The 57671-nt window shown below is 58.0% G+C and carries 52 protein-coding genes and 1 pseudogene (2 of these 53 running past the window's edge); 24 read left to right on the top strand and 29 right to left on the bottom strand.

Going from position 1 to position 57671, the window contains the following annotated elements:
* From ABLU67_RS17490 to ABLU67_RS17520, 7 genes are all read right to left on the bottom strand, one after another.
* On the bottom strand, positions 1–283 hold the 5' portion of the coding sequence (locus ABLU67_RS17490; RefSeq protein WP_109240337.1) for an FdhF/YdeP family oxidoreductase. 2018 nt of this gene lie to the left of the window's left edge; 283 of the gene's 2301 nt are visible here — the first part of the coding sequence; it begins with the start codon at positions 281–283; its stop codon lies off the left edge, out of view.
* Between the two features lie 192 nt (positions 284–475).
* Positions 476–1393, bottom strand: coding sequence for a bestrophin family ion channel (locus tag ABLU67_RS17495; protein WP_064374949.1), 918 nt, complete (start codon positions 1391–1393; stop codon positions 476–478).
* A gap of 203 nt (positions 1394–1596) precedes the next feature.
* Positions 1597–2505 carry a cation diffusion facilitator family transporter gene (locus ABLU67_RS17500; protein WP_348852418.1) on the bottom strand — a complete coding sequence of 303 codons (909 nt, stop codon included), beginning with the start codon at positions 2503–2505 and terminating at the stop codon, positions 1597–1599.
* 199 nt (positions 2506–2704) lie between these two features.
* Positions 2705–3574, bottom strand: coding sequence for an oxygenase MpaB family protein (locus ABLU67_RS17505; protein WP_348852419.1), 870 nt, complete (start codon positions 3572–3574; stop codon positions 2705–2707).
* Positions 3575–3688: 114 nt separating this feature from the next.
* Positions 3689–4120, bottom strand: a complete 432-nt coding sequence (locus ABLU67_RS17510; protein ID WP_004138064.1) for an OsmC family protein — start codon at positions 4118–4120, stop codon at positions 3689–3691.
* An 80-nt stretch (positions 4121–4200) separates the two neighbouring features.
* Positions 4201–4680, bottom strand: a complete 480-nt coding sequence (locus ABLU67_RS17515) for a GNAT family N-acetyltransferase (RefSeq protein ID WP_032695032.1) — start codon at positions 4678–4680, stop codon at positions 4201–4203.
* Positions 4680–5582, bottom strand: coding sequence for a LysR family transcriptional regulator (locus tag ABLU67_RS17520; RefSeq protein WP_025108266.1), 903 nt, complete (start codon positions 5580–5582; stop codon positions 4680–4682). The genes ABLU67_RS17515 and ABLU67_RS17520 overlap by 1 nt, the downstream gene beginning before the upstream one ends.
* A gap of 114 nt (positions 5583–5696) precedes the next feature.
* On the opposite strand from ABLU67_RS17520, the gene ABLU67_RS17525 reads away from it, so the two are divergent.
* The 4 genes from ABLU67_RS17525 to ABLU67_RS17540 all read left to right on the top strand — a co-directional run bounded on the left by ABLU67_RS17525 (position 5697) and on the right by ABLU67_RS17540 (position 10841).
* A complete protein-coding gene (locus ABLU67_RS17525) occupies positions 5697–6548 on the top strand; it encodes a Vmh family MBL fold metallo-hydrolase (RefSeq protein ID WP_048263040.1) in 852 nt (283 codons plus the stop codon).
* Between the two features lie 236 nt (positions 6549–6784).
* On the top strand, positions 6785–6925 hold the full coding sequence (gene sra / locus ABLU67_RS17530) for a stationary-phase-induced ribosome-associated protein (protein WP_004101955.1): 141 nt from the start codon (positions 6785–6787) through the stop codon (positions 6923–6925).
* Between the two features lie 184 nt (positions 6926–7109).
* Complete coding sequence (locus ABLU67_RS17535; protein ID WP_014229295.1) at positions 7110–8807, top strand: NAD-dependent malic enzyme; 1698 nt, start codon at positions 7110–7112, stop codon at positions 8805–8807.
* A 321-nt stretch (positions 8808–9128) separates the two neighbouring features.
* Positions 9129–10841 (top strand): ABC-F family ATP-binding cassette domain-containing protein, encoded by a 1713-nt coding sequence (locus ABLU67_RS17540; RefSeq protein ID WP_047723867.1) that lies wholly within the window; start codon positions 9129–9131, stop codon positions 10839–10841.
* Between the two features lie 37 nt (positions 10842–10878).
* Here ABLU67_RS17540 and ABLU67_RS17545 read toward each other — a convergent pair.
* From ABLU67_RS17545 to ABLU67_RS17570, 6 genes and pseudogenes are all read right to left on the bottom strand, one after another.
* A pseudogene (locus ABLU67_RS17545) lies at positions 10879–11385 on the bottom strand (GNAT family N-acetyltransferase); the annotation flags it as partial.
* A gap of 77 nt (positions 11386–11462) precedes the next feature.
* Positions 11463–11942, bottom strand: coding sequence for a type VI secretion system tube protein TssD (gene tssD / locus ABLU67_RS17550; protein WP_348852420.1), 480 nt, complete (start codon positions 11940–11942; stop codon positions 11463–11465).
* A gap of 54 nt (positions 11943–11996) precedes the next feature.
* Positions 11997–12185 carry a hypothetical protein gene (locus ABLU67_RS17555; RefSeq protein WP_042927132.1) on the bottom strand — a complete coding sequence of 63 codons (189 nt, stop codon included), beginning with the start codon at positions 12183–12185 and terminating at the stop codon, positions 11997–11999.
* Positions 12186–12187: 2 nt separating this feature from the next.
* On the bottom strand, positions 12188–12880 hold the full coding sequence (locus ABLU67_RS17560; protein WP_048263036.1) for a hypothetical protein: 693 nt from the start codon (positions 12878–12880) through the stop codon (positions 12188–12190).
* A 38-nt stretch (positions 12881–12918) separates the two neighbouring features.
* Positions 12919–13374 (bottom strand): recombinase family protein, encoded by a 456-nt coding sequence (locus ABLU67_RS17565; RefSeq protein WP_048263035.1) that lies wholly within the window; start codon positions 13372–13374, stop codon positions 12919–12921.
* A 260-nt stretch (positions 13375–13634) separates the two neighbouring features.
* The gene (locus tag ABLU67_RS17570) at positions 13635–14234 is read right to left on the bottom strand and encodes an inorganic diphosphatase (RefSeq protein ID WP_014229291.1); all 600 of its coding nucleotides are present in this window, start codon (positions 14232–14234) and stop codon (positions 13635–13637) included.
* 256 nt (positions 14235–14490) lie between these two features.
* Between ABLU67_RS17570 and adhP the strand changes: the two genes are divergently transcribed.
* The gene (adhP, locus tag ABLU67_RS17575; RefSeq protein ID WP_004120604.1) at positions 14491–15501 is read left to right on the top strand and encodes an alcohol dehydrogenase AdhP; all 1011 of its coding nucleotides are present in this window, start codon (positions 14491–14493) and stop codon (positions 15499–15501) included.
* Positions 15502–15543: 42 nt separating this feature from the next.
* Here the strand turns inward: adhP and ABLU67_RS17580 are convergent, their stop codons facing one another.
* Positions 15544–16113: a hypothetical protein gene (locus ABLU67_RS17580; RefSeq protein ID WP_014229290.1), complete on the bottom strand. Its 570-nt coding sequence runs from the start codon at positions 16111–16113 to the stop codon at positions 15544–15546.
* A 207-nt stretch (positions 16114–16320) separates the two neighbouring features.
* Between ABLU67_RS17580 and ABLU67_RS17585 the strand changes: the two genes are divergently transcribed.
* From ABLU67_RS17585 to ABLU67_RS17610, 6 genes are read left to right on the top strand one after another with little or no spacing between them, the layout of a single operon-like run.
* Complete coding sequence (locus ABLU67_RS17585; RefSeq protein ID WP_025108260.1) at positions 16321–17943, top strand: TIGR04028 family ABC transporter substrate-binding protein; 1623 nt, start codon at positions 16321–16323, stop codon at positions 17941–17943.
* Between the two features lie 10 nt (positions 17944–17953).
* Positions 17954–18898 carry an ABC transporter permease gene (locus tag ABLU67_RS17590; protein WP_064357515.1) on the top strand — a complete coding sequence of 315 codons (945 nt, stop codon included), beginning with the start codon at positions 17954–17956 and terminating at the stop codon, positions 18896–18898.
* Positions 18895–19746, top strand: a complete 852-nt coding sequence (locus tag ABLU67_RS17595) for an ABC transporter permease (protein WP_148849963.1) — start codon at positions 18895–18897, stop codon at positions 19744–19746. The genes ABLU67_RS17590 and ABLU67_RS17595 overlap by 4 nt, the downstream gene beginning before the upstream one ends.
* Positions 19743–21347: an ABC transporter ATP-binding protein gene (locus ABLU67_RS17600; RefSeq protein ID WP_049082266.1), complete on the top strand. Its 1605-nt coding sequence runs from the start codon at positions 19743–19745 to the stop codon at positions 21345–21347. The genes ABLU67_RS17595 and ABLU67_RS17600 overlap by 4 nt, the downstream gene beginning before the upstream one ends.
* Positions 21344–22333: a putative FMN-dependent luciferase-like monooxygenase gene (locus ABLU67_RS17605; RefSeq protein WP_025108257.1), complete on the top strand. Its 990-nt coding sequence runs from the start codon at positions 21344–21346 to the stop codon at positions 22331–22333. Before ABLU67_RS17600 ends, ABLU67_RS17605 begins: the two co-directional genes overlap by 4 nt.
* Positions 22334–22342: 9 nt before the next feature.
* Positions 22343–23434 carry an alkylhydroperoxidase domain protein gene (locus ABLU67_RS17610; RefSeq protein WP_049082267.1) on the top strand — a complete coding sequence of 364 codons (1092 nt, stop codon included), beginning with the start codon at positions 22343–22345 and terminating at the stop codon, positions 23432–23434.
* A gap of 16 nt (positions 23435–23450) precedes the next feature.
* On the opposite strand, the gene araJ is transcribed toward ABLU67_RS17610, so the two are convergent.
* The 4 genes from araJ to fdnG form a co-directional block, all read right to left on the bottom strand.
* On the bottom strand, positions 23451–24602 hold the full coding sequence (gene araJ / locus ABLU67_RS17615; RefSeq protein WP_025108255.1) for an MFS transporter AraJ: 1152 nt from the start codon (positions 24600–24602) through the stop codon (positions 23451–23453).
* 344 nt (positions 24603–24946) lie between these two features.
* Complete coding sequence (gene fdnI / locus ABLU67_RS17620; RefSeq protein ID WP_004120645.1) at positions 24947–25603, bottom strand: formate dehydrogenase-N subunit gamma; 657 nt, start codon at positions 25601–25603, stop codon at positions 24947–24949.
* The gene (fdxH, locus tag ABLU67_RS17625) at positions 25596–26480 is read right to left on the bottom strand and encodes a formate dehydrogenase subunit beta (protein WP_014838425.1); all 885 of its coding nucleotides are present in this window, start codon (positions 26478–26480) and stop codon (positions 25596–25598) included. Before fdxH ends, fdnI begins: the two co-directional genes overlap by 8 nt.
* Positions 26481–26491: 11 nt before the next feature.
* On the bottom strand, positions 26492–29539 hold the full coding sequence (gene fdnG / locus ABLU67_RS17630) for a formate dehydrogenase-N subunit alpha (RefSeq protein ID WP_148849960.1): 3048 nt from the start codon (positions 29537–29539) through the stop codon (positions 26492–26494).
* A 226-nt stretch (positions 29540–29765) separates the two neighbouring features.
* Between fdnG and yddG the strand changes: the two genes are divergently transcribed.
* On the top strand, positions 29766–30644 hold the full coding sequence (yddG, locus tag ABLU67_RS17635) for an aromatic amino acid DMT transporter YddG (protein WP_004850709.1): 879 nt from the start codon (positions 29766–29768) through the stop codon (positions 30642–30644).
* 120 nt (positions 30645–30764) lie between these two features.
* Here the strand turns inward: yddG and ABLU67_RS17640 are convergent, their stop codons facing one another.
* Positions 30765–32255, bottom strand: coding sequence for an MFS transporter (locus ABLU67_RS17640; protein WP_004850706.1), 1491 nt, complete (start codon positions 32253–32255; stop codon positions 30765–30767).
* Between the two features lie 118 nt (positions 32256–32373).
* On the opposite strand from ABLU67_RS17640, the gene ABLU67_RS17645 reads away from it, so the two are divergent.
* From ABLU67_RS17645 to narI, 6 genes are all read left to right on the top strand, one after another.
* The gene (locus ABLU67_RS17645) at positions 32374–32949 is read left to right on the top strand and encodes a TetR family transcriptional regulator (RefSeq protein WP_224384695.1); all 576 of its coding nucleotides are present in this window, start codon (positions 32374–32376) and stop codon (positions 32947–32949) included.
* Positions 32950–33139: 190 nt separating this feature from the next.
* Entirely contained in the window at positions 33140–34528 is a 1389-nt protein-coding gene (locus tag ABLU67_RS17650) for a NarK family nitrate/nitrite MFS transporter (protein WP_301718625.1), read from the top strand.
* A 93-nt stretch (positions 34529–34621) separates the two neighbouring features.
* The gene (locus tag ABLU67_RS17655; RefSeq protein WP_064357537.1) at positions 34622–38362 is read left to right on the top strand and encodes a nitrate reductase subunit alpha; all 3741 of its coding nucleotides are present in this window, start codon (positions 34622–34624) and stop codon (positions 38360–38362) included.
* Positions 38359–39903 carry a nitrate reductase subunit beta gene (narH, locus tag ABLU67_RS17660; RefSeq protein WP_348852421.1) on the top strand — a complete coding sequence of 515 codons (1545 nt, stop codon included), beginning with the start codon at positions 38359–38361 and terminating at the stop codon, positions 39901–39903. The genes ABLU67_RS17655 and narH overlap by 4 nt, the downstream gene beginning before the upstream one ends.
* A complete protein-coding gene (narW, locus tag ABLU67_RS17665; protein WP_348852422.1) occupies positions 39903–40598 on the top strand; it encodes a nitrate reductase molybdenum cofactor assembly chaperone in 696 nt (231 codons plus the stop codon). Before narH ends, narW begins: the two co-directional genes overlap by 1 nt.
* Complete coding sequence (narI, locus tag ABLU67_RS17670; protein ID WP_014838419.1) at positions 40595–41275, top strand: respiratory nitrate reductase subunit gamma; 681 nt, start codon at positions 40595–40597, stop codon at positions 41273–41275. Before narW ends, narI begins: the two co-directional genes overlap by 4 nt.
* Before the next feature lie 148 nt (positions 41276–41423).
* Here the strand turns inward: narI and nhoA are convergent, their stop codons facing one another.
* The 4 genes from nhoA to ABLU67_RS17690 all read right to left on the bottom strand — a co-directional run bounded on the left by nhoA (position 41424) and on the right by ABLU67_RS17690 (position 46077).
* Complete coding sequence (nhoA, locus tag ABLU67_RS17675) at positions 41424–42269, bottom strand: N-hydroxyarylamine O-acetyltransferase (protein ID WP_014229271.1); 846 nt, start codon at positions 42267–42269, stop codon at positions 41424–41426.
* A 76-nt stretch (positions 42270–42345) separates the two neighbouring features.
* Complete coding sequence (locus ABLU67_RS17680; protein ID WP_348852423.1) at positions 42346–44001, bottom strand: iron ABC transporter permease; 1656 nt, start codon at positions 43999–44001, stop codon at positions 42346–42348.
* Positions 44002–44407: 406 nt separating this feature from the next.
* On the bottom strand, positions 44408–45376 hold the full coding sequence (locus ABLU67_RS17685; protein WP_148849958.1) for an ABC transporter substrate-binding protein: 969 nt from the start codon (positions 45374–45376) through the stop codon (positions 44408–44410).
* The gene (locus ABLU67_RS17690; protein ID WP_160740895.1) at positions 45373–46077 is read right to left on the bottom strand and encodes an ABC transporter ATP-binding protein; all 705 of its coding nucleotides are present in this window, start codon (positions 46075–46077) and stop codon (positions 45373–45375) included. Before ABLU67_RS17690 ends, ABLU67_RS17685 begins: the two co-directional genes overlap by 4 nt.
* A 210-nt stretch (positions 46078–46287) precedes the next feature.
* Here ABLU67_RS17690 and ABLU67_RS17695 point away from each other — a divergent pair, with 210 nt between their 5' ends.
* Positions 46288–46869 (top strand): flavin reductase family protein, encoded by a 582-nt coding sequence (locus ABLU67_RS17695; RefSeq protein ID WP_004850682.1) that lies wholly within the window; start codon positions 46288–46290, stop codon positions 46867–46869.
* Positions 46870–47014: 145 nt separating this feature from the next.
* On the opposite strand, the gene ABLU67_RS17700 is transcribed toward ABLU67_RS17695, so the two are convergent.
* Positions 47015–47836, bottom strand: a complete 822-nt coding sequence (locus tag ABLU67_RS17700; RefSeq protein WP_348852424.1) for a helix-turn-helix domain-containing protein — start codon at positions 47834–47836, stop codon at positions 47015–47017.
* 203 nt (positions 47837–48039) lie between these two features.
* Between ABLU67_RS17700 and ABLU67_RS17705 the strand changes: the two genes are divergently transcribed.
* Genes ABLU67_RS17705 through ABLU67_RS17715 form a run of 3 tightly spaced genes read left to right on the top strand, consistent with a single transcriptional unit; the run spans position 48040 to position 52669 of the window.
* Positions 48040–49611, top strand: a complete 1572-nt coding sequence (locus ABLU67_RS17705) for a sugar hydrolase (protein ID WP_348852425.1) — start codon at positions 48040–48042, stop codon at positions 49609–49611.
* 26 nt (positions 49612–49637) lie between these two features.
* A complete protein-coding gene (locus ABLU67_RS17710; protein ID WP_154919034.1) occupies positions 49638–51020 on the top strand; it encodes a glycoside-pentoside-hexuronide (GPH):cation symporter in 1383 nt (460 codons plus the stop codon).
* Between the two features lie 44 nt (positions 51021–51064).
* The gene (locus tag ABLU67_RS17715; protein WP_048263006.1) at positions 51065–52669 is read left to right on the top strand and encodes a carbohydrate porin; all 1605 of its coding nucleotides are present in this window, start codon (positions 51065–51067) and stop codon (positions 52667–52669) included.
* Between the two features lie 248 nt (positions 52670–52917).
* Here the strand turns inward: ABLU67_RS17715 and nadS are convergent, their stop codons facing one another.
* The 5 genes from nadS to ABLU67_RS17740 all read right to left on the bottom strand — a co-directional run bounded on the left by nadS (position 52918) and on the right by ABLU67_RS17740 (position 55901).
* Positions 52918–53214 carry a NadS family protein gene (gene nadS / locus ABLU67_RS17720; protein WP_004138143.1) on the bottom strand — a complete coding sequence of 99 codons (297 nt, stop codon included), beginning with the start codon at positions 53212–53214 and terminating at the stop codon, positions 52918–52920.
* Positions 53215–53289: 75 nt separating this feature from the next.
* Positions 53290–53607, bottom strand: a complete 318-nt coding sequence (locus tag ABLU67_RS17725; protein WP_014229262.1) for a type II toxin-antitoxin system RelE/ParE family toxin — start codon at positions 53605–53607, stop codon at positions 53290–53292.
* 249 nt (positions 53608–53856) lie between these two features.
* Positions 53857–54084, bottom strand: a complete 228-nt coding sequence (gene pptA, locus ABLU67_RS17730) for a tautomerase PptA (protein ID WP_004850668.1) — start codon at positions 54082–54084, stop codon at positions 53857–53859.
* A 69-nt stretch (positions 54085–54153) separates the two neighbouring features.
* Entirely contained in the window at positions 54154–54771 is a 618-nt protein-coding gene (locus ABLU67_RS17735; RefSeq protein WP_046877306.1) for a glutathione S-transferase family protein, read from the bottom strand.
* Between the two features lie 125 nt (positions 54772–54896).
* Positions 54897–55901, bottom strand: coding sequence for a LacI family DNA-binding transcriptional regulator (locus ABLU67_RS17740; RefSeq protein WP_348852426.1), 1005 nt, complete (start codon positions 55899–55901; stop codon positions 54897–54899).
* A gap of 304 nt (positions 55902–56205) precedes the next feature.
* Between ABLU67_RS17740 and ABLU67_RS17745 the strand changes: the two genes are divergently transcribed.
* Together ABLU67_RS17745 and ABLU67_RS17750 are read left to right on the top strand one after the other, a co-directional pair.
* Entirely contained in the window at positions 56206–57402 is a 1197-nt protein-coding gene (locus ABLU67_RS17745; protein WP_025107872.1) for an L-talarate/galactarate dehydratase, read from the top strand.
* 218 nt (positions 57403–57620) lie between these two features.
* Positions 57621–57671, top strand: partial view of an MFS transporter gene (locus tag ABLU67_RS17750; RefSeq protein WP_025107873.1) — the 5' portion only. It continues 1260 nt past the right edge of the window; only the first 51 of its 1311 coding nucleotides appear in the window; the start codon lies at positions 57621–57623; the stop codon falls past the right edge of the window.

Below are 57671 nucleotides of genomic sequence, written 5' to 3' on the forward strand. Positions count from 1 at the left end.
CCGCGAGAAACTCAGCCGTGACCCGTTTACTGGTGGCTTCCCAGGTCACCGCTTTGGCGCCGTTTTCGCAGAACTGAAACGTCGATTTATGCTCTTTGTCGGGCCAGGCGCAGCCGGGACAATCAAAGCCATCCGGCTGATTGGTCCGCAGCAGCGTGGCGGGGGCATCGAGCGCATCCATTTGCGTACGAACGGCGATAGCGGTGGCTTTTAAGGCACCCCAGCCGCCCGCCGGACCATCATAGGGATGGACGCCGGGAACGACGCGTCTTCTGTTACTCATGTTCACTCCTGATGCGCTTTCGGCGGCGTATGGCAGGTGAAACGCCGCACGATCTCTTATCACCCGTTACCAGCCAGGATAACGGGCGTTTTTGTTAACGAAAGCATAACAATCAGGGCGGTGGCTGTATAATCAATGTTATCTATCACGCGTTAGATTTAACTTATTTAACGAATAATAAACATACAAAAATCAGGTCAGATTGTAGTGGCGGTCCGGTGCCAGTTTCTCCGGTAAGGGATGCTGGCCAGTCATATCCAGCAGGTTGCGCTCAATGGTGTTACACATCGCGTTCAGCGGCAAATCGTTGGCTGCGGTACCGAACGGGTCCTCCAGCTCTTCCGCCAGCGAATCCCACGACAGAAAGGTGTAGGAGATAAACACCGACACGAACGGCGTCATATAGTGAAGATCGCCGACCAGCGCAAACGGCAGCAGCGTACAGAACAGATACACGGTGCGCTGCAAAATGAGCGTGTAGGCAAAAGGCACCGGGGTGCTGGCGAGGCGCTCACAGCCGCCCAGCGCGTGCCCCAGCTCATCAAGCTTATTGTCCATCAGGCTGAAGGTGACATCGCCGATCTTCCCTTCTGCGCGCAGGCGCCCAAGCTCATCGCCTGCCAGCAGCAGAATGCGGTTGGTTGGCATCGAACTGGCGAGAATTTCCGCCACGCTCTGCGCCGGCAGCAGACGCGCTAAATCGGCGCTCGGATCCGTCTTGCGCAGCTGATGCTTCAGGCACCAGCTAAACGCCACCAGGTAGCTCACCAGGCGTTGATGGGCTGCGCTTTCGGCCGGCAGGATATTCTTCAGCTGGCGCACCAGCGTTCTCTGGGCAATCAGCACCGTTCCCCACAAATTGCGCGCTTCAACAAAGCGGTTGTATCCGGCGCTATTGCGAAAGCCAAGAAAAATGGCAATGGCGATCCCCAGCAGGCTAAACGGCGCGACGGTAAGATGGATACCCAGCTGCTCGTACCATTGATAGCTGACGATCGCGATAATCGACATCATCAGGTTAAGCAGCAGGCGAAAGACGATTTTTGACAGCACGGAGCCGTGCCAGTCAAACAAGCGAAGGAACCAGTGTTGTTCTGGCCGGATAATCATTGTTTTACTTCCTGAAGTTTCGAACGAATAATAGATACTTTCTATTATGCGATTGCCTTTTTATATTGTTTAAAAACACGACACGGCGTCAGCCGGCTATTTATCAGCGATGAAAGAATAGCCGCTGGATTATGGTCCTTTTTTATTTCACAGGCAATATTATCCGCAGGCTGACAAAGCCCTCAAGCGTTCAGGGGAATAACCTAAGCGATAATCGCGTCGCTATCCGCGCGGCAAGGGTCAATATGAATCATCATATGCAGCACGTTTTGGCTGTTTAGCACCCGCGCGCGGGCCAACAGCGCAATATCGTGCCCTTCCGCCACCGATAAATCTCCCGGCACCTCGATATGTACATCGATCAGGATCCCATCGCCGGCGCGTCGGGTTTTCAGGTCATGCAGCGCCACGACGCCGGGCGTTGCCAGAATAGTGGTGATTATCTGCTGCTCGCTGTCGCTATCCACTGACCGATCCATCAAGTCATGGAGGGCGTCATACGAAAAGGTATAGCCCATGCGGGTGACCAGCGCGCCGACGGCCAGCGCGGCCACCGGATCGAACCAGGCGAAGCCGGCCAGGTTACCGATGATGCCGACCGCGACCACCACCGACGACGCGGCATCCGAGCGGGCGTGCCAGGCGTTGGCAATCAGCATGGACGACTGAATTTGTTTAGCCGCCCTGAGCATATAGCGGAATAACATCTCTTTGGCGGTCAGCGCGACGAGCGCCACCCACAGAGCGGTAATATGCACGCTCGGGATAGATGCCGGATGCAGCAGTTTGCCGCAGGCGGACCACAGCATACCCGCGCCAACCAGTAACAGCAGCGCGCCAATCAACAGTGAAGCGCCGTTTTCATAGCGCCGGTGTCCGTAGTGATGATCGCTATCCGAGGGTTTGCCGCTTTTTTTATTGGCCAACAGCACGACGAAATCAGCGACTAAATCGGAAAGAGAATGAATACCATCGGCAATTAATCCCTGCGAACCGGAAAAAACGCCCGCCAGAACCTGGGCGCTGGATAAAAAAAGATTGACCACCACGCTGACCAGCGTCGTTTTACGCGCAACCTGGGCGCGCTGACCATCGTCAGTCATTTTCGCCATGATGACTCCCCCGTAAAAAAAGAAATAACGTACGCGATTTGGCTTAATTTTTCCTGAATAATCCGCCACCGTTAAGAGAATATTTACTTATTTTTATTGCCGTCAAATATATAAATGAGAGTAGTTTGTTTTTAAAAAATATAGCCATGACAATAATAGCCATGGCTATATTTTTGGCGTAAAAACGCAGCCTGAATAATTAAAACTGATTCATCCGGCGCATTGCGCAATGATACGCGCCGTTACGCACCGACGCGCGCAGTACGCGGGCGACGCCGTGTACCGCAATTCGTGCGCTGTGCCGCTGCAGCGCGCTCATCGGCAAATTGAGCATCGCCTGCGCCCACGGCGGCAGAAGGTCAATCCCGGCGCGCATCATCATTCGCCCGACGGGCTGACTCAGGCGCCCCGGCAGGCGGGTCGATAGCAGGACGTCGGCAACTTCCTGCGTTCGCTCATCGCAGCGCAGCGTTGGGCGCATATCCTGCAGGTAGTCGGCAACCTGTCGCGGCGTTACCGGGATATCCCGGGCGCCAAGGCGGCGGGCAATTTCGGCGGCCTCCTGATAATACTGCTCCTGGCGGGCGGCGCTGACCACGGTCCGCTTGTAGCGCAGGTGCGAGGCCATAAAGCTGCTGCATTCGGCGACATGAACCCAGGTGAGCAGCGCCGGGTCGCTGGACTGATAGGGCGTGCCGTCTTTATCCTTGCCGCTCACCCGCAGGTGGATCCCCTGCACTTTTGCGATCAGCCGTTCGGCGTCGGCGGTGGTACCAAAGGTGGTGGCGGAAATAAACTGGCTGGTACGGCGCAGGCGGCCAAAGATATCTTCGCGGAAGTTTGAGTGATCCCAGACGCCCGCCAGCGCCAGAGGATGCAGCATCTGTAACAGCAGCGCGCTGACGCCGCCGCAGAGCATGGAGGTAAAATCGCCATGAACCTGCCAGATGGCCGACTGCGGACCAAATAGCCCCGGTTCGCCTTTGGGGTGTTCAAAATCGATCTCTTTTAGCGCCATGCCGGTTAAGCCCAGAACCTGAGCTTCAATCATTCCGCGTATGCTGGTCATTACCCACCTGCTCTGATCCGTGAGCGAGAAAGATAGCATTTATTAACGCCGGGGGCATTTACCAACGATGGCTTTTAGGGCAGGAGCGCCCGCCGATAGCGGGCGCCAGTGAGCTTATGGATTGAGCTGGTAGTCGAGGCTTATCTCCGCGTTCAGCACCTGCGACACCGGGCAACCGGCTTTGGCTTTTTGAATGATGCCGTCAAACGCATCGGCCTCGATGCCTGGCAGCACAATTTTACTCTGCAGCGCGATTTGGGTGATGGCGAAGCCGCCGCCGGACTTATCCAGCGTCACCACCGCCACGGTATCAATGGAGGTGGCGGTGTAGCCCTCTTCGCTCAGCATCAGCGAGAGCGCCATGGAGAAACAGGCGGCATGGGCGGCCCCGATAAGCTCTTCCGGGTTGGTGCCCTTGACGCCTTCGAAACGGGTGTTAAAACCATAAGGCTGCTGGTTCAGCGCGCCGCTCTCGGTCGAGACGGTTCCTTTTCCGCTTTTCAGATCCCCTTCCCAATGCGCCTGACCTTTCTTATGGATTGCCATAATATCGCTCCTTTTTTGATATGAAAGGGTTAAGTATAGAACCCCCTAAGGCATTTGGGCGGCGCGCGGCGTTTTTCAGATCAATCCGTCGGGATATTTTTACTCATATTAACGCCGGTAACGCGGAAACCCGCGGCGTCGTAGAGATGGCGCGCGCGCTGATTATCCCCGGCGACGCGCAGTTTAATTTGGCCGATCCCCTGGCTTTTCAGCGCATGCTCAAAAGCCGCCATCGCTTGTTTACCCAGGCCCTGTCCCTGAAACGCCGGATAAATATAAAAATCGCAGATAAAGGCGGAGCGCATTTCTTCGTCAGGCTTGTACCAGAGATAGCCGACCCGCTTTTCCGCGCCGTCACTGTCATCGAATAAGCAGCATAAAACCTGGCCGCGAGTATTGACGCCGTCGGGCAGATCCGCGGCGATTTCGCGCTGTGCCTGGGCTAACGCGGCCGCCGGCGAGAGCGCGTAATTGGCGGAGATTTCCGCCGCGTAGTCGGGGATAAAGTAGTCGAGATACGCCGGGTACTCCGTAGCGCGCATTGGGCGAAGCACTATCATTAAAGGGTTCCTTTTATATCGTGAGTTTGCGCCAGTTTCTGCTGAATCTCACCGAGAAACAGCGGCAGCGCGCTTGGCTGATAGTCCCGTGAAAGGTAAATACCATATACGCTTAGCGCTTTTGGCCGCCAGGCCGGTAAAACCTGTTTCAGCGCCCCGCTGTTGAGCGCCCGCTGCGCCTCCAGCTCCGGCAGCATCGCGATGCCGCAGCCGGCGACCGCCGCCTCCATCAGCAGCGAGGAGATCCCGGCGCTAAGGTTGCCGGAAACCGCCACCGCCACGTTTTCGCCGCTGGCGTCGCTAAACTGCCAGGTCTGGCTGGCAAAATGGCTGTAATGCAGGCAGTTGTGACGAGTGAGATCTTCCGGCGTTTGCAGCGGACCGTTCTGCTGAAGCCAGCGCGGCGACGCGCACAGCACCGAACGACACACGCCAAGGCGGCGGGCGATAGCCCCGGGCTCCGGATTGTCGGTGATCCGAATCGCCACGTCGATCCGTTCGCCGATCAGGCTGACCGGGTGATTATTGATATCCAGCTCAAGGCGCAGCTGCGGATAACGGGCGAGAAAATCGGGTAGCAGCGGCGAAATCAGCTGCATCGCCGTAAAGTGAGCGCAGGCGACGCGCAGCGTCCCGCTGGGGATCGCACGCTCGCTTTGCCCGGCGATCTCATCCGACAGCTGCGTCAGGGTGCGCGTTTTTTGCAGCACCTTTTCCCCCGCAGCCGTGAGCGTCAGTTTGCGGGTTGAGCGATGGACCAGCCGGGTTCCCGCCCACTGCTCCATCTGTTCCAGATAGCGGCTGACCATCGGACGCGACATCCCCAGCGCGCGGGCGGCGGCGCTTAAGCTCCCCAGTTCACAAATGCGCATATACACCTGCGCGGCAATAACCCGATCCATAACTGATTTCCATCTGCACGTTTTATGAAACTCAGCATCTCTTTTTTCAGGAATTTTCGCAAATCATGAAATCCGTACAATAGCGCCTATTCACCTGACCAAGAGAAAACGAATATGAAATTATCTGCCCTTGCTATCGCGACCACGCTGTTCAGCACGTCAGTTCTGGCCGCGCCCCTAACGCTGCAAACCTACAACCCGCAGGAGAACGGCATCTTCGCGGTTAACTCCACCCTCGCCTCCGGCCCGCATGAAGCGGTGCTGTTTGACGCTCAATTCAGCGTCAAAGATGGCGAGAAGCTGGTTGAAATGATTAAGAAAAGCGGTAAAAAACTGACCCGCATCGTGATTACCTCCGGCGATCCGGACTTCTATTTCGGCCTCGAGCCGCTGGTAAAGGCTTTCCCGGATGTCAACGTGGTGGCGACCGCGGAAGTGGTTAAACACATTAACGCAACCAAAGCGGCCAAACTGGCCTACTGGGGCCCGCAGATGAAGGACGGCGCGCCGAAGCAGGTTTACGTCCCGCAAGCGCTGACGGCAAACACCTTCACCATCGACGGCGAAAAGGTTGAGATCCGCCAGCCGCAAAATTATGCCGCCTATGTCTGGATCCCGGCGAATAAAACCATTCTTGGCGGGACCGGCGTGGCGTGGGGCATGCACGTCTGGACGGCGGATACCCAGAGCGTCGAAAGCCGCCAGCAGTGGATAAGTACGCTCGACGAGATGGCCGCGTTGCATCCGCAGCAGGTGATCCCCGGCCATTACCTGGGGACTCCGCCCGCAGGCGACCGCGCGATTACCTTTACCCGCGATTATCTAACCCAGTTCGAGCAGGCGCTCAACGCGCACAAAGACTCCGCCGGCGTTATCAAGGCGATGAAACAGCGCTGGCCGGGACTCGCGGAAGAGAGTTCGCTGGAACTGAGCGCCAAAGTGAATACCGGCGAAATGAAGTGGTAAGACTGGCTAACGTGCGGGCCTTTCTGCCGGATGGCGGGTGACCTCCTGCCCGGCCGACGAACCGGGGTCCGCTAAAAAGACTGTTCTTAATCTGCCGACTCAACGTTGCTAAACCCGGCAAAATGGGCCACGATGATTATCGCCGCGCTAAAAATGCGCGGCGTACTTAAGGGTTAAATTTCGTCCGACACCCGTCGGGCTTGTCCTTGAAACCGACACAGGATAAAGGAGTAAGAATGAAATCGAACCAACAGGCACGTCATCTTCTTGGTCTGAACTACAAGCTTTCTCAGCAGAAAAAAGTGCTGCTGGAAGGCGATGCGGAAACCACGGTTAACCATGTTCGCGCCACCGGCCGCAAGCGCCGCGGTGGCTAACTTTTCAGCTGAATGATGATAAAAACACCGTCCTCTCCCCGGGATGGTGTTTTTTTAAGACTATCGGCCTCATGTTTACCCTCCTTTGATGTCTTCTGCTTTATACTCTGCCCGCTGCCATTCCCTGCCAGCCCCCCGCCTGTCGCCGCGCCCGGGCTGAAGCGATTATCAAGGAGTTAGTGCGATGCAATTCACTCATAAGAAAAACCGCTCTCTATACATCCCTTACGCCGGCCCCGTGCTGCTTGAATTTCCGCTGCTCAACAAAGGCAGCGCCTTCAGCATGGAAGAGCGCAGCAGCTTCAACCTGCTGGGCCTGCTGCCGGAAGTGGTCGAAACCATCGAAGAACAGGCCGAACGCGCGTGGATCCAGTACCAGGGATTTAAAACCGAGATCGACAAGCACATCTACCTGCGCAATATCCAGGATACCAACGAAACGCTGTTCTACCGCCTGGTCGGCAACCACCTCGACGAAATGATGCCGGTTATCTACACCCCGACCGTCGGCGCCGCCTGTGAACGCTTCTCTGAGATCTATCGTCGCGCCCGCGGCGTGTTTATCTCTTATCAGAACCGCAATAACCTCGACGATATTCTGCAAAACGTACCGAACCACAACGTTAAGGTTATCGTGATGACCGACGGCGAACGTATTCTCGGCCTCGGTGACCAGGGTATCGGCGGGATGGGCATTCCTATCGGCAAACTGTCGCTGTATACCACCTGCGGCGGCATCAGCCCGGCCTACACGCTGCCGGTGGTGCTGGACGTCGGTACTAACAACCAGCAGTTGCTGGACGATCCGCTGTATATGGGCTGGCGCCACCCACGCATCACCGACGACGAGTACTATCAGTTTGTCGACGACGTTATCCAGGCGATTAAAGCCCGCTGGCCGGACGTACTGCTGCAGTTCGAAGACTTCGCGCAGAAAAACGCCATGCCCCTGCTCAACCGTTATCGCCACGAAGTGTGCTCCTTTAACGATGATATCCAGGGCACCGCTTCGGTCACCGTCGGTACGCTGATCGCCGCCAGCCGCGGCGCGGGCAGCCAGCTGAGCGAGCAGAAAATTGTCTTCCTCGGCGCCGGCTCCGCGGGCTGCGGTATCGCAGAGCAGATCGTCGCGCAAATCCAGCGCGAAGGGTTAAGCGAAGAGGAAGCCCGTAAACGCGTCTTTATGGTTGACCGTTTCGGTCTGCTGACCGACGCCATGCCGAACCTGCTGCCGTTCCAGAGCAAACTGGTGCAAAAGCGTGAGCATCTGCAAGCGTGGGACACCACGAATGATGTGCTGTCGCTGCTCGACGTGGTGCGCAACGTCAAACCGGATATCCTGATCGGCGTTTCCGGGCAGCCGGGGCTGTTCACCGAAGAGATTATCCGCGAGATGCACAAGCACTGCCCGCGGCCAATCGTGATGCCGCTGTCCAACCCGACCTCCCGGGTGGAAGCCACGCCGCAGAATATCCTCAGCTGGACCGACGGCGCGGCACTGGTCGCTACCGGCAGTCCGTTTGCCCCGGTCACCCTCAAAGGCAAACAGTACGTTATCGCCCAGTGCAATAACTCCTATATCTTCCCGGGAATTGGCCTCGGCGTTATCGCTTCGGGCGCATCGCGCGTGACCGATGAGATGCTGATGGCCGCCAGCGAAACCCTGGCGAAACATTCGCCGCTGGTGAATAACGGTGAAGGCCCGGTTCTGCCGGAGCTGAAGGATATTCAGAGCGTTTCGCGCGCTATCGCGTTTGCGGTGGGTAAAATCGCCCAGGAACAGGGCGTGGCGGTGAAAACCTCCGCCGAAGCGTTGCTGCAGGCGATCGCCGATAACTTCTGGCAGCCGGAGTACCGGAACTACCGGCGCACGTCGATTTAACCGGTAGATGAGTCATACAGGGGGCCTGCTTTGCAGGCCTTTTTTTATTCTCATCTGGTCAAAACCGCTTTCTCCCTCTACACTGCCAGCACCCATCAACTCACTGAATAAAAAAGGAGGATCCCATGTCGTACTGTGAAATGTTTTTTTCACGTGCATTTGGCGATCGCACCTGCTCAAGCGTTATCGGTATCGTGCTGCGATAACTTCAGCTTGAGCGAAGAAACCATAGACTAACTCCCTTCCCTCGGGCTTACCGGGTTATCGTCAGCGATGTTTGACGAGGCATTCACATGCCTGTAACTCTTGAGTAAGTTCACAATGAGCACATTACTAACTGCACAATCTCTTCATGTTGATACGGCGTTTGGCCCGCTGTTCACAAACCTCTCCTTTACCCTGAAAAAAGGCGACCGTATTGGCCTGATTGGCTATAACGGCTGCGGAAAAAGTACCCTGCTACAGGTGCTGGACGGCACGATCGTGCCCAGTTCGGGCAGCGTGGCGCTGGCCAGTCACTGTCTGATGGCGCGTGTGGAACAGCATCTACCCGATGCGCTGTTAGCGCAGCCCCTGCTGCAGGTAGTACTTGCGAAACTTCCCGCCCCTGAGCGTGAGAGTCAGCGCTGGCAAGCGGAGAGGCTATTGGCAGAGATGGGCTTTACGCCAGATGAGGCCGCGCAGCGGGCGTCAACCCTGAGCGGCGGTCAGCATACCCGGCTGCTGCTTGCCAGGGCGCTGATTCAGCAGCCGGATCTCCTGCTGCTGGATGAGCCGGGAAACCATCTCGACCTGCCGACCCTCCTGTGGCTGGAAAGCTTCCTGCAAACCTGGCAGGGGAGCTTCGTTCTGGTGTCGCATGATAATATCTTATTGGATGCTGTAACTAATGCCAGTTGGATCCTGCGCGACAGAACGCTGCACGCCTTCTCCCTGCCCTGCAGCGCCGCCCGCCGGGCGCTGGAAGAGCAGGACGCCAGCGATGCGCAGCGCCATAAAGCCGAGCAAAAAGAGATCGACCGGGTCGCCGCCAGCGCCAAACGGCTGGCTATCTGGGGTCGGACCTATGACAACGAAGATCTCTCCCGCAAAGCCAAGCAGATGGAGAAGCAGGTTCAACGCCTGAAGGAGAGCCAAACCGAGCTGACCATGGGCACCCCCTGGCGGCTGGCGCTCCACGGCGACATGCTGCGGGCTGACCGACTGCTGGAGATGGAACAGCTCCCGGTTCCCCCCGCGCCCGGTCTGCCGGCCCTGTTTACCGCGGGCCTGGCTCGCCTGAAAAGCGGCGATCGGGTGGCGGTGATGGGCCGTAACGGCGGCGGCAAGTCTTCGCTGCTGCGTCTGCTGTGGCGGCAAATGCAGCAGGAAACGGCGGAGAGCGGTTTGCGCCTGCATCCGCGGCTGAAGCCGGGTTATTACGACCAGACCCTGCATCAGCTGGCGGATGACGATACCCTTCTCGACGCGCTGGAGCCCTTTGAACCAGGCCCGGATGCGCGCAGGCGGGCGCTGATTTCCGCCGGATTCAGCTGGCCGCGTCACGGGCAAAAGGTCGCCACCTTAAGCGGCGGCGAGCGTTCGCGCCTGCTGTTCGTCGGCCTCTCTCTGGCGCGCTATAGCCTGCTGCTGCTGGATGAGCCTACCAACCATTTAGATATAGATGGCAAAACGGCGCTGGCGGCTACGCTGAGCGACTATCCCGGCGGCCTGCTGCTGGTGAGCCACGATCGCGAGCTCATTAACCGCAGCTGCAATCGCTTCTGGCTTATCGACGAGCGCGGGCTGAGCGAATGGCACAGCAGCGAAGAGGTGTATGAGATTTTGCGCACCGCCGTTCGTCGTCCGGCGACGCAGGCCGTGACGGTGAACAGTAGCGAACCGGAGGAGGACCAGGATGCGCTGCTGGAGCGGTTAGTCACGCTTGAGCAGCTGCTGGCCGACGATCTGGCGCGCAAACCAAAACATCAAAAACCGCAGCTGCAGGCGCAGTGGCGCAAGGAGATAACAACGATTGCGACGTTATTAGGCTAACAGGCGCTCTCCCGGCGCGGCGATCCGCGCCGGGAGATTATTCCGCGCCGGCAGGCGAAGCCGGTTTAACCCGACTAAACTGCTGCTCGGTCATCATCCGCCCCCACTGATCCCCCTGCCACGCTTTATCCAGCGTAAAGCCTAAGGATTCATACAGCCTGCGGGCGGCGTTCAGCCCGCTGAAGGTCCACAGCCGCACCGCGGCGAAGTTCTGGCTATCGCAAAAGGCCATCGCTTCATTCAGCAGACGTCGGCCAACACCGCTTCCCCGGCAGCTATCGTCGAGGATAAACCAGCGCAGATGCGCTTCATTATTACCAAGATCCTCGCCGTCAATCGCCACCGATCCGACAATCTGCTCACCCTGAACGGCAAGCCAAACCCGGTTGCACGGTTTCTCAAGACGACCGGAAAACTCCGCCAGCCCGCTGGCCACTTTGCTCTCGAAAAAGTGACCAAATTCATAATGCTTCGCATAGTACTCGCCGTGCATCTGCGTAATGCGGCCAATCATTCCCGGACGATAGCCGGTAACGATATCAATCCTGGCGGTTAAGTCGATCATTTTATCTCCTCGTCAGAGCCAAGGGAGGCAATGGCCTCCCTTGGTACCCCTTGTCATCAGGCACAACAACGATCGTTCCATGAATCACGATAGACAATATTACCCTCCGTATACTTCCATGTAATTGCTTCATAACGCAATTCAAGCGTTTCAAGGTGAGTACTACTCATACCGTTAGGAGACAGGAATGGTGCGACCGTTATGAATTTGACGTTTTCAAGAATGATATTGAAATACTCGGCCTCGATGCCCGATTCCAGAATGCGGTACATCTTAATTGTAGCCTTTTTCATGGTCCGGCCTTCACAGACCGCGCGGTACAGAAGTGGTGTTGTCTGATCAAATTCTTTCACTATCGTTATAGGGCGGTGAACGCGTGTACCTGTAAGTTTTCCCCAGCTCGGGTCAACCGGAATAGTGACACCGTGAGAGAATGATTTTAATTCGATTGAACCCAGGCGAAGTGGCATTAGGCAACTGCCAACAATCGGCGAACCATTTTCATCTTCGAGCCATAAATGTGCGGGTGTAGACATAGCATTTCCTTATAAATAAATTTCAAACAATGCTAAATTTTGATGTTTTGATGATTACCATTTCACGTATCGATAAAAAACAACGATCACAAAAATGCAGAATATGGGGACAGGCCATATTGGTCCATCAGGGAAAATTTGAAAAAGGACAATTGCAAATAAAAGTGTCAATAAGGCAGGACCGTACATCGATATCAATGACCTGAATATCCGTCTGAAAAACCTTTTAATAAGACTCATCATGATTATCGAATCATCCTGGTGATGATGTCTGCAATCTCACCATCCGATACCCATTGTGCATTAAACGCCTCAGCTCGTTCAAACAATGGCTCTATCAGGAAGTACATCATTTCCAGCTCTTGTGCATATAGCGCCGAGTAGTACGCTGGACAAGTAATATGAAGACGACGCGCACTATCTGCCGCTTTCTGCACAACGCCATATAAACCAATAACCCCAACAACACCTCCCGCTCTTCTCCCTGCCAGTGCACTGAGTTCAAGGCTTAAATTCATGCCTGCAGCGACAAATGATGCTGTTGCTAAAGCAAATCCTGTATTTGTGAGTGAACTTGCGGCAATATGAATATTTACTGCCATTAACAGTTGTTTGATGTGCTCTAGTTGATCGGACGTTTTGTATCGGAATACTTCTTCAAAGTAAATCCTAAGCATTTCATACACAACATCTCCATGTCTTATAATATGATAAACGCCTTTAGTAAATCGGATATCTTCGGACTTTTGTTTCTGGCATACGTCCTGATATTCATCAGTAAAGCAGGATGTATAATACAGCACACGCGTTGCGCCTGCACCGATCCTTTCAATCTGATTTGATACGTCTTTTCCTACATCCTTTAATGCGTGGTCGAGTTTTAACGCAAGAATTTTATTAGCCTGCAAATAACTTATAACTTCATTTCTGTAGTACATAGCCGCTCCTTGCTTATTTCATTAAATCCGGTTAACCATTATTTCCCACGAGAAAGCGTCCGATAGACCGTGGGGCGGGAGACGGAGAATAATTCAGCCAAGTACTCGCCGCTTCCGCGCATCATGCAAAGCTCTTTCTGCTGTTTATCTGACAGCTTCGGCTGCTTCCCCCGCAGTTTTCCTTTAGCCCGGGCGATGGCCATCTCTTCGCGCGTGCGAAGACGTATCAGGTCGCCTTCAAACTCGGCAAACGTCGCCAGCACATTAAAGAACATCTTACCCATCGGATCTGCAGGGTCGTAGAGGCTGTTGCCCAGCGCCAGCTTCACGCCACGGGCCTGAAGGGCATCAGCAATATCTCTTGCATCCGGAACTGAACGGGCCAGCCTGTCCAGTTTCGGTACGACCAGCGTGTCTCCCTGGCGAACTGCCGCCTGAGCCAGATCCTGGCGGTCAGTTGAACATCGGGCATAGCCAATGCGTATTTCTGTCATAAATATGTACGTATAAGGGCCGTGAAAGAGATTTATATCGTACCAGTGATATGAGACAACGTCAGCAGTGAGATTGACCTGGACTTATTACCCGTGAAAAAAGCAATTTCGAGCGCATCGTCGCCACGCTGGGGCTGAAGAAAAGGACGCAGGGTAACGGAAATTTCGGCGGTTCCGGCGTAGTCCCCCGTATTACCTCACTCTGCGGATAATAGGGCGAAGAAAAAGCGACAGGCACCGGGCGATGCCTGTTTTTCCGCTTATTGCGGATTTTTCTCTTTCCAGGCATCCCATGCCGCTTTAATTTCCTGCTTCGCGGCGGCGGCATCGTTAAAGCCGTTCAGCTCCACTTTTTTACGCCCTTCCGGCAGCTGTTTGTAAACGCGGAAGAAAGCCTGCAAACGCTCCTGCTCGATTTTCGGCAGATCGCCGATGGTGTTGATGTCATCGTAGGTTGGGTCGATTTTGCTTGCCGGAACGGCAATGATTTTGTCGTCCTTCTCGCCGCCATCAATCATCTTGAGCACGCCAATCGCGCGCAGCTTAATCAGCGTTCCCGGCGCCATCGGCGCGCGGGTATAAAACACCACGTCCAGCGGATCGCCATCCCCTGCCAGGGATTGCGTCAGCGAACCGTAGTTAGCCGGATAGGCCACCGGCATCGACTGAAAACGATCGGCGATCAGAAAGCCGGTTTTGGCGTCGGTTTCATATTTGATAATGCCGCCCGCGGGAATTTCGGTCACGGCATAAAACTCTTCAGGATTGTTTTTCGGCTGCGGGAAATCCAGTACGTTCTGCGCCTGAACGGTAGCGGAAAGCAGCAGGCCTGAGGCAAGGAGTGTTTTTACCAGATGCATTGTCGTGTCGCTCTATCGTTATAAGAAATTGAAAAACAGAACGATAGAGGCCGCAAATGAAGCGTGTATGACGTAACGATGACAGTAATGTGACGTGAATTTCATTAATAAATCTGATTAAAAAATCGGCGCGCCAAGCTCACCCCGGCAAGGAATATCCATTATTTCCTTGATTTAATGAAGATTTAAGCTAAACCTTAGCATGCGTAAAAAACAAAATTGTGTTAATACGCTTATGTTCAATAAGGAGAACAGAATGAAAGCTGCTGTCGTCACGCAAGATCATCAGGTCAATGTTACGGAAAAAACGCTTCGTCCCCTGCAACATGGCGAAGCCCTTTTAAAAATGGATTGCTGCGGCGTATGTCACACCGACCTGCACGTTAAGAACGGCGACTTTGGCGATAAAACCGGGGTCATTCTGGGCCATGAAGGCGTGGGCGTTGTGCAGCAGGTCGGCCCCGGCGTTCATTCTCTGAAGCCGGGCGATCGCGCCAGCGTGGCGTGGTTCTTCGAAGGCTGCGGGCATTGTGAATATTGTAACAGCGGCAACGAAACGCTGTGTCGCTCGGTGAAAAATGCCGGCTACACCGTGGATGGCGGTATGGCGGAAGAGTGTATCGTCATGGCCGATTATGCGGTCAAAGTGCCGGACGGGCTCGATTCTGCGGCGGCCAGCAGCATCACCTGCGCGGGCGTCACCACCTATAAAGCGGTCAAAGTCTCACATATCAAACCCGGCCAGTGGATTGCCATTTATGGCCTCGGCGGCCTCGGCAATCTGGCGCTGCAGTATGCCAAAAACGTGTTTAACGCCAAAGTCATCGCCCTTGACGTTAATGATGAACAGCTGAAGCTGGCCGCTGAAATGGGCGCGGACCTGACCATCAACTCCCGCAGCGAAGACGCAGCCAAAATTATTCATGAGAAAACCGGCGGCGCGCATGCCGCGGTGGTAACCGCCGTCGCCAAAGCGGCGTTTAACTCAGCGGTGGATGCGGTTCGCGCGGGTGGACGCGTGGTGGCGGTAGGCCTGCCTCCGGAAGCGATGAGCCTGGACATTCCGCGTCTGGTCCTCGACGGTATCGAAGTGGTGGGTTCGCTGGTCGGTACCCGTCAGGACCTGACCGAAGCCTTCCAGTTTGCCGCGGAAGGGAAAGTCGTACCGAAAGTGACCCTGCGTCCGCTGGGCGATATCAACGCCATCTTCAAAGAGATGGAACAGGGACAGATTCGCGGCCGTATGGTCATTGATTTCCGCCGCTAATCTTCGGACCTCTCCCGCTACGGGAGAGGTTTAATTGTCCCTTTACACGCACGGCCCCGTTGCGCAACCGTACATCATCACCAGCGGAAATAGCGGCACCAGCGGAATCAGGGCGATCTCTCCCAGAGGGCTAATGGTCTGCGTTTTATCGTTAATTGACACGACGACGGGTCTGGCAAGGCGATAAGCGTCATCCAGCTCATTGGGATCAACGGTTGACCAGAAACCGGTCGCTTTAAACAGTACGCCAAGATGGTCGTTGTCCAGCGCGGTCGCGTGATACTGGCTGGTTAACAGACTTAGCTGACTGGCATCCAGTCTGCGCTTGTCGAGCACCACCAGATATTCCGCAACAACCTCATGCTGTTTCACGACAAAATTCACCCGTACGCCGGATGCGACCTTATTGAAGCGTTCGTAGAAAGTATTATAACGCTGGTACTCCTGCGGCACCCCTTTACGGAAGAATCGATAGCTGTATTTGTTTGAATTGGCAATGATGCCCGACTCAATAGGTTTAACCTTAATAATGGTATCGGTAGAGGGCAAATTGGGTGCGCTGGTACAGCCTGCCAGCACCGTCATCGCCAACATCAGTAAATACTTCAGCATCGTCGCTATCCCTTTATTACGCTGACTATCTCTCAGTCATTAAATTATCCAGCATGAGTTTCAGCTGAAAGGCATGTAAATACCAGCCCCTAAAAATCGAGCCGGGTATAAATGCTTTTTATGCAAATGCTTAGCGCAAATCCTTACTTCCTTTGTTAAAACGCGCGCCCGATGATGGCCAAACAAGAGATAACAAAGGAATTCACCATGCACACCCGTTTTCGCCTGCCCGCGCTGGCGGCATTTTTTTTGAGCGGCGCGTTTTCCGCGTGGGCCGCCGACGCGCCGGTTAAAGGCGGCACGTTAATTTATCTGGAGCAGCAGCCGCATACCAATCTTTATCCCCCGGCCGGAGGCTTTTATCCTAACGGCGGTATTCTTAATCAAATAACCGATAAGCTGACCTGGCAAAATCCAAAAACCTTACAAGTCGAACCGTGGATTGCCGAAAGCTGGAGCGCCAACGCGGATAAAACCGAATATACCTTTAAGATTCGCCCTGGCGTCACCTTTTCTGATGGCACCCCGCTTGACGCCAATGCGGTTGCCAAAAACTTTGATACCTACGGTCTCGGTAACAAAGCGCACCGCCTGCCGGTGTCCGAGGTGATTAATAACTACGATCGCAGCGAAGTCATCGATCCGCTGACGGTTAAGTTCTACTTTAAAAAGCCCTCGCCGGGATTTCTGCAGGGCACCGCGACCATCGGCTCCGGGCTGGTTTCCCTGAGCACCCTGGCGCGAAATTTTGAAGAGCTGGGCGACGCCCGCCATATTATTGGCTCCGGGCCTTTTACGGTTAAAGATGAAAAGCCGGGACGTGAACTCGCTCTGGTCGCACGTCAGGATTATCAATGGGGGCCGAAAAGCCTCGCCCAGCAGGGGCCAGCGAATCTCGACGGCATAACCTATATCGTCACCCCGGAAGATGGCGTACGCGTTGGCGCGCTGCTGGCAGGCCAGGCCGATTTTATTCGCCAGGTGCAGGCCTATGATGAAAAGCAGGCAACCGATCGGGGCTTTAAAATCTATGCCGCCCCGACGCGCGGCGTTAACGACAGCCTGAGCTTCCGCCCGGATAATCCGCTGGTTGCCGACCTGCGCGTTCGTCAGGCGCTGCTGCACGCCACCGACGCCAGACAGGTGGTTGAAACCCTGTTCTCCGCCAACTATCCGCAGGCGACCTCCGTCGTCGCCAGCACCGCGGCCGGATACGTTAACCTCAGCGATAAGCTGGCTTTCGATCCGGCCAAAGCGAAACAGCTGCTTGATGAGGCGGGCTGGAAACCGGCCGCCGACGGTATACGGGTCAAAGATGGCCAGCGCCTGGCATTAACCGTCTATGAATCCCTGCCCCAGCCGCAAAACAAAGAGGTACTCCAGCTTGTCGCCCAGCAGTGGCGCCAGGTCGGCGTTGCGCTGGCGGTCAAAGCCGGTGATGCCGGCAGCCGTACGCTGGACAGCCTCGACCCGTTGAAAACGCCGCTTACCGTGTCAGAAGTGGGCCGCGCCGACCCTGACGTGGTGAAAAGCATGTTCTTCCCCGCTAACCGCGACGCGCTGCTGCAAAAAGGCGGCTCCAGCGACAAGGTCCAACGCTTCCGCGACGATAAGCTCAACGCGCTGCTGACCGCGATCTCAGCCGAAGTCGAGCCGCAAAAACGCCTCCAGCTCACCGGCGACGCCCAGCGCTACCTGCTCGACAACGCCTACGTAATCCCGATATTTGAAGAGCCGCAGGTCTTTGCCGGCGCGCCGTGGGTGAAAGGCGTCAGTTTTGAAGCGGTAGGCCGCCCGTCGTTCTACGGCGCCTGGCTGGAAAAGCACTAAGGAGCCCGCGATGAGCCACTATCTTCTGCGGCGGTTCGGTCAGGGTTTACTGGTACTGTGGGCCGCGTTTACCCTCTCCTTCGTCCTGTTACAGGTGCTGCCCGGCGATGCGGTACTGATCAAGTTTCAGAATCCGGATCTGGGGCTCAGCCCTGAGCAGATCGCCGAAATGCGCCTCGCCTACGGGGCCGATAACCCGCTGTGGAGACAGTACTTCCACACGCTGATGGCCATGCTGCGTGGCGATTTTGGCTATTCGCTGCAGGCCGGGCTGCCGGTCAGCGCGCTTATCGCCAGCAACCTGCCGGAAACATTAAGCCTGGCGCTGCCCGCCTTTGCTCTGGCGGTGGCGCTGGCCTTCGCCCTCGCCTTCGCCTCACGGCTGCCGGGCCTGCGCTGGCTCAGCAACGCGCTGCAATCCCTGCCGGCGCTGTTTATCTCGCTGCCGACGTTCTGGCTCGGCATCGCCCTGATTCAGATTTTCTCCTTTCAGCTGCGCTGGATCCCGGTGATCAATCCCGGGCCGATTGAGGGGCTGATTTTGCCCATTATTGCCGTCGCGGTGCCGATTTCCGCTCCGCTGGCGCAAATCCTGATGCGCAGTCTGGATCAGGTCGCCGCGCAGCCATTTGTCGCCGTTGCCCGCGCCAAAGGCCTGAGCGAAACCGGCGCCCTGTGGCGGCACGTTACCGGCAACGCCCTGCTGCCGGTGCTCAACATCGCCGGTCTGCTGCTGGGGGAACTGATCGCCGGCGCGCTGATTACCGAAACTGTGTTTGGCCGCGGCGGTCTGGGGCTGCTGACGCAGCAGGCCGTCAATAATCAGGATATCGCGGTACTGCAGGCGGTGGTGATGATCTCTGCCCTCGGTTTCGTGCTGATTAATCTGCTGGTCGACCTGCTGATGCCGCTGTTCGATCCGCGCCTGAAAACCGTTATCGGAGGTGCCGTATGAGCCTGGTGGATTACGCAACCGCCGCGCGCCGCCGCACGTCAAACTGGCGTACGCGGCGCGTTCAGCCCGGTCTGCTTCTGGCCTGGGCGGTGATGATCGTTGCCGCGCTGATGGCTATCGCTCCGCAGCTGTTTACCGCCTATAGCCCGCTGGAAGGGTTCCCCGGCGCCCAGCGGCTGGCCCCGCAGGCCGGCCACTGGCTGGGAACCGACCAGCTGGGCCGCGATCTGTGGAGCCGCATCGTCTTCGGCGCCGTTCATTCGCTTTCCGCCGCGCTGGCGGCGGTGGCGATCGGCCTGTTTATCGGTACCGCGCTGGGCACGCTGGCCGGCGCGCTGGCGGGACGCGTGGAGTCGGCAATCATGCGCCTGGTCGACGTGCTGCTGGCGATCCCCTCTTTATTGCTGTCGCTGACGGTCATCATTCTGCTCGGTTTCGGCACGCTCAACGCCGCCGTCGCGGTCGGCGCGGCGGCCGTCGCCAGCTTTGCCCGCCTGGCGCGAGCGGAGGTGGTCCGCGTACGCCACAGCGACTTCGTCGAAGCGGCCTACGGCAGCGGCGGCACCTTTCTCGCCGTTTTCTGGCGGCATATTCTGCCCAACTCGCTCACCGCGGTGCTGGCCTTTGCCACCCTCCAGTTCGGCCAGGCCATTCTGGCGCTCTCGACCCTGAGTTTTCTCGGCTACGGCACGCCGCCGCCGGTCCCGGAGTGGGGTCTGCTGATCGCCGAAGGCCGCAACTATCTCTCCACCGCCTGGTGGCTGACCACCCTTCCCGGTATTGCGGTGATTGCGGTCGTGCTCGCCGCCAACCGTATTAGCCGTCAATTTAGCGGAGAACGCCGATGAATGTTTTAAGCGTAGAGCATCTGCGCATCAGCTATCGTTCACAGCGTGAATGGCGCGAGGTCGTGCACGACGTGAGTTTTCAGGTCAAACGCGGCGAAATGCTGGCGTTTGTCGGTGAATCCGGCTCAGGTAAAACCACCACCGCGCAGGCGATTATTGGCCTGCTGGCGGATAACGCGCGCCGGGACAGCGGGCGTATCTTGATTAATGGCGAAGATATCAGCGGCTGGTCCGCTAAACGCCTCGACGGCCTGCGCGGCGCGCGGATTAGCCTGGTGCCTCAGGATCCGGGCAACTCCCTGAATCCGGTGAAAACCATCGGCGCGCAGGTGGGCGAAATCCTGCGTCTGCATCAAAAAAGCAGCGTCGCGGCGCGTAAAGCGCAGGTGCTGGCGCTGCTGACCAAAGTTGGGCTGAGCCACCCGGAACAGCGCATCGATCAATATCCCCACCAGCTTTCAGGCGGTATGAAGCAGCGGGTGCTGATTGCTATCGCGATCGCCCTGAAACCCGACTTAATCATTGCCGATGAACCCACCAGCGCCCTCGACGTGACGGTACAGAAACGGATCCTCGACCTGCTGGATACGCTGCGCCGGGAGTCCGGCACGGCGGTACTGTTCGTCACCCACGATCTGGCGCTGGCGGCGGAACGCGCCGACCGTCTTCTGGTCTTTCGCCACGGCGAGATTCAGGAACAGGGCGCGACCGGCGACGTCATACGTACGCCGCAGCATACCTATACCCGCCAGCTGCTCAGCGATCTCCAGGGTTCGACGCTGACCATTGCCCCGGCCAGCGGGCGCGTGCTGGCGACCCCGGCGATCCGTGTGGAGGGCATCAGCAAACGCTTCTCATTAGGCCGCGCGCATTTGCAGGCGCTGGACGCCGTGAGCTTCGAGGTGAAGCGCGGAAGCACCCACGCGCTGGTCGGCGAGTCCGGCTCCGGCAAAACGACCCTTGCGCGGATCCTGCTGGGATTCGAAAAGGCCGATAGCGGCCATATCGCTATCGACGGTATCGATGCCGGGCATCTCAGCCGCGAGGCGCTCCGCCAGCTGCGGCGTAAAATTCAGTTCGTTTACCAGAATCCTTTTGCCTCGCTGGACCCGCGGCAAACGCTGTTTGAGATTATCGAAGAGCCGTTAAAAAACTTCGACCGCCTCAACGCCGAAGTGCGGCGCCAGCGCGTCGAAACGGTCGCCGCCCGCGTGGCGCTCGCTCCGGAGCTGCTGTCGCGAACCGCCCGTGAGCTTTCCGGCGGCCAGCGGCAGCGGGTGGCCATCGCCCGCGCCTTAATCCTTGAACCGACGATCCTTGTCCTCGATGAAGCGACTTCGGCGCTGGACGTCACGGTGCAGGCGCAAATTCTCGCGCTGCTGCAGCAGCTTCAGCAGCAGCTGGGGCTGAGCTATCTGTTTATCACTCACGATTTGGCGACGGTGCGCCGTATCGCCCACAGCGTGACGGTGCTGCGGGCGGGCCAGGTGGTTGAACACGGCGACGTCAGCCGACTGTTCAGCGCCCCGCAGCATGACTATACCCGCGAGCTTATCGCCGCGATTCCCCACTTTTCATCCCCGAGCAAGGAGGTTGCATGACGCGTAAACGACTGGGCTTTTTCACCCGTCTGCTGGACCACGCCACGCCTAAAGAGCGCTACCGGCTGGCCACCGAGCAAATTCGCCACGCGGAACGCCTGGGATTCGACAGCGCGTGGATCGCTCAGCACCATTTTCATGAGCACGAAGGCGGCCTGCCGTCGCCGCTGGTCTTTCTCGCCCACGCCGCGGCGCACACCGAGCGTATTCGTCTTGGCACCGCCATTATCACCCTGCCGATGGAAAACCCGCTGCGGGTGGCGGAGGATGCGGCGGTGCTGGATCTGCTCGCCGATGGACGGCTGGAGGTAGGCTTCGGCTCCGGCGGCACCCCCACTTCGTTTTTACCCTTCGGGCTGACGATGGACCAGCGCAGCGCGGTGTTTGCTGAACACCTGCATCTGATTCAAAGCGCCTGGCGCGGGGATTCGCTCTCGCACCCGGATAATCATCTGTACCCTCAGGCGCCGCAGCTGGCGGAGCGCATCTGGATTGCCACCTTTTCCATTGAGGGGGCGGTTCGCGCGGCTCAGGCCGGGCACGGGCTGATGCTCTCGCGCACGCAGCCGCGTCCGGCCGGACAGCCCACGCTGCCGCTGGACGCTATCCAGAATCCGATTATTGACGCCTATCTCGCCGCGCTGCCGGCGGGCGTCGAGCCAAGGATCCTCGCCTCGCGGACGGCCTTTGTCGCCGATAGCCAGCAGTATGCGCTGCAGGTCGCTGAACCCGGCCTGCGCCAGCAGGCTGCACAGCATCGCGCCGCAGGTCATGATATTATTGGTGACACTGTCACTGATTTTTTGCCGCAGCTTGACGCGCACGTTGGCGACCCGCAGCACGTCGCCGCTTCGCTGGCCCGCGATAGCGTCCTGCGGCGGGTAACCGATATTTCGTTTCAGGTGCACTCCGTTGAACCCTCGCACCGCGACACGCTTCGTTCCATTGAGCTGATCGCTCAGCATATTGCCCCGCAGATACGATAAGGAGTCACCATGACGCTCAGTCAGGATATATTGGCCGAACTGGCAGAAATTGCCCCAGATTCCGCCTTAGCGGCGGCGCGAGCCGTGCGCGAGGCGGCCACCCGCCATGCTCAGGGAAGTTATGAAACGCTGTTTGGTCAGCAGGATAACGACTTTCCGCTCGACGAGCGTTTTGCCGTGGCCGCGAGGGTGGCGAAGCTGCATGAGAGCGATGCGCTGGCCGCCCACTACGCCGGCTTTGGCATTGCCGACCCCACATCGCCGCGGCTGGCGCCGGCGCTGGCCTTTGCCCGGCTGTTGACCTTTACGCCCGTGGAGGCCACGCCGTCGGCGCTTGAGGCCTTAATCCGCGCCGGATGGAGCCTGCGCGGCATCGTCACCCTCGCCCAGCTTATCGCGTTTGTCAGCTTCCAGAGCCGGCTGGTCGTCGGGCTGCGCCTGCTTAACGGCAAAAATATCCACGTCGCACAAACCCCGACGGTGGCGGGATTCTGGCATACCTCGCCGCAAACCATCAGCGGTAAGAAGGCGCCGGTGCACTTCACCCGCGATGAACTGCACTGGGAGCCCTGGCTGGCGGCTAAACCGCTGGCGGAATTTACCCCCGACGAGCAGGCGCTGCTGGCGAAATTCGGCCACAGCGATTCGCCCTACTTCCGCCTGCTGGCGCGCAACCTGCCGCTCCTCGAGCAGCGCACGTTAACCGATAAAGGGATCTTTTATACTCCCGGCGGCCTGCCGCGCGCCGAGCGCGAGCTGGCGGCAACGGTGGCGAGCAAAATCAACGGCTGTATTTATTGCGCCTCGGTGCATGCGCGCAAAGCGGCACAGCTGGCCAAAGATGAAACGGCGGTAGAGACGCTGCTGGCGGTGACGCCGGGAGAGCAGTTAAGCGACGGGCAGACGCCGGGATGGCAGGCGCAGATCGATTTCGCCGCCGCGATTTCCGTTACCCCTCCCGCGTTGTCCGTTGACCACCTTGCCGCCGTCGAGCAACAGGGGCTGGATACCCTCGCCCGACTGGATTTACTGCAATCGGCGGCTTTCTTTGCCTGGGCCAACCGGTTAATGCTGACCCTCGGCGAGCCGTGGCAGGAATAGCCGCCAGCGGGCTTAATCAGGCCAGACGCCGCTGATGGCGGGCATAAATCAGCAGCGAACTGAGCGCAAGAAACGAAAGCAGCGCGGCCGGTAAGGCAACGAAACGCCAGCCAGGACCGGCCGTAATCATCATCCCGCCGAATAGCGCCCCAATGGCGCTGCCGAGATTAAAGGCGATCTGGCCGCCCGCCGCGCCCAGCATCTCGCCGCCCTTCGCATTTTGCAGCAGCAGAATTTGCAGCGGTGCCGACAGGGCAAACAGGGCCGCGCAGCAAATAAACGCGAGGGTTAATGCGGCGGCTTTATTCTCACCCAGCAGGAACAGAAGTAATAAAGTCACGACAATCACGCCATTCGTCACGGCGGCAATACGTAACGGGCTATAACGGACGGAGACTTTACCGCTGAATAAATTCCCCAGAACCATCCCCAGCCCCGCCAGCAGCATAATGGCTATGATGGCGCTCTCACCAAAACCGGAGACGTTAATCATAAACGGCTTAATATAGCTAAACCACGCGAATACGCCGGCATTGCCGAACATCGTCGCGGCAAAAATTAACCACGGTGCGGGCGATGTTAAAAAATGAAACTGCGAGCGCAAGCGCGTCGTCGGTTTATCAAACAGCGTGGGCACCCACCAGGCGATGGCGACCAGCACGGCGATGTCAAACACCGCAATCGCCAGAAAGGTATAGCGCCAGCTAAACTGATGGCCAAGCCAGGTTCCGGCGGGAACCCCCAGCAAATTAGCGACCGTCATTCCGGCAATCATTCCAGCCACCGCGGCGGTGACCTTCCCCGGCGGCGCAATTTTCGACAGAACGATCGCCCCCACGCCAAAGAAGGCGCCGTGCGGGAAACCGGAGATCAGGCGCCCCAGCGCCAGCATCGAATAGCTGGAAGATAGCGTAAAGATGGCATTGCCGATAACGCACAGCGCCACGAGGAACAGCATCACCGATTTTAACGAAAAGCGGCTGGAGAACAGCGCCATCACCGGCGCGCCGATGACGACGCCAAGCGCATACCAGGAGATCATATTGCCCGCGGCGGGAATCGATATCCCGACGTCATGGGCAATTTCAGGTAATACGCCCATGATGCCAAATTCCGCCATTCCGAGACCAAAAGTGCCAAGCGCTAACGAAAAAATAGTCTTTTTCATACAACTAATCACTTGTTATAAAACATACCGCCGGCATTATTGTGCATTATTAAACGGCAGACCAGATAAAAACGCCGGGTGGCATATTTATCCATAAAACGGCGTGATTATTTCATAGGTTCACTGGCAGATTGATTATTCAGTTCCTGAGGTAAATATTGAATTTGAAACGTTTATGCTTTGTTCGCCGATGATGACAAACCTTAATAATAAGCCGATCAAGCGCGAAGATTTTATCTGTAACTTAAAAAGCGCCAGAGGCGAAGTTATTTCCGCCATTGACGCCCTTGTTACCAATACCCGATCCGCTCCGGCTTCAGCCAGAGCGGGTTGCTCAGTTACGCTTACTTCAGCCCTTCACAGCTCTCTTTCTTCGCTTCCTGACGCTCCACCTCGCGATACCAGCGCGGATGATGCTTCTTCGCCCAGCGGCGACTCACCTTCCCTTCGATCATGCCTTTAATCGATCCCTTCACCCAAAACGCCATATACATGTGGATCAAAATCGCATGAATAAGAATAATCGCCGAGGTCGCGTGAATCAGCAGGCTATAGCGAATAACCTGAATCGGGAAATAGTGGGCAAACCAGGGCCGCCAGATAATCACGCCGGTCACCAGCAGCACAAAAATCATGCTCATGATGGTCCAGAACATCATTTTCTGCCCCGCGTTATATTTCCCTACCCGCGCCACTTTATGCTCGTTGCCTTTCAGTACCTCAATAATGCCCTTGAGCCAGGGGATATCCTGCTTGTCGGGAATATTGTGATGGACAAAGCGCACAAACATAAACATCAGAGCCACGAAAATCAGTACCCCGAAGAACGGATGCAGAATACGCCCCATCTGCGGCGTACCGAAGGTTTCGGTCAGCCACTGCAGCGTCGGGAAGAAAAACGAGATCCCCGATAGCGCCACCAGGAAAAAGCAGATGACCACCGTCCAGTGACAGGCGCGGTCAATAAACTTCGTGCGCACAATCATTTTCGATTTACTCATCATGCTCCTCCTCATCGTCATCCGCTTCTTTATTCGGCCCAATCCCGATGTAGTGATAAATCAGCCCGGCAAAGGTGGCGATAAACCCGACCGCCGAGAGCGGCTTCAGCGCGCCTTTCCACAGGTTGATCGACGTATCGATCTGCGGCTCTTTCGGCAGGTTGTGGTACAGCTCCGGCTGGTCCGCATGATGCAGCACGTACATCACGTGGGTGCCGCCGACGCCCGGCGGGTTATACACCCCGGCATGGGGATAGCCGCGTTTCTTCAGCTTTTCCACGCGCTCGTTGGCCACTTCCAGCATCTCTTTCTTGCTGCCGAAGTGAATCGCGCCGGTTGGGCAGGTTTTCACGCAGGCCGGTTCCTGGCCGACGCTGACCCGGTCAACGCACAGGGTGCACTTATAGACCCGGTTATCCTCTTTATTGAGGCGCGGGACGTTAAAGGGGCACCCGGCGATGCAGTAGCCGCAGCCGATGCAGTTCTCCTGCTGAAAGTCGACGATGCCGTTAGCGTACTGAATAATCGCCCCGGCGGACGGGCACGCCTTCAGGCAGCCCGGATCCTCGCAGTGCATGCAGCCGTCTTTGCGTATCAGCCACTCCAGCTTGCCGTTCTGTTCGGTTTCGCTAAAGCGCATTACCGTCCAGGATTTGGCGCTCAGATCGGCGGGGTTGTCGTACACCCCGACGCAGTGCCCAACCTCATCGCGGATATCGTTCCACTCGGAACAGGCCACCTGGCAGGCTTTACAGCCTACGCAGGAGGAGACATCGATCAGCTTCGCCACTTCCGCCTTAAAATCCCGCGCGCGCGGCGCGGGCGTGATCGGGTTGGTGGCGGAGCGTTTGATAATGTCCTGGGTTTCCATCGCCATGCATTCGCTCCTTACGCTTTCTCGATGTTGACCAGAAACGCCTTGTACTCCGGCGTTTGCGAGTTGGAATCCCCGACGTTTGGCGTCAGGGTATTGGCGATGTAACCTTTGCGGGCTACCCCTTCAAAACCCCAGTGCAGCGGGATCCCGACGGTTTCTACCTGCTGGCCGTTAACGTTGAGCGTTTGCAGACGACGCGTCACCACCGCTACCGCGCGAATAAAGCCGCGCTTGCTGCTGACCGTCACCCGATCGCCGTTGGCAATCCCCTTCGCTTTCGCCAGACCTTCGCTGATTTCGACAAACTGTTCCGGCTGCGCAATCGCATTGAGCAGCGCATGCTTGGTCCAGGTATGAAAATGCTCGGTCAGGCGATAGGTGGTGCCGACGTACGGGAATTTATCCTTCTTACCTAAACGAAGGGCATCCTCTTCATACAGGCGCACCACCGGGCTGGAGACCACGTTCGGGTGCAGCGGGTTGGTGCCAAGCGGCGTTTCCATCGGCTCGTAGTGTTCCGGGAACGGACCTTCCGCCAGCTTATTCAGGGCAAACAGGCGCCCCAGGCCTTCCGGCTGCATAATAAACGGCCCGGTTTTGCTGCCCGGCGGCGCGGTATTGAAGTCCGGAATATCGTTGCCAACCCACTTACTGCCGTTCCACTGGATCAGCATCCGCTTCGCATCCCACGGCTTGCCGTTAATATCCGCCGACGCGCGGTTGTACAGCACGCGCCGGTTGAGCGGCCACGCCCATGCCCAGCCGAGCGTGTTGCCAAGGCCTGACGGATCGGCGTTATCGCGGTTGGCCATCTGGTTGCCCTGCTCGGTCCAGCTGCCGGTATAGATCCAGCAGGACGACGCGGTGGTACCGTCATCGCGCAGCAGCGCGAAGCTGTTCAACAGCTGGCCCTTCTTCGCCAGCGGCGCGCCGTTAGCGTCGAAGAGATCCGCCAGCGCGTAGCCGTTGTTCTCTTTCGCGACCTCTTCTGATTCCGGACGATCCGGCTGCTTGTAGTGCCATCCCATCTTCAGCAGCGGCTCGACGCCTTTGCCGCCCTCGGTGCGATACAGCTCGCGCAGACGGTGGTAAATGCCGGCCAGAATTTCGCCGTCGTTGCGCGCTTCGCCCGGCGCGTCCTGGCCTTTCCAGTGCCACTGCAGCCAGCGCCCGGAGTTGGCGATTGAACCATCCTCTTCGGCGAAGCAGGTGGACGGCAGGCGGAACACTTCGGTCTGAATCGCCGCCGGGTCAACATCGTTCGACTCGCCGTGGTTTTGCCAGAAGGTCGACGTTTCGGTCACCAGCGGGTCGATAACCACCATGTACTTCAGCTTGCTCAGGCTGCGGACCACCTTGTTTTTGTCCGGGAACGAAGCCACCGGATTGAAGCCCTGGCAGATATAGCCCGTGACGTTACCGTTATCCATCATATTGAAATATTTGATAACGTCGTAAGCCTGGTCCCATTTCGGCAGCCAGTGGAAGCCCCAGTCGTTCTCTTTTTGCGCCGCGTCGCCGTAGAACGATTTCATCAGGCTGACGAAGAACTTCGGATAGTTGCTCCAGTAGTTCACCTGTTCGGCCAGCGTCGCCTTCGGCGTATTGGCGGCGAGATAGCTTTGCAGATCCGTCTGCTGTTCCGACGGCAGCGTCAGGTAGCCCGGCAGGCTGGTCGAGAGCAGGCCTAAATCGGTTAGCCCCTGAATATTGGAGTGCCCGCGCAGCGCGTTGACGCCGCCGCCCGCCATCCCCATATTGCCGAGCAGCAGCTGAATCATCGCCATGGTACGGATGTTCTGCGCCCCGACGGTATGCTGCGTCCAGCCCAGCGCGTAAAGGAAGGTGGTGGTTCGGTCCGCCGCGCTGGTTGACGCCAGCACTTCGCACACTTTGAGGAAGTCCGCCTTTGGCGTACCGCAGATATTCTCCACCACCTCCGGCGTATAGCGCGAAACGTGCTGCTTCAGCAGGTTCCAGACGCAGCGCGGATGCTGCAGCGTCTCGTCGCGCATGGCGTAGCCGTTTTCGTCGAACTGATAGTTCCACGACGATTTATCGTATTGACGCTTTTCGGCATCGTAGCCGCTGAACAGGCCATCTTCGAAGGCAAAATCGTCGCGCACCAGCAGGTTGGCGTTGGTGTAGTGTTTAACGTACTCGGCATTGATTTTGTTATTTTCGATCAGGTACAGCAGCACGCCCGACAGGAACGTAATGTCCGTGCCGGAGCGAATAGGCGCATAGATATCGGCCACCGACGCCGTGCGCGTAAAGCGCGGGTCGACGACAATCAGCGTCGCATCGTTGTTGTTTTTCGCCTCCATCGCCCAGCGGAATCCCACCGGATGGGCTTCGGCGGCGTTACCGCCCATCGCCACCACGACGTTAGCGTTTTTGATATCAACCCAGTGGTTGGTCATCGCACCGCGACCAAATGTTGGAGCAAGACTTGCTACCGTTGGTCCGTGTCAGACGCGCGCCTGGTTGTCTACCGCCAGCATGCCGAGGGAGCGCACAAATTTTTGCGTCAGCATGCCGGTTTCATTACTGGCCGCAGAGGCACATAACATCCCGGTGGACAGCCAGCGGTTAACCGTCACGCCCTGTTCGTTCTTTTCAATAAAATTGGCGTCGCGGTCGGCTTTCATCAGTTTGGCGATGCGGGTAAACGCGTCATCCCAGGAGATGCGCTGCCATGTATCCGAACCCGGCGCGCGGTACTGCGGATAGCGCAGGCGGTTGTCGCTATGAACATAGTCAAGCAACCCCGCGCCTTTCGGGCACAGCGCGCCGCGGCTCACCGGATGATCCGGGTCACCTTCAATGTGGTAAATCGCTTCTTTCGCGTTTTTCGCGCCGTCGCCCAGGCTATACATTAATAGCCCGCAGCCCACGGAGCAGTATGTGCAGGTGTTGCGGATCTCTTTGGCGCGCAGCAATTTGTAATTACGCGCCTGAGCCAGGGCCATTTTGGGCGCAAAACCCAATGCAGCGGCTGTTGTTCCGGCCATACCGCCTGCGCAGATTTTAAAAAACTTTCTGCGGCTGACGTCCATTGTTCCCCTCCATGCGGGATGTTTATTCATTGCGGGAGTGGAAATTAACAGCAATAACCCTGTTTTATTTGCGTCAAATCAATGTCCTGAACCCATGACCCCTTAATAGTCAGCCACGTTGAATTTCGTTACTCCATTGGGATTAAGCGCGGAGGAAAATATCCCCCGGAAGCGAAAAAAAAGTGTTATAAAACCCGACTGCGTTTGAACCAACATCAGGTTAAATATGGAGAAGAAGAGAGCCACGCTCATTGGATTGGCCGCTATCGTCTTGTGGAGCACCATGGTCGGGCTGATTCGTGGCGTAAGCGAAGGGCTTGGTCCGGTGGGCGGCGCGGCGATGATCTACAGCCTGAGCGGCCTTTTGCTGATCTTTACCGTCGGCTTCCCGCAAATACGCCAGATCCCTCGCCCCTATTTACTGGCAGGGAGCCTGCTGTTCGTCAGCTATGAAATTTGCCTGGCGCTGTCGGTCGGATTAGCCGGTAGCCGCCAGCAGGCTATTGAAGTGGGCATGGTTAATTATCTGTGGCCCAGCCTGACGATTTTATTCGCCATTCTGTTTAACGGCCAAAAAAGCAGCTGGTTGGTTATTCCGGGATTATTTCTCGCTTTATTCGGCGTCACCTGGGTATTAGGCGGTGAGCATGGTCTGAATGTAGATGAAATTACCCGCAACGTGGTTTCCAGCCCGCTGAGCTATATTCTGGCGTTCATCGGCGCGTTTATCTGGGCGGCCTACTGCACGGTCACCGCTAAATACGCGAAGGGCAAAAACGGGATTACCCTTTTTGTTCTGCTTACCGCCCTGACCCTGTGGCTGAAGTTCCTGTTCAGCGAACAGCCGCCCATGGTCTTTAGCTGGCCGGTGATAGCCAAACTGATCGCGCTGTCCGTTGCCCTGGGATTAGGCTACGCGGCGTGGAACGTCGGGATCCTGCACGGCAACGTCAGCCTGCTGGCCGCCGCCTCCTACTTTACGCCGGTGCTCTCCTCGGCGCTGGCGGCGGCACTGCTCAGCGCCGCGCTGTCGTGGTCGTTCTGGCAGGGCGCCGGAATGGTGTGCGCCGGCTCCCTGCTTTGCTGGCAGGCGACCCGGCGCTAAAACGGCGGCGGCCGACGCCTTAACGGCCTACAAGATCCGTGACTGACTTCAGCCCATCCCTGATGGCAATTCCCGGGAAGGGCACCTCTTCAATCATCTGGCAGCCAGCTGGCTAAAGGGTTAATTCAGCTCAGGCGCTTTTGCCAGACTACGCCAGATGCCGGCCGCCAGCAGCAGAAGCAGGACGCCAGCCGTCGCCAGCACGATGCTGTGCGAATGAATAAACGCCGCCTTCGCCGCTTCAAGCAGGCTTTGCGCCGGTATGGCGGGCAGCGACTGCGCCAGCTTAATCGCCTCGCTGATGGAGGACGACGCCTGCTCCGCCGCCGCGCCCTCAATTCCACCCGGCAGAACAATTGACGAGGTGTAGCTGCGGGTCAGGATCAGGCCAAACAGGGCAATCCCCAGTCCCGCGCCCAGCTCATAGGCCATGGTTTCGATGGCCCCTGCCGCCGCCGCTTTTTCCTTCGGCGCGGCGGCCATGATCGCCGAGCTGGAGGCCAACAGCGCGCTGGCGACGCTGAAGCCCAGCAGCGTCATCAGTCCCCAGGCCTGCCACTGCTGCGTACTGAAATCGGTCATCGACAGGCCGAGGAAGCTCAGGGCGCTGAGCAGCATTCCGCCGGTGGCGACCTCGCGCAGCCCCAGCCGCGATACCAGCATGCCGGCAATGGGCCCGCTGAAACCGCTCGCCACCATCACCGGCAGCATAAAAAGCCCGGCTTCAAAAGGCGTTTTACTATGTACAAACTGCAGCTCCTGGGCCATCAGCAGTTCAAAACCCACCAGCGTAATCAGCGCGGTCATCGCCATCATCACGCCGCTTAAAATAATGCGATGGGTAAACAGGCGCATATCGACCATGGGACGCGATGCCGAGAGCTGTTTGCGCACGAACCAGAACAGCATCGCGGCGCCAGATAGTGCCACCAGCCCGGTTAACCACAGCGCCATTTGCCCTTTGAGCGCCGTTTTGGCGCTAAAGACCAGCATCAAAATGGCGGCGATCAGGATTAGCGCCTGGAAAAGATTCAGCGGCTGCTCGCGCCGCGCGGGCTGACGCGGCACAACTTTGGCGTTAATCGCTATCACCAGCAGGACGATCGGCACGTTGATCAGGAAAACCGATCCCCAGTAAAAATGCTCCAGCAGCATGCCGCCAACCAGCGGACCGAACGCCGCGCCGCCGGAACCGACCGCTGCCCACAGACCAAGCGCCATATTACGCTGGTGCGCCTGCGAAAAGGTGCTGCGGATCCCGGCCAGGGTCGCAGGCACGATCATCGCCGCCCCCACCGCCAGCAGCGCGCGGGATGCAATCAGCGTCTCTGCCGTGGGCGAAAACGCCGCCGCCAGCGACGCGGTGCCAAAAATACCGCTGCCGAGCAGCAGCAGCCGTTTAAAGCCGATTTTATCGCCCAATGCGCCCATAGGCAGCACCATACCGGCCATTACCAGCGAATAAATATCAATAATCCACAGCAGCTCGTTACCGCTGGTCCCCAGCGCTACGCTGAGCGTTGGCGCAGCCACGTGGAGAACAGTGGCGTCAATCGCCACCGGAATATAAACCAACAAAATCGCCATCAGCGTCAACCATTGCCGAGACATACTACTTTCCCTCAACGTTAAAACTGGACAAGCGTCCAGGAAACGGATCCTGCCGGATTGTTGAACGAGTGTCCAACTTTTTGTTACTATCGCCAAAAAAACCGGGGTCACTAACGTTATGGGCTACTTAAATCGCGATGCGCGTCGGGAAGTTATTGTGCTGGCAGCCATGCGCGTAGCGCTTCGTGGCGGGTTTAGCGCTATGACCGTCCGCCAGATTGCCGCCGAAGCCGGCGTCTCCGCCGGTCAGCTGCACCACCATTTCACCTCCGCGGGCGAGCTAAAAGCCCATGCCTTCATACGGTTGATCCGCGAAATGATGGATATGCCGCTGGTCGCCGACGACGCCACATGGCGTGAACGCCTGTTTTCTATGGTGGGCAGCGACGACGGCAGGCTTGAGCCATACATTCGCCTGTGGCGCGAAGCGCAGCTGCTGGCCGATAGCGACAGCGATATCAAGGGGGCCTATCTGCTTACCATGAACATGTGGCATGAAGAGACCATGAAGATCATCCGCCAGGGAACCGCTGCCGGTGAGTTTAAGCCAAGGGACGATATGGAAAGCATTGCCTGGCGGCTCATTGCTCTCGTCTGCGGCCTCGACGGTATTTATGCGCTGGGAATGCAGGAAATAGATGATGCCGCCTTCAATCGGCATATCAATTATTCTATCTCGATGGAACTTTTTTAATTTTAAGTTACATTTAGTAACAAATAATACTGAGCTAATATTCGCGCGTCTTCTTTCGGCGCGCTTTTCTTATCTATTCTTCATTTATTACAACACATACATCCCCATCCCCTGATTTTATTTCTTTTATTAATTTGCTGTTTTACCAGTTTATTCTTTTTTGACGTGTTACTGTTCATTCGAGGGCAATATGCTGAGCAAAAATGAGAAAAAGAATCATTATCTTTTAAAAGAGTGGAAACCAGAAAATGCGGCGTTTTGGGAGAATAAGGGAAAGCAAATAGCGCGCAGAAATCTTTGCATTTCCGTAGGTTGTTTGCTACTCGCCTTTTGCGTCTGGATGCTATTCAGCGCCGTCGCCGTCAATCTCAATAAAATCGGATTTAATTTCACCACCGATCAGCTCTTTTTATTAACCGCTCTGCCCTCGCTTTCCGGCGCAATATTACGCGTCCCCTACTCCTTTATGGTACCTATATTTGGCGGGCGCTACTGGACGGTATTAAGCACGATTATTCTGGTGGTGCCCTGTATCTGGCTGGGTATCGCCATTCAAAACCCCGCTACTCCATTCTGGGTATTTATCACCATTGCCCTGCTGTGCGGTTTTGCCGGTGCGAACTTTGCTTCCAGCATGGGAAATATCAGTTTTTTCTTTCCCAAAGCGAAACAGGGCAGCGCGCTGGGTATCAACGGCGGCCTCGGCAATCTCGGCGTCAGCGTGATGCAGATGATCGCGCCGGCGGCGATTTTTCTGCCCATCTTCGCTTTTCTTGGCATCCATGGCGTGCCTCAGGAGGATGGCTCTCTTCTCGCGCTGAGCAACGCCGCCCTCGTCTGGGTTCCGCTGCTGGTGATAGCCACCTTCGCCGCCTGGGTAGGAATGAACGACATCGCCAGCTCAAAGGCTTCGATTCGCGAACAACTGCCGGTGCTGAAACGCCCGCATATGTGGCTGCTGAGCCTGCTCTATCTGGCCACCTTTGGCTCGTTTATCGGCTTCTCCGCCGGTTTCGCCATGCTGGCGAAAACGCAGTTCCCTGATGTTAACATCCTTAAGCTGGCCTTCTTCGGGCCGTTTATCGGCGCGCTGGCGCGTTCTTTCGGCGGGATTATATCCGACCGTCTCGGCGGCGTACGGGTCACGCTGGTGAACTTTGTGCTGATGGCGCTGTTCACCGGCCTGCTGTTTCTCACCCTCCCCGGCAGCGGCTCAGGCAGTTTTCTCGCCTTTTACGTGGTGTTTATGGGGCTGTTCCTGACCGCCGGTCTCGGCAGCGGTTCCACCTTCCAGATGATCGCCGTGATCTTTCGCCAAATCACCCTCGACAGCGTGAAGAAACGCGGCGGCAGCGACGAACAGGCCCAGCACGAAGCGGTGACCGACACCGCGGCGGCGCTCGGCTTTATCTCCGCCATCGGCGCGATTGGTGGCTTCTTTATCCCTAAAGCCTTCGGTACCTCGCTGGCGATGACCGGCTCCCCGGTCGGGGCGATGAAGGTCTTCCTGGTTTTCTACGTGGTTTGCGTGCTGGTGACCTGGCTGGTCTACGGCCGTCGTAAACCGGCAAAACAATAACGGCATATTCATCGGGTGGCGGCTGACGCCCTATCCGGCCTGGGGATCGTACGGTCTTTTCAGGCCGGACATTATCGGAGCAGGAGGAAGGTCATGAGTAAACTACTGGATCGCTTTCGCTACTTTAAGCAGAAAGGCGAGAGCTTTGCCAACGGCCACGGTCAGGTGTACAACACCAACCGCGACTGGGAAGACAGCTACCGTCAGCGCTGGCAGTTCGACAAAATCGTCCGCTCAACGCACGGCGTGAACTGCACAGGCTCCTGCAGCTGGAAAATTTACGTCAAAAACGGGCTGGTCACCTGGGAAACTCAGCAAACGGACTACCCCCGCACCCGCCCGGACCTGCCCAACCACGAACCCCGCGGCTGCCCGCGCGGCGCAAGCTACTCCTGGTACCTCTACAGCGCTAACCGCCTGAAGTATCCGCTGGCGCGCAAGCGGCTGATTGCGCTATGGCGCGAAGCGCTGGCTCAGCACCCGGACCCGGTGCAGGCGTGGGACAGCATCATGCAGGACCCGGTCAAAACCCTCAGCTACAAGCAGGTACGCGGCAAAGGCGGGTTTATCCGTTCAAGCTGGAAGGAGCTGAACCAGCTGATTGCCGCCGCCAACGTCTGGACCATCAAAAACTACGGCCCGGACCGCGTGGCGGGCTTTTCGCCGATCCCGGCGATGTCGATGGTCTCTTACGCCGCCGGCACCCGGTATCTGTCGCTGCTCGGCGGCACCTGCCTGAGCTTCTACGACTGGTACTGCGACCTTCCCCCCGCCTCGCCAATGACCTGGGGCGAGCAGACCGACGTTCCCGAATCCGCCGACTGGTACAACTCCAGCTATATTATCGCCTGGGGCTCCAACGTCCCGCAGACCCGAACCCCGGACGCCCACTTCTTTACGGAAGTGCGCTACAAGGGCACCAAAACCATCGCGATTACCCCGGACTTTTCGGAGGTAGCCAAGCTCAGCGACCAGTGGCTGGCGCCGAAACAGGGTACCGACAGCGCGCTGGCCATGGCGATGGGCCACGCGATCCTCAAAACGTTTCACCTTGATAACCCGAGCGATTATTTCCTCAACTACTGCCGCACCTACACCGATATGCCGATGCTGGTGATGCTTGAGCGTCGCGAGGAGGGTTTCTACGTTCCCGGCAGGATGGTCCGCGCCGCCGATCTGGTTGACGGGCTGGGCGAAAGCAATAACCCGGAGTGGAAAACCGTCGCCTATAACAGCGCTGGTGAACTGGTGGCGCCCAACGGTTCGATTGGCTTCCGCTGGGGAGAGAAAGGCAAATGGAACCTTGAACAGCAGGCCGCCGGGCAAGCCATTGAACTCAAACTATCGCTGCTGGATAGCCGTGACGACGTGGTGACGGTGGGCTTTCCCTACTTCGGCGGCAACGAAAACCCGCACTTTCGCAGCATCAAGCAGGATCCGGTGACGCTGCATCAGCTGCCGGTTAAGCAGCTCCCGCTGGCCAACGGTGAATCCGGCCTGGTGGTTAGCGTCTACGATCTGATTCTCGCCAACTACGGACTCGATCGCGGTTTAGACGATCCCAACGCCGCGCAGGACTTCGGCGAGATGAAAGCCTATACCCCGGCGTGGGCCGAACAGATTACCGGCGTCCCGCGCCAGCACATCGAGCAGATCGCCCGTGAATTTGCCGATACCGCGCATAAAACCCACGGACGGTCGATGATTATCCTCGGCGCCGGCGTCAACCACTGGTACCACATGGATATGAACTACCGGGGGATGATCAATATGCTGGTGTTCTGCGGCTGCGTCGGCCAGAGCGGCGGCGGCTGGTCGCACTATGTCGGCCAGGAGAAGCTGCGTCCGCAAACCGGCTGGCTGCCGCTGGCGTTCGCCCTTGACTGGAATCGTCCGCCGCGCCAGATGAACAGCACCTCCTTTTTTTACAATCACGCCAGCCAGTGGCGCTATGAAAAGCTGACCGCCCGGGAGCTGCTGTCGCCGCTGGCCGATGCCAGCCAATTCAGCGGCCATCTGATCGACTTTAACGTTCGCGCCGAGCGCATGGGCTGGCTGCCCTCCGCGCCGCAGCTGGGCGTCAACCCGCTGACCATCAAGGCGCAGGCCGCCGCGGCCGGACTGACTCCCGCCGACTACACCGCCCGGGCGCTGAAGTCCGGCGAGATCCGCTTCGCCTGCGAACAGCCGGATAACGGCAAAAATCATCCGCGTAATCTGTTTATCTGGCGCTCCAACCTGCTGGGCTCTTCCGGCAAGGGCCACGAGTATATGCTCAAATATCTGCTGGGCACCGACAGCGGTATTCAGGGCGATGAGCTGGGCGCCAGCGATGACGTGAAGCCCGAAGAGGTGGAGTGGCAGACCGCGGCCATCGAAGGCAAGCTCGACCTGCTGGTGACGCTCGATTTCCGCATGTCCAGTACCTGCCTGTTCTCCGATATCGTTCTGCCGACCGCCACCTGGTATGAAAAAGACGATATGAACACCTCGGATATGCATCCGTTTATCCACCCGCTCTCCGCCGCCGTTGACCCGGCGTGGGAGGCGAAAAGCGACTGGGAAATTTACAAAGATATCGCCAAAACCTTCTCCGAGGTCTGCGTCGGCCACCTCGATAAAGAGACCGACGTTGTGCTGGTGCCGCTGCAGCACGACTCCCCGGCGGAGCTGTCGCAGCCCTTCGACGTGCTGGACTGGCGGAAAGGGGAATGCGAGCTGACGCCGGGTAAAACCGCGCCGTCGATTGCCGTCGTTGAGCGCGATTATCCGGCGACGTATGAGCGCTTTACCTCCCTCGGGCCGCTGCTCGACAAACTGGGCAACGGCGGTAAAGGCATCACCTGGAACACCCAGAACGAGGTCGACTTCCTCGGCAAGCTTAACTACGTCAAGCTTGACGGCCCGGCCAAAGGTCGTCCGCGCATCGACAGCGCCATTGACGCCTCGGAAGTGATCCTCGCCCTCGCCCCGGAAACCAACGGCCAGGTGGCGGTCAAAGCCTGGCAAGCGCTCGGCGAGTTTACCGGCCGCGAGCATACGCACCTGGCGCTGAATAAAGAGGATGAAAAAATTCGCTTCCGCGATATCCAGGCCCAGCCGCGCAAAATTATCTCCAGCCCGACCTGGTCCGGCCTCGAGAGCGAGCATGTTTCCTACAACGCCGGCTATACCAACGTCCACGAGCTGATCCCCTGGCGCACCCTTTCCGGCCGCCAGCAGCTGTATCAGGATCACCCCTGGATGCGCGCCTTTGGCGAAAGCCTGGTGGTTTATCGTCCGCCCATTGACACCCGCAGCGTCAGCCAGATGAAAGCGATTCCGCCTAACGGCTTCCCGGAAAAAGCGCTCAATTTCCTGACGCCGCACCAGAAATGGGGCATCCACTCCACCTACAGCGAAAACCTGCTGATGCTGACCCTGTCGCGCGGCGGGCCGATCGTGTGGATCAGCGAAACCGACGCTCGCGAGCTGGGTATTGAAGATAACGACTGGATCGAGGCCTTCAACGCCAACGGCGCGCTCACCGCCCGCGCGGTGGTCAGCCAGCGCGTACCGCCGGGGATGACCATGATGTACCACGCGCAGGAGCGCCTGATGAATATTCCGGGCTCGGAAGTCACCGGACGGCGCGGCGGGATCCATAACTCGGTCACCCGCGTGTGCCCGAAACCGACCCATATGATTGGCGGCTACGCCCAGCTGGCTTACGGTTTCAACTACTACGGCACCGTCGGCTCCAACCGCGACGAGTTCATCATGATCCGCAAAATGAAAAATATTGACTGGCTGGATGACGAAGGTCGCGATGGGGTACAGGAGGCGAAAAAATGAAAATACGTTCACAGGTCGGTATGGTTCTCAATCTCGATAAATGCATCGGCTGCCACACCTGCTCCGTCACCTGTAAAAACGTCTGGACCGGACGCGAAGGGATGGAATACGCCTGGTTTAACAACGTCGAAACCAAACCGGGCATTGGCTATCCGAAAAACTGGGAAGATCAGGAGGTGTGGGAAGGCGGCTGGGTGCGCGATGTTAATGGCAAAATACGCCCGCGTCTGGGCGGCAAAATGGGCGTCATCACCAAAATTTTCGCCAATCCGGTGATACCGCAGATCGACGACTACTATGAACCCTTTACCTTTGATTACCAGCATCTGCACAACGCGCCGGAGGGAAAACACCTGCCCACCGCCCGTCCGCGTTCGCTTATCGACGGCAAGCGGATGGATAAAATCATCTGGGGCCCCAACTGGGAAGAGCTGCTCGGCGGCGAGTTTGAAAAGCGCGCCCGCGACCGAAACTTCGACAAGATTCAGAAGGAGATGTACGGCCAGTTTGAAAATACCTTCATGATGTATCTGCCGCGCCTGTGCGAGCACTGCCTGAACCCGAGCTGCGTCGCCACCTGCCCCAGCGGCGCCATCTACAAGCGTGAAGAAGACGGCATCGTGCTGATCGACCAGGACAAATGCCGCGGCTGGCGCCTGTGCATCAGCGGCTGCCCGTACAAGAAAATCTACTTCAACTGGAAAAGCGGTAAATCGGAGAAGTGCATCTTCTGCTACCCGCGTATCGAGTCCGGACAGCCCACCGTCTGTTCAGAAACCTGCGTGGGACGTATCCGCTACCTCGGCGTGCTGTTGTACGACGCAGACCGCATTGAAGAGGCCGCCAGCACCGAGCGCGAAATCGACCTCTACGAGCGGCAGTGCGAGGTGTTCCTCAACCCCCACGACCCGGCGGTGATTGAAGAAGCGCTGAAACAGGGGATTCCACAAAACGTGATTGATGCCGCCCAGCGCTCGCCGGTGTACAAAATGGCGATGGACTGGAAGCTGGCGCTGCCGCTGCATCCGGAATACCGCACCCTGCCAATGGTCTGGTACGTGCCGCCGCTGTCGCCGATTCAGTCCTACGCCGACGCCGGCGGTCTGCCGAAAAGCGACGGCGTGCTTCCGGCCATCGAAAGCCTGCGCATTCCGGTGCAGTATCTCGCCAATATGCTCAGCGCGGGTGATACCGGCCCGGTACTGCGCGCGCTGAAGCGCATGATGGCGATGCGTCACTACATGCGCTCGCAAACGGTGGAAGGCGTCACCGATACTCGCGCCATCGAGGAGGTGGGCCTGAGCGTTGAGCAGGTCGAGGAGATGTACCGTTATCTGGCGATCGCCAACTACGAGGACCGCTTCGTGATCCCGACCAGCCACCGCGAAATGGCGCGCGACGCCTTCCCCGAGCGCAACGGCTGCGGCTTTACCTTCGGCGACGGCTGCCACGGCTCCGACACCAAATTCAACCTGTTCAACAGTAGCCGCATTGACGCCATCAACATCACCGAAGTACGCGATAAAGCGGAGGGGGAATAATGCAAATCCTCAAAGCGATCGGCCTGCTGATGGAGTATCCGGATGAGTTTCTTTGGCAGTGCAAGGACGAGGTGCTGAGCATGGTGCATCACGACGCCCCTGTGCTCAACGACTTCGCCGCGCAGATGCTGAATGCCCCGCTGCTGGACAAGCAGGCCGAATGGTGCGAAGTGTTCGACCGGGGTCGCGCCACGTCGCTGCTGCTGTTTGAACACGTGCACGCCGAGTCCCGCGACCGCGGTCAGGCGATGGTCGACCTGCTCGCTCAGTATGAAAAGGCGGGCCTGGTGCTCAACTGTCGCGAGCTTCCCGACCACCTGCCGCTGTATCTGGAATACCTCAGCATCCTGCCGGAAAACGAAGCGCGCGAAGGTCTGCAAAACGTCGCGCCGATTCTGGCGCTGCTGGGCGGGCGGCTGAAGCAGCGCGGTGTCCCCTGGTATCAGCTGTTTGACGCCCTGCTCAGCCTCGGCGGGATCCCGCTATCAAGTGACAGTGTCACGCAGCAGGTCAACAACGAGTCCCGCGATGACACCCGCCAGGCGCTGGATGCGGTCTGGGAAGAAGAACAGGTGAAATTTATCGAAGACAACGCCACGGCCTGTGACAGCTCACCGTTACAGCAATATCAACGACGCTTTAGCCAGGACGTGGCGCCGCAGTACGTCGACGTCAGCGCGGGAGGCCCGAAATGATACAGTATCTGAACGTCTTTTTTTACGACATCTACCCCTACATCTGCGCGACGGTCTTTTTTCTCGGCAGCTGGCTGCGCTATGACTACGGCCAGTACACCTGGCGCGCCTCCTCCAGCCAGATGCTGGATAAACGCGGGATGGTGATCTGGTCGAATCTGTTCCATATCGGCATACTCGGCATTTTCTTTGGCCATCTGTTCGGCATGTTAACGCCACACTGGATGTATGCCTGGTTTTTACCCATTGCGGTCAAGCAGCAGATGGCGATGGTGCTCGGCGGCGTCTGCGGCGTCCTGACGCTGATTGGCGGCGCCGGTTTGCTCTGGCGTCGTCTGACCAACCAGCGCGTTCGCGCCACCTCGACCGCGCCGGATATCATCATCATGAGCATTCTGCTGATTCAGTGCCTGCTCGGGCTGAGCACCATCCCTTTCTCGGCGCAGTATCCGGACGGCAGTGAAATGATGAAGCTGGTGGGCTGGGCGCAGGGCATCGTCACCTTCCGCGGCGGCTCGTCAGAAATGCTCAGCGGCGTGGCCTTTGTTTTCCGCGTGCATCTGGTGCTGGGGATGACGATTTTCCTGCTGTTCCCGTTCACCCGGCTGGTTCACGTCTGGAGCGCGCCGTTTGAATATTTCACCCGCCGCTACCAGGTGGTACGTTCAAGACGCTGAGCAAAATCCGCAATCATCCCGGGTCGCGGCAAAAACGCCTAACCCGGGCGACAGGCTCGCCCCGTAGCCCGGCTAAGCGTAGCGCAAGCCGGGTAACATCCCCGTTTGACAGTCACCCCTTATCTAGCCAACGGTTCCTGTACGATATTTATTTTCCGGCCTCGGGATGGGTATCAAATGCCGCCATCACCGCCGCCAGCTCCGCTTCGCTAAAGCCGTATTTGGCATCATCCACGCCGAGGCCAAAACGCGTTTGCAGCGCCTCATACAGCGCCGGAACGTCCGCTAAATCGAGCTTTTCGACGACGTGGTTTTTATCCCAATGGGTAAAGTGGAAATTGGTCAGCGTCATTTTGCCGCCGTCCGGTAAGTGGCGGCACATCAGCAGATGATGGCGGAAGTGCGACTGCGGCCAGTGCGCCGACCAGAAGTTGCCCATCACATAGTCGGAAGCGTACTGGCGACCTAAATCAAAATGGTACATCGACTGCCAGTGGCCGTGATGGCTGAACTGCAGCGCCCACTCTTCTCCTTCGTAAATCAGGCGATATTCGCCGTGCGGGGTGGATTGTTCTATATCCGCCAGCAGCTTAATCGGCGCGGTCAGCGTCTGGCCGCCGAAACCAACGTCGGCAATCCAGCGTTCCCCCTCCACCTCCACCAGCAGCAGCCGATGGGTACGCGGCGGCATATGCGGCGGATTGGCCAGCACCACGCGTCCCAGAAGGCTGCGCACGGTAAAGCCGATCTCGCGCAGCGCTCTCTCCAGCAGGCCGTTTTGCTCGAAGCAGTAGCCGCCGCGACGACCGTGAATCAGCTTCTCTTCGAGGGTGCGATCGTCGAGATGTATCTCTCTGGGCAGCAGCACATCCAGATTTTCAAAGGGGATCGCGCCGTTATGGTGAATATGCAGTTCGCGCAGGGTGTGAAGTGAAACGTCCGGGGTGCCCGTCCAGCCCAGACGAGAAAAATAGGCGCTTAAAAAGGGACTCATCAATGCCTCCAGCAATCGGTGTCCGACATTTATAGCCTGTTTTTCCCGCCTGACCAGCTATTTTGTGCGATCGTATTTATCCGCGCGTGCCCCGCTGCATCAGCGCCAGCGCGCAGAGCATCAGTCCCAGACCGGTAAAGAGCGTCAGCGATGCCATTGCCATTCCCTCTCCCGCCGAGCCCTGCTCAAACTGGCGCCAGATAAACACCGAGACGGTTTGCGTCCCGGCCGGCGCAAGCAGCAACGAGGTCACCAGCTCGCGGGAGGCAACGGCGAACACCATCAGCATCGCCGCCAGCAGCGCCGGGAAGACCAGCGGCAGAACGATCAGACGCAGCGCCTGTAGGGCCGTCGCCCCATGTACCCTTGCCGCAGGCTCAAGATTATTGCCAAGCTGGCGCAGCGCGCTGCCGACGTAGCGTACCGGCCAGGGTAGCAGGAGACAACTGTAGGAGAGCAGCAGCATAAACCAGCTGTTGTAGGGGGAAAGCGGCCAGAACGGCTGATTCCACAACAGAATCAACCCGACGCCCACCACCACGCCCGGCAGCGCCGCCGGCAGCAGCGATAAGGCATCGACTATCGCGCTCCCCTTGATTTTTTGCACCACAACCAGCCAGGCGGCGAGCAGCCCCACCAGCCCAACAACCCCAGCCGAAGCCAGCGCCAGCGAAAGGCTGGTTGCCAGTGCCGACAGCGCGTCGCCCTGCTGAGCAAACAGCGCGGCAAAATGGCGAAGGGTAACGTTGTCAGCGTGGATACCGCCCGACAGCGTGCTCATCAGGCTGGTCAGCACCATCGACGCGCCCGGCATCACCACCGCCAGCCCCCCGACGCCCGCCATCACTAGCACCGCCGGAAGCGCCAGCCAGCCCAACTCCGCCCCGCTATTCTCTCCCGGCTTGCCGGTGACGCTGGTGACCTCTTTATCGCCAGTCAGCCGTTTTTGCAGCCACCAGGCCAGCAGCGCCACCGCGATCAGCAGCAGCGAAAGCAGCGACGCGCCGGGCAGATCGACAGGCCAGTCGGCGAGCTTTTTCTCAATGCCTACGGTCAGCATGACCAGCCCTGCCCGCGATCCCAGGGCCGCCGGAACGCCGTACTCTTCAATGGCCAGGGTAAACGCCAGCAGCATCCCCGCCGCCAGAGCCGGAGAAAGCATCGGCAGCGTGATGTGCCAGAACGCTCGCCAGGCGCTGGCGCCGTGCACCCGAGCGACAATCGCCAGCCGCTGACCGCTGGCCAACAGGCTGCGCGAGACGGCAAAGTAGACCACCGGAAAGATATTGAGGGTCATCACCAGCACGATCCCGATGCGGCTAAAAAGCAGATCGTTAAGATCCCAGCCGGTCAGCTGCTGGAGATAGCCATGACTTTGCAGCATCAGCATCCACGACAGCGCGGCAATATAGGGCGGCGTCAGAAACGGGATCAGAAAGAGCAGATCCCACAGCCGCGGCAGCGGGATAGTAAACAATCCCCGCAAGACGCCCAGCGGTAGACCGATGACCACGCTCATCAGCGCCACGCCGCAGGCCACCCACAGGGTACCGCCGAGCATCGTCGGCAGCTGCGGGTCGGCAATCAGCGTTGATACACCGCTAAACGCGCCGCCCAGCGAACCGGCGCTAAACTGGGGAAAAATTGCCTGGAGGACAATAAACAGCAGCGGCAATGCCACCAGCACCAGCAGCGCCGCCAGCGTGCCCGCTGAAATAAGTCTCTGTTTCACGGTATATTCCTGGATACGATCTTACCCGGCTCGCGCTGCGCTTAGCCGGGCTACGGGGTCACAGCCGTCTGCGGTCCGGTAGCCAGAACAGGCGCGCCAGCGCCACCTCCGGGAATGTGCCCGGGCTGATGCCCAGGCGTTGCCTCTTCCCGGCTCGCGCTACGCTTAGCCGGGCTACGAGGTCACAGCCGTCTGCGGTCCGGTAGCCCGGACAGGCGCGTCAGCGCCGCCTCCGGGGAATGTGCCCGGGCTGATGCCCTGGCGTTGCGTCTTCCCGGCTCGCGCTGCGCTTAGCCGGGCTACGGGGTCACAGCCGTCTGTGGTCCGGTAGCCCCGACAGGCGCGTCAGCGCCGCCTCCGGGGAATGTGCCCGAACCAACTTTCGAAACCCGGGGGAAAAATCGGTTTACTGGGCGAAAAGCGTATTAAAGCGGGAAAGCACAGCGCTACGTTCGCTAGTGCCCTCGGCTGCGGTCGGCAGAATTTTCAGCTCGTTGAGCAGCGGGCGCTTCGCCTGAACATCGCTGCGGGCGGGCATAAGCCAGGCGTCGGCGACCAGCGCCTGGCCTTCCGGCGACAGCACATAATCAACGAAGGCTTTTGCGTCGTCAGCATGCTGGCTGGTTTTGAGGATCATCATCGGCCGCGGTGCAATGACCGTGCCGCTGGCCGGGAAAATCACCTTTAGCGATTCGCCCTGATGGATATTGCCGTAAGAGACATAATCAACCGCGCCGAATACCGCCGCTTTCGCCCCCTGCATCACCGGCGTTACCGCCTGGGCGTTCGGCCCGCTGACCACCATGCCATTCTTCTTTAACGCATCAAACAGCGCCCAGGCTTTATCGCCCATGCCATTCTGTAACCCGATCAGCAAATCCAGCGACGCGCCGGAAAGTGCCGGGTCCGGCGTCGTCACTTTGTCTTTGAACGCCGCTTCGGTCAGGTCGCGCCACTCTTTCGGCTCCGGGGTGCCGCTTTTGGTATTCCAGACGATCCCCAGGGCCGAAATACCCTGAGCAACGTAATCGGCGGATTTCAGGTTCGCCGGGACCTTATCGGCATTGGCGCTCTGATACGGCAGCAGCCAGCCGCGGTGATGCAAATCTTCCGCCGTATCCCACGAGGCGGAAATCAGCACATCCGCCTGCGGGTTAGCCTGCTCGGCCTCGAGACGCGCCATCACCTTACCGGTGGTGGCCTGGAAAATATTCACCTTAACGCCGGTTTTCTTCTCATAGCCGCTGGCAAGGCTTTTCGCCAGCGAGCCCGGCCCGGCGGTGTAGACGGTGAGCGCCTGGGCGCTGGAGATCGTGGTGGCGGACAACATCATCGCGAGCGCGGCTCCTTTGGTAACGGTGATAACGGTTTTCATACGGATTCCCCTGAGGTTGAAGTCACGGCGCGGACGGCGGCAATGCAGCCCGCAGATAAATGAATAATCTTGTCGGCCAGCAGTTCGGCTTCGCGACGGTCGTGGGTGACGTAGACAGCAGTGATGCCCAGCTGGCGCAGCAGGCGGCTCATTTCGAGGCACAGCGACTCGCGCAGCTCGCTGTCGAGATTGGAGAGAGGCTCATCAAACAGCAGCACGCGCGGTTCTGCGACGATGGCGCGGGCCAGCGCAACGCGCTGCTGCTGACCGCCGGAAAGGCCCGACGGTTTGCGGTCGGCGAAGCCGCTGAGACCAACCATCGCCAGCGCCTCCTCGACCCGTTGCTGTCGCTGCTGACGCCCGACGCCGCGCATACGCAGCGGGAAAGCCACGTTCTGCGCCGCCGTCATGTGCGGCCACAGGGCGTAATCCTGAAAGACCATGCCAAGATCGCGCTGCTCCGGCGGCAAGCCCCAGCCGGTTTTCGCCACCAGGCGATCGCCAAAGTGAATGCTGCCGCTGGCGGGTACGGTTAATCCGGCGAGCAGGCGCAGCAGCGTGCTTTTACCGCAGCCAGAAGGACCCAGCAGCGCAACAATGCTGCCCGCATCGATATGCAGGTCGATCTGATTAAGCACGGTGTGGGCGCCGAAGGCGAAAGAAACGCCGTCGAGTTTAATGCTGGTAAGCGCGCGCATTATCGCCCTCCCGTTGGGAAAGCGAGACTCTGCCCGCGGTCAACATCCGCCGGCGCGCGCTCACCTGAGACAAATTCAGGGGAGCTAACATATTGTTATCCTCTTTGGGACTTAGTGACGCCGACTATAGGGACCCTCGATGACGTATTGATTACATTTTCATTGCGGATTAACGTGTTGTCTGGCATCAGACCCATTTACCAAGGAACGCATATGAGCCGTTTTCGCCACGTGGAACTTCAGTACGCCAGTCGCCTGCTCAACCATGGCCCAACAATTTTGATAACCAGCTATGACGCCCACTCTCAACGCCGCAACGTCATGGCCGCCGCGTGGTCGATGCCGGTGGAGTTCGCTCCGCCGAGGCTGGCCATCGTGGTAGATAAAAGCGCCTGGACGCGGGAAATTATTGAGCGCAACGGCGCATTTGGCATCGTCGTTCCCGGCGTCGAGGCCGCCAGTTGGACCTACGCGGTCGGCAGCATCAGCGGACGCGATGAGGATAAATTTAACGCTTACGGCATCCCGGTCGTGCAAGGTCCGGAGCTGGGCTTGCCGCTGATTGAAGAGAAGTGTCTTGCATGGATGGAGTGCCGACTGCTGCCGGCAACGGCGGCCCAGGAGCAGTACGATACGCTGTTTGGCGAAGTGGTTTCCGCCGCCGCCGATGAGCGCGCGTTCGTCAGCGGACGCTGGCAGTTCGACGACGATAAGATCAATACCCTCCATCATCTCGGCACCGGCAACTTTGTTGCCAGCGGCCGCCACGTCCGCGCCAATACCCCGGAAGAATAGCCCCGCTCGCCTCCGGGGCAATTCTTCACCACCCTGCGCGTCTCTCCCGGGGGCGGCGCACAGCGCCTTGCCCGGGCTACCGGACCGCAGACCGCTGAGGGCGCGTAGCCCGGACAGATGCGCAGCATCGCCTCCGGGAGGTGAACTAGCGCAGCAAACGCCGCCGATCTTCGCTGGGCGTCAGGCCAAAGACCTTTTTATATAAGGTGGTAAAGTGGTTGCTGTTGGCAAAACCGCATAAATAAGCCACTTCGGTAATCGTCATATCGGTCTCGCGTAATTTGACGCGCGCCGAAACTAAGCGCAGACGCTTTAAATAATTATCCGGCGTCAATCCCGTCGCCTCTTTAATATGGCGAAAAGCGGTCCGCGTGGTCAGGTGGAATTTCTCCGCCAGCTGCGGCCAGTTATGTTCTTCAAAACAGTGCTCCTGTAGCCAGGTCAGCAATTTATGCAGCTTATATTTGGTGGTGCTATATTCGGCTTCGGTTTCCGCATGCAGAATCGTCGTCACCAGCTGGAAAAAGGCGGCTTCGCGCAGGGCAATATTTTGCCCTCGCCGCAGCTCGGCAGAAAATATTTTATCTACCAGTTCCTTGCAGATATAGCGGGTATCCGGCGCCAGCCAGCCGTAGCAGGAAGCCTTTCGTGCGGAGAACGTCTGCAATAAGGTGTCGAGAGGCTGTAAATAATGAAATTCTACCAGTGGGTTAATTAATACGTTAATTAACTTAAGCGTTCCCAGCTCATCATAATAGTGAACATCGCCCGGCTGAACGTAAAAAACGTCGCCCTGCTGTATATATAATGGCCGGCCATTAATAACGTGTAAGCCGTGTCCTTCTTCAACGATCACCAGTTCAGCAAACTCGTGACTATGTTCATGGCTATTATCTTCCGGATCGCTGGCGTACATTCCCAGCTTATCCTGCGGATGGGTGAAATAATACTCAACGGTTAGCATCATCGATCGGGTCCAAAACGGCATACGGCGCAGGGGCAAGATAATGCATTTAACCGGCCGCCACGAGCAAGATTTATGGAATTGTGATCGGCGACCCGCTCATCTCATTATCAGTGCCATTTTGCCAGATGCATTGGCATTGCCAGAGTGGTTGCCGCGGGCGGCGGCGTCTTATGCTGCGGACAAATCAACACAGAGGACGCAGTATGTCACAGGCAATTCAGCATAATTCTCAGGTCATGATGACCCGCTACCCGAAATTTTTACGTACCGCCGAGGCGCTCCGGCCCGCGCTGAGTCGTCAGGCACACCCGCCGATCGCGGTAGTCGAAGCCCACGCCGACGCCGCGGCGCTCTTCGGCTGGCGAGCCGAGCCGGTGAGCACCCTGGCCGCGTTTTACCAGCGCGAGTTGAGCAGCGGCGATAGCGTCATTATTGATTTTGGCAGCCACTACGTTGGCTACCTGCATTTTCTCTGCCAGAGCGCCGGGAGTCCGCCGGACGCTCCGGCCCATCTGCAGTTGACCTTCGGCGAAACGCTGAGCGAAGTGTGCGAACCGTTCAGCGACTATCAGGGCTGGCTCAGCAGTAGCTGGCTGCAGCAGCAGGATCTGTGGCTTGATGTCCTGCCCGCCGAAATTGACCTGCCGCGCCGCTACTGCTTCCGCTATCTGAAGGTGGAGGTCAAAGCCGTTTCGCGCAAGTTTCGCCTGCAGTTCACGCAGGTTGAGGTTAACGCGGTCACCTCGGCCAGCGGCGCATGCCCGGCGGCGACAACCTCCGACCCGCAGCTCCGGACCATCGATAACGTTGCCGTGCTGACCCTGCAAAACTGCATGCAGGAAGTGTTTGAAGATGGCCCCAAACGCGACCGCCGCCTGTGGCTCGGCGATTTACGTCTGCAGGCGCTGGTCAACGATGTCACCTTCGCACGCCACGATCTGGTGCGCCGCTGCCTGTACCTTTTTGCCGGGCATACTCGCGAGGACGGCATGGTATCGGCCAACGTGTTCGTGCAGCCGGATGTCATTGCGGACGATACCTTTCTTTTTGATTATTCATTGTTTTTTGTCGACGTCCTCTACAACTATCTGCAAAGCGCGGAGGATATGGCCACGGCCCGCGAGCTGTGGCCCACGGCGCGTCGTCAGGTAGAACTGGCGCTGACCCGCTGCGACGCCTCCGGCGTTGTGCGCGATAGCGACGACTGGTGGGTGTTTATCGACTGGCAGGCGTCGCTGAATAAACAGGCGGCGGCGCAGGGGGTACTGATTTACTGCCTGCAGCGCGCTATCTGGCTGGCGGAGCGTTTCGAACCTGAGCTGGCCGCAAGCTATCGCCAGCGTTTACAGCAGCTCAAAGCGGCGGCCCTCGATGCGTTATGGGACCCGCAGCAGGGCTTTTACGTCAGCGGCGCCCGGCGGCAGGTCTCCTGGGCATCGCAAATCTGGCTGGTGCTGGCGGAAGTCGGCACGCCGCAGCAGCGCCGGGAGATCATGCGCAACCTGGAGAAAAATCCCCCCGCTGTCGCCATGAACACACCCTACCTGCGTCATCACTATATCGCCGCCCTTCTGCAGTGCGGGCTGCGCGACGAGGCAGTTGCGCAGATCAAAGCCTACTGGGGAGCCATGGTCGACTACGGCGCCGATACCTTCTGGGAAATCTTCGACCCGGCGCATCCTGATTTTTCCCCTTATGGCAGCAAACTGATAAACAGTTATTGCCATGCGTGGAGCTGCACCCCGGCCTGGTTTATTCGCCAGTACGGACTTTAACAACAACGATAAGCGAGTGTATTTTTATGGCAGAAACAACCTTTACCCTGTGGCGGCAGCGCCTTGGCTATGGCATCGCCGACCTCTCCTGCAACCTCGTGTGGCAGATGATCTCTCTTTATCTGATGTTCTTCTACACCGACGTGATGGGCCTGCCCGCCTATTACGTTGGCCTGATGTTTCTAGTGACGCGTCTGGTGGATGGCGTTGCCGACGTGCTGATGGGGCTGGTTATCGACAATACCGCCACCCGCTGGGGACGCTGTCGTCCGTATCTGCTTATTGGCGCGATCCCCTTCGGATTGCTGTGTATTCTGGCCTTCTACGTGCCGGATTTCGGCACCACCGGTAAGCTGATCTACGCTTTTATCACCTATCTGTGCCTGTCGTTTCTCTATACTATCGTCAACATTCCGTTTTGCGCCATGCTGCCGTTTCTGACGAACGACTCGCGGGAACGCACCACGTTGTCGGCGGTGCGTATTCTGCTCGGCTCGCTCGGCGCGACCATCGTCGCGGTCGCCACTCTGCCGCTGGTTGGCGCGCTGGGGAAAGGCAATCAGCAGCACGGCTTCTTCTACACGGCGGTGGTTTTCGGCGTTATTGCCACCTTCTTCCTGCTGGTGAGCTTCCGGAACGTTAAGGAAAATATCAGCATTACGCAGGAGCGCATGACCTTAAAACGCGCCTGGGTCAGCCTGCGCGCCAACCGGCCGTGGTTCGTCTTCGCCATCAATATTTTCCTGATGTGGGGCGCGTTTTTCTTCCAGACCGGGGCGCTAGTCTACTTTTTCCATTATTACGTCGGCAATAACGATCTCACGGCGATCGTCGCCGGGATCTCCACCTTCGTGCCTCTGCTGGGTACCCTCACCGTGCCGCTGCTCGCCAGCCGGATGAAAAAGCGCCACGTTTATCTGGTCGCCAGCGCGATCAACCTGGTCGGCATGGGCATGATGATGGCGGCTGGCGTTAACAGCTGGGGCCTGGTTGCCGGTGCGGTGGTGCTATCGCTTGGCGCCGGACAGCGCACGGCAATTTACTTCTCCATGCAGGCCGATCCGGTGGATTACGGGGTGTGGAAAACCGGCATCAATACCGCCGGCATTTTGACCTCTATCAACGGCTTTCTTGGCAAGGTGGCTATGGCGGGCGCGGGCGCTATTACCGGGGTACTGCTCTCATCCGGCGGCTATATCGCCAACCAGGCCCAAAGCGACGGCGCGATGCTGGCGATAAAAGCCTGCTACCTCTATATCCCGGCGCTGCTGATTGTCGCCTCAATGCTGTGGATTGGCCGCTTCTATCGCCTCGACGACCAGTATGAACAGATCCGCGCCGACCTTGATGCCGGACGCCGCGCGCCGTCGGACACATCTTCAGTCGCCGGAGAAAACCACGCCCTGTAAGGCGCAGCACACCCTTCATACCTCTGAAAAAAATAAGGATTAATATGCGTATCTCTTTGATTAGCGCGGCGGTTTGCTGCGCCCTTTTTTCGGCTTATGGCGCAAATGCGGCCCCGCTAACCGTCGAACAACGGCTGGCGCTGCTGGAGGCCCGGCTTAATCATGCGGAGCAGGAGGCCGGAGAGGCTAAACGTCGGGCGCAGCAGGCGGAGCTGCGCACCAGTGCGGCAGAACAGCGTGCGGCGGCGGCGGAAAAACAGGTGCAGACGTTAAGCCAGCGCACCGATGCCACGGAGCAAAAGCAGCAGGCTGCCGACAAACAGCTGGCGAAAACCCGCCTTACCGACGGCTTTGAATTTAACGCCTACGCCCGATCCGGAATGCTGGTCAACAGCCACGGCAAAGGCGCGCGCGGCGGCCCGGGGATCTCGCCGGCCAGTTCGCTCAACGGTGACGCCCACGTTGGCCGTCTCGGCAATGAGAAAGATAACTACGTGGAGCTCAGCTTCGGCAAAAAAATGACCTTCAGCGACGGGTCGTGGGCGCACTTTAAAACCATGCTTGCCGACGGCGCGACCAACCCGGATCCGTGGGTGCAGGATAACGACAGCCACCATCTGAACGTGCGCCAGCTGTACGTCGAGATGGGTAATTTCGCCGATTTTTCCGGGCCGTTCAGGAGCGCCTCCATCTGGGCGGGCAAGCGTTTCGACCGCGATAACTTCGATATCCACTTCACCGATAGCGATATTATGTTCCTCGGCGGTACCGGCGGCGGGATCAATGACGTCAACTGGAACAGCACGCTGCGCGGCGATTACTCGGTCTATGCGCGCAGCTTTGGCGACCTGGGCAGCGATAACTATCAGGATAACGATATACAGAACCTGATGTTTACCGCCAACCACTTCTGGAACAACTGGCAGCTGATGACCACGGCGATGACCGCCCAGGGTAACGATGACCTGAAAGATACGACGTCGACGACCGGCAGCTACGCCCTGCGCAGCGATAATACGGCGAAAAACGGCTACTACGCGATGCTGGCGTATCACGACAAACAGCGGTTTTATGGCCTGGCGCCGGGCGTTTCGGAGAGCGCCCTGCAGTACGGCGGCGGGCTGGGCGCCGAAGCGCGGCAGCCGGGCAGCGACGGCGATCTTACCGAAAACGCCAAATCTCTGCGCTTTGCGTCATACGGTATTTTGCCGCTGGGGAAAAACTGGCAGCTTGCGCCATCGGTTATCGCCCAGCATAGCGAAGACCGCTATCGCGACGGGGACCGCTACGATTGGGCAACCTTCAACCTGCGGGTTTCCCAGGGGATCACCCGCAACTTCGCCCTGCTGTACGAGGCGTCCTGGCAATATATGGACCTGAATCCCAACGGCCGAACCTATCGCTACGACAGCGGCGTGCATCAATACCAGGCGGTGAGCGGCGATTTTTACAAGCTGACCTTCGCCCCGACGTTTAAAGTGGGCGATGTATTGGATATTAAAGCGCGGCCGGAGATACGTTTCTTTGTTACGTGGATGAACTGGGATAAAGATCTGGATCGCTACGCGATCAACGATGATTTCGGCAGTAAAGGCTTTACCGCCGGCGGAAACTGGAACTTTGGCGTGCAGACGGAGATTTGGTTTTAATAAAATAGCCCGTCCGGAGCAAACGCCTGGGCGGGTTTATTTAAATACGCGTTCTTACTTTGTCACTATGCTAGTTCAGTATAAAGTACATTAAACTAATAAAATAAAAACCATAAAATATGAGCGCTCTATTTCTCGACTTCTGTCAAAATAGAATCATTGGTTTCCATACGTAATACTCTCCTTTTTAAAGGCGCTGGTTACAAAATGGGGCAAACTCTGTCATTTTCCTTGCGAAGAATAACGTTTCAAATAACCTTCAACAAGTTGATAATCAATGGATTGCCCTGAAGCAATAAAAGCAGCTTCCTGGATGCACCGGTTGGATGACGTCGTTTCGTTTCCCAGCTTTTAACCAGCTCATAGCTAACGCCAACGGCGGCGGCGAAGTCCTGCTGTTTTAAACCTGTGGCTTCGCGTATCGCTTTCACATCAACTTCGCTGAAGGTATGAACGTGGTGCACCTTCGGCGTTTGTTCACCCTTCTCAATCCTGACCATTTCTTCTGCACTAGCCAGCAGATCGGCAAACAATTCGTCTTTCATACACACCTCAGTTGGCTCTCTGGCGCTATCAATGTATCGATCATTAATAGCTCAGCCTCACTTCATGTTTATTGGCTAGTTTAATAACTCAGCAACCTGCCTTAACATCTTTTTCTGCTCCTGGCTTAACTCATCCTGTTCATTTTTAGGATAGATGAGCGCCAGGTAGATTCTTCCCTTTATCGTTACATTATAGTAAATCACCCGCACGCCGCCGCGCTTTCCCGTTCCGGGACGACTCCAGCGGATTTTACGAAAACCTCCGGTTCCCGAAATGGTGTCACCTGCCTCAGGATCATTGATCAGGATTTCCTGGAAGGCCCGAAATTCATCATCCGGTAACAGCGCCTGGCGTCGTTTACTGAAACCTTGTAGTTCAATAAAAGTAAACATCTCATTCCCTGATGTCCTTACGACTTATCAGACAAAATACATGTACAGGGTACATTAATCAAGGGGTTTTATGTACCCTGTACATGGTGACGCGTTTACCCATGACAAGATGCATCGCTCATGACTTCGCTTCAGTGCCCCCCCGCCCGGGGGCGGCGCAGAGCGCCTGCCCGGGCTACCGGACTGCAAACCGCCGGGAACGCGTAGCCCGGACAGATGCGCAGCATCGCCTCCGGGAAAGAAACCGGGTTACATGCTATAGCCCGGTTTCTTAATCAACTGTTCCATCTGCGGGGCGATTTCGCTGTCCCACACCTGCTGCCAGTCGCTCGGCTCAACCTGCTTCAGGGCCACGCTCACTGAACTCTCTTTGCTGTTGAGGTGGCGAATCAACACCTCGGTAATATCGGCGGCCAGCGCCGCTTTTTGTTCATCATTCAGGTCGCGGGGAAAACATTTAATATCAACGTGCGGCATAGCAGGCTCCTTTATTGTCTGGACGATAAAACTAGCATAACCCGCGTCATCCGGATCGCTTTTTGTGCTTTAAATCAGCTCGTTGCGGCGCAGAACGGCTTCGAGTTTGGGATGTCGATACACCGCATCCGCCACGGCGACGAATTTTGGCGTCTGCGCCGCAAACCACTCCCGGCGCGGGCCCCAGGCGCACATCGCCGCAATATAGCAGTCCAGCAGGGTTATTTCCGTCCCCAGCGCATACGGCGCGGCGGCAAGCTGCTCCTCCAGCCACAGATAGAGCGATTTGCGATAGCTGATGCAGCTTTCCCGCAGCTGGTCTGGCGCATCGGCGGCCCAGCGCTCCGGGTAATCCGCAAAGGTAAAGGTGGGATAGACGTTCGCCACCAGCCAGATGAGCAGACGCTGAAAGGCATGCCGCTGCGGCGATCCCGGCGCCGGAGCCAGATCCGGTCGAACGTCGAGGATCATCAGGGCAATCGCCGCGGTTTCGGTCATCACGCTGCCATCTGCAAGCGTCAGGGTCGGCACCTGACACAGCGGGTTGATCTTTTTGAGGCGGTCGCGCTGCGGGCCCGGCTGGTCAAAGCCCTCAACGTTAACAAAATGGTACGGGATATCGGCCAGCGTCAGCATCAGTTCGCTAATTGTTGAGCCCCAGCCGGGTACGCCATAGACGGTGATCATATTCTGCGCCCTCGATGAATTTGCCGCTCAGGAACAGAGCGGCGACGGGTTTAGCAATTTTGCAGTATAGATTTGATTACACCATGCCGCTATTGAGGCCCCCTCGCACATGCGAAACGGCAGAGCTACGCCGACTCGCGCGCCACCAGGTGAAAGCCGATATCAATAATCGCTTCCCCTTCTTCTCCGCCTTCTATGCGGTCGGCAAGCAGCGTGGCCGCCTGCTCGCCGATGGCATGACGGTCGACGCTGACGGTGGTGATGGCCGGACGGTTGCTGGCGGCGAAGTCCAGATCGCCAAAGCCGATCACCGCCAGATCCTGCGGCACGCGCAGCCCCCGGCTTTCGGCTTCCATAATCGCCCCCTGGGCAAGGGTATCGGAGCTGCAGACGATAACGTCAAACTCGCCGCCGGCGAGCAGCTCGGCCAGCCCGCGACGCCCCAGCGCCAGCGATGCCGGAAGCGGCACCTCGACCTGCGGGGCATCGTCAATGCCGTTTTTGGCCAGCCGGGCGCGGAGCCCCTGCTTTCGCAACGTCGCGCGCGCATCGCCGGCCCACAGCAGACCCGGGCGGCGGTAGCCTTTTTCCAGCAGGTACTCGCCAATGGTTTCGCCGACTTTTTCATGCGAAAAACCGACCAACATATCCAGCGGCGTCGGGGTGAGATCCCAGATTTCCACCACCGGCGTGGCGGCGTTGAGGATCGTCTTCTTCAACGCCGGGGCGTGCTGAATGCCGGTCAACACCACGCCATCCGGACGCCGGGAGAGTAAGGTTGCTACCAGCTCGGCTTCGGTCTGTCGGCTGTAGCCCGCCACGCACAGCAGCATATGGTAGCCGCGCGCCGCCAGGGTATCGCTCAGCGCCTGGATGGTATCGACAAACATATTGTTATTGATTTGCGGCGCCACCACGGCCACCAGCTTGCTGCGCCTGGAGGCCAGGCCGCCGGCCAGCGCGTTAGGGATATAGCCCGTTGCCTGCACCGCCTGCATCACTTTCTCGACCGTTTTTGGCCTCACCAGCTGCGGCGTATTCAGCGCCCGGCTGACCGTCATCGACGACAATCCGGCGCTACGGGCTACGTCATCCAGCGTCGGCGCGCGCGTCGGTTTTCTGCTTTTCACGACTAAGCCCCTGTGTTGAGTCGTTTTCTGTGGGCATTATTGATGATGGCCCGCGCAATTGCCAGCGCTCACCTCGACATCCTCAATAGAATCAAATACCTGAAACACAAAATGTTATCGCTATCATTTTGATTTGTGATTTTTCACAAACCTTTTTGGATCGTGACCTGAGCTGCATAATTTTACCCTTTATAACCGCTAATTGTGATCGTTTGTACAAATTAAAATCACTGTCGTAGCGCCAGGACAATTTCACGATTAAAAATGTTAGCGCAAACATTTTACCACTGAAAAGGAACTGACTATGACCTCGAGCGCTAATTCCGAGTCCGTGACCTACGCCAAAGCTTCCGGCGTCAAAACCGCCGCTGAAACCGGCGACCGCATTGAACACGTCAAACTGTCGCTGGCCTTTCTGCCGCTGGCGACCCCCGTTAGCGATGCAAAGGTTCTGACCGGTCGGCAAAAACCGCTTACCGAAGTAGCGATCGTTATCGCGGAAATCCGCTCCCGGGACGGCTTTGAAGGCGTTGGCTTCAGCTATTCCAAGCGTGCGGGCGGCCAGGGCATTTACGCCCACGCCAAAGAGATCGCCGATAATCTGCTCGGCGAAGATCCGAACGATATCGACAAGATCTACACCAAACTGCTGTGGGCCGGCGCATCCGTTGGCCGCAGCGGTATGGCGGTACAGGCCATCTCCCCTCTTGATATTGCGTTGTGGGATATGAAAGCCAAACGCGCCGGACTACCGCTGGCGAAACTGCTCGGCGCGCACCGCGATTCCGTTCAGTGCTACAACACCTCCGGCGGCTTCCTGCATACGCCGCTGGATCAGGTGTTAAAAAACGTGGCTATCTCCCGTGAGAACGGAATTGGCGGGATTAAGCTGAAGGTCGGTCAGCCGAATACCGCCGAAGATATTCGTCGCCTGACGGCGGTGCGTGAGGTGCTGGGCGATGACTTCCCGCTGATGGTGGACGCCAACCAGCAGTGGGATCGCGAAACCGCCATCCGCATGGGGCGCAAAATGGAGCAGTTCAATCTGATCTGGATTGAAGAGCCCCTTGACGCCTACGATGTTGAAGGCCACGCGCAGCTCGCCGCCGCGCTGGATACGCCGATTGCCACCGGCGAGATGCTGACCAGCTTCCGCGAACATGAGCAGCTTATCCTCGGCAACGCCAGCGACTTTGTCCAGCCGGATGCGCCGCGCGTCGGCGGGATCTCCCCGTTCCTGAAGATTATGGATCTGGCGGCGAAGCACGGTCGCAAGCTGGCCCCGCACTTTGCGATGGAGGTACACCTGCATCTCGCCGCCGCCTACCCGCTCGAGCCGTGGCTGGAGCACTTCGAGTGGCTGAACCCGCTGTTTAACGAACAGCTGGAGCTGCGCGACGGGCGGATGTGGGTTTCCGAACGCCACGGTCTGGGCTTTACCCTGAGCGAACAGGCCCGCCGCTGGACCCAGCAAAGCTGCGAGTTTGGTAAACGCCCTTAACCGAATTCCCCGGATGGCGGCACAAGGGCTAAAGGCTCCGTAGCCCGGGCAAGGCGCGTCAAGCGCCGCCCCCGGGAGAATATCGCGTTTTCCCGGAGGCGATGCGGCGCATCTGTCCGGGCTACCGGTCCGCAGATGACTGAAAACCTGTAGCCCTGCCGGGGAAATAACTCTTATTGACTGTACCCACAATAAACAACCCTGCAAAGGAGTTGAAGATGACTACCCCCTTAAAACGCAGCAACGTGCGTTACGGCATATTACTGTTT

This window comes from Klebsiella sp. GN_Kp190 (assembly GCF_040061795.1).
GTDB lineage: Bacteria > Pseudomonadota > Gammaproteobacteria > Enterobacterales > Enterobacteriaceae > Klebsiella > Klebsiella michiganensis.

Coding starts and splice junctions, on each gene's coding strand:
- ABLU67_RS17495 (WP_064374949.1), bottom strand. CDS start 1,393: ATGATTATCCGGCCAGAACAACACTGGTTCCTTCGCTTGTTTGACTGG.
- ABLU67_RS17500 (WP_348852418.1), bottom strand. CDS start 2,505: ATGGCGAAAATGACTGACGATGGTCAGCGCGCCCAGGTTGCGCGTAAA.
- ABLU67_RS17505 (WP_348852419.1), bottom strand. CDS start 3,574: ATGACCAGCATACGCGGAATGATTGAAGCTCAGGTTCTGGGCTTAACC.
- ABLU67_RS17510 (WP_004138064.1), bottom strand. CDS start 4,120: ATGGCAATCCATAAGAAAGGTCAGGCGCATTGGGAAGGGGATCTGAAA.
- ABLU67_RS17515 (WP_032695032.1), bottom strand. CDS start 4,680: ATGATAGTGCTTCGCCCAATGCGCGCTACGGAGTACCCGGCGTATCTC.
- ABLU67_RS17520 (WP_025108266.1), bottom strand. CDS start 5,582: ATGGATCGGGTTATTGCCGCGCAGGTGTATATGCGCATTTGTGAACTG.
- ABLU67_RS17525 (WP_048263040.1), top strand. CDS start 5,697: ATGAAATTATCTGCCCTTGCTATCGCGACCACGCTGTTCAGCACGTCA.
- sra (WP_004101955.1), top strand. CDS start 6,785: ATGAAATCGAACCAACAGGCACGTCATCTTCTTGGTCTGAACTACAAG.
- ABLU67_RS17535 (WP_014229295.1), top strand. CDS start 7,110: ATGCAATTCACTCATAAGAAAAACCGCTCTCTATACATCCCTTACGCC.
- ABLU67_RS17540 (WP_047723867.1), top strand. CDS start 9,129: ATGAGCACATTACTAACTGCACAATCTCTTCATGTTGATACGGCGTTT.
- tssD (WP_348852420.1), bottom strand. CDS start 11,942: ATGTCTACACCCGCACATTTATGGCTCGAAGATGAAAATGGTTCGCCG.
- ABLU67_RS17555 (WP_042927132.1), bottom strand. CDS start 12,185: ATGATGAGTCTTATTAAAAGGTTTTTCAGACGGATATTCAGGTCATTG.
- ABLU67_RS17560 (WP_048263036.1), bottom strand. CDS start 12,880: ATGTACTACAGAAATGAAGTTATAAGTTATTTGCAGGCTAATAAAATT.
- ABLU67_RS17565 (WP_048263035.1), bottom strand. CDS start 13,374: ATGACAGAAATACGCATTGGCTATGCCCGATGTTCAACTGACCGCCAG.
- ABLU67_RS17570 (WP_014229291.1), bottom strand. CDS start 14,234: ATGCATCTGGTAAAAACACTCCTTGCCTCAGGCCTGCTGCTTTCCGCT.
- adhP (WP_004120604.1), top strand. CDS start 14,491: ATGAAAGCTGCTGTCGTCACGCAAGATCATCAGGTCAATGTTACGGAA.
- ABLU67_RS17580 (WP_014229290.1), bottom strand. CDS start 16,113: ATGCTGAAGTATTTACTGATGTTGGCGATGACGGTGCTGGCAGGCTGT.
- ABLU67_RS17585 (WP_025108260.1), top strand. CDS start 16,321: ATGCACACCCGTTTTCGCCTGCCCGCGCTGGCGGCATTTTTTTTGAGC.
- ABLU67_RS17590 (WP_064357515.1), top strand. CDS start 17,954: ATGAGCCACTATCTTCTGCGGCGGTTCGGTCAGGGTTTACTGGTACTG.
- ABLU67_RS17595 (WP_148849963.1), top strand. CDS start 18,895: ATGAGCCTGGTGGATTACGCAACCGCCGCGCGCCGCCGCACGTCAAAC.
- ABLU67_RS17600 (WP_049082266.1), top strand. CDS start 19,743: ATGAATGTTTTAAGCGTAGAGCATCTGCGCATCAGCTATCGTTCACAG.
- ABLU67_RS17605 (WP_025108257.1), top strand. CDS start 21,344: ATGACGCGTAAACGACTGGGCTTTTTCACCCGTCTGCTGGACCACGCC.
- ABLU67_RS17610 (WP_049082267.1), top strand. CDS start 22,343: ATGACGCTCAGTCAGGATATATTGGCCGAACTGGCAGAAATTGCCCCA.
- araJ (WP_025108255.1), bottom strand. CDS start 24,602: ATGAAAAAGACTATTTTTTCGTTAGCGCTTGGCACTTTTGGTCTCGGA.
- fdnI (WP_004120645.1), bottom strand. CDS start 25,603: ATGAGTAAATCGAAAATGATTGTGCGCACGAAGTTTATTGACCGCGCC.
- fdxH (WP_014838425.1), bottom strand. CDS start 26,480: ATGGCGATGGAAACCCAGGACATTATCAAACGCTCCGCCACCAACCCG.
- yddG (WP_004850709.1), top strand. CDS start 29,766: ATGGAGAAGAAGAGAGCCACGCTCATTGGATTGGCCGCTATCGTCTTG.
- ABLU67_RS17640 (WP_004850706.1), bottom strand. CDS start 32,255: ATGTCTCGGCAATGGTTGACGCTGATGGCGATTTTGTTGGTTTATATT.
- ABLU67_RS17645 (WP_224384695.1), top strand. CDS start 32,374: ATGGGCTACTTAAATCGCGATGCGCGTCGGGAAGTTATTGTGCTGGCA.
- ABLU67_RS17650 (WP_301718625.1), top strand. CDS start 33,140: ATGCTGAGCAAAAATGAGAAAAAGAATCATTATCTTTTAAAAGAGTGG.
- ABLU67_RS17655 (WP_064357537.1), top strand. CDS start 34,622: ATGAGTAAACTACTGGATCGCTTTCGCTACTTTAAGCAGAAAGGCGAG.
- narH (WP_348852421.1), top strand. CDS start 38,359: ATGAAAATACGTTCACAGGTCGGTATGGTTCTCAATCTCGATAAATGC.
- narW (WP_348852422.1), top strand. CDS start 39,903: ATGCAAATCCTCAAAGCGATCGGCCTGCTGATGGAGTATCCGGATGAG.
- narI (WP_014838419.1), top strand. CDS start 40,595: ATGATACAGTATCTGAACGTCTTTTTTTACGACATCTACCCCTACATC.
- nhoA (WP_014229271.1), bottom strand. CDS start 42,269: ATGAGTCCCTTTTTAAGCGCCTATTTTTCTCGTCTGGGCTGGACGGGC.
- ABLU67_RS17685 (WP_148849958.1), bottom strand. CDS start 45,376: ATGAAAACCGTTATCACCGTTACCAAAGGAGCCGCGCTCGCGATGATG.
- ABLU67_RS17695 (WP_004850682.1), top strand. CDS start 46,288: ATGAGCCGTTTTCGCCACGTGGAACTTCAGTACGCCAGTCGCCTGCTC.
- ABLU67_RS17700 (WP_348852424.1), bottom strand. CDS start 47,836: ATGATGCTAACCGTTGAGTATTATTTCACCCATCCGCAGGATAAGCTG.
- ABLU67_RS17705 (WP_348852425.1), top strand. CDS start 48,040: ATGTCACAGGCAATTCAGCATAATTCTCAGGTCATGATGACCCGCTAC.
- ABLU67_RS17710 (WP_154919034.1), top strand. CDS start 49,638: ATGGCAGAAACAACCTTTACCCTGTGGCGGCAGCGCCTTGGCTATGGC.
- ABLU67_RS17715 (WP_048263006.1), top strand. CDS start 51,065: ATGCGTATCTCTTTGATTAGCGCGGCGGTTTGCTGCGCCCTTTTTTCG.
- nadS (WP_004138143.1), bottom strand. CDS start 53,214: ATGAAAGACGAATTGTTTGCCGATCTGCTGGCTAGTGCAGAAGAAATG.
- ABLU67_RS17725 (WP_014229262.1), bottom strand. CDS start 53,607: ATGTTTACTTTTATTGAACTACAAGGTTTCAGTAAACGACGCCAGGCG.
- pptA (WP_004850668.1), bottom strand. CDS start 54,084: ATGCCGCACGTTGATATTAAATGTTTTCCCCGCGACCTGAATGATGAA.
- ABLU67_RS17735 (WP_046877306.1), bottom strand. CDS start 54,771: ATGATCACCGTCTATGGCGTACCCGGCTGGGGCTCAACAATTAGCGAA.
- ABLU67_RS17745 (WP_025107872.1), top strand. CDS start 56,206: ATGACCTCGAGCGCTAATTCCGAGTCCGTGACCTACGCCAAAGCTTCC.